The 55927-nt window shown below is 67.9% G+C and carries 57 protein-coding genes (2 of these 57 only partly in view); 29 read left to right on the top strand and 28 right to left on the bottom strand.

The annotated features are described in order from the left end of the window. On the top strand, positions 1 to 1393 hold the 3' portion of the coding sequence (locus ACWDUD_RS14105) for an alpha,alpha-trehalose-phosphate synthase (UDP-forming) (protein WP_450109695.1). It extends 26 nt beyond the left edge of the window; the window shows 1393 of its 1419 coding nt (coding positions 27-1419); the start codon falls outside the window, past its left edge; its stop codon occupies positions 1391 to 1393. A gap of 18 nt (positions 1394 to 1411) precedes the next feature. Here the strand turns inward: ACWDUD_RS14105 and ACWDUD_RS14100 are convergent, their stop codons facing one another. From ACWDUD_RS14100 to ACWDUD_RS14085, 4 genes are all read right to left on the bottom strand, one after another. Beyond that, a complete protein-coding gene (locus ACWDUD_RS14100; RefSeq protein ID WP_197255141.1) occupies positions 1412 to 1612 on the bottom strand; it encodes a hypothetical protein in 201 nt (66 codons plus the stop codon). A gap of 83 nt (positions 1613 to 1695) precedes the next feature. Further along, on the bottom strand, positions 1696 to 1932 hold the full coding sequence (gene mbp1 / locus ACWDUD_RS14095) for a microaggregate-binding protein 1 (RefSeq protein ID WP_197255139.1): 237 nt from the start codon (positions 1930 to 1932) through the stop codon (positions 1696 to 1698). A gap of 82 nt (positions 1933 to 2014) precedes the next feature. After that, on the bottom strand, positions 2015 to 2269 hold the full coding sequence (locus ACWDUD_RS14090; protein WP_197255137.1) for a DUF6480 family protein: 255 nt from the start codon (positions 2267 to 2269) through the stop codon (positions 2015 to 2017). A gap of 45 nt (positions 2270 to 2314) precedes the next feature. Continuing rightward, complete coding sequence (locus ACWDUD_RS14085; protein WP_450109691.1) at positions 2315 to 2737, bottom strand: DUF6292 family protein; 423 nt, start codon at positions 2735 to 2737, stop codon at positions 2315 to 2317. A 170-nt stretch (positions 2738 to 2907) separates the two neighbouring features. Between ACWDUD_RS14085 and ACWDUD_RS14080 the strand changes: the two genes are divergently transcribed. From ACWDUD_RS14080 to ACWDUD_RS14070, 3 genes are all read left to right on the top strand, one after another. Beyond that, entirely contained in the window at positions 2908 to 3150 is a 243-nt protein-coding gene (locus ACWDUD_RS14080; RefSeq protein WP_197255133.1) for a hypothetical protein, read from the top strand. A gap of 9 nt (positions 3151 to 3159) precedes the next feature. Further along, positions 3160 to 3525, top strand: a complete 366-nt coding sequence (locus ACWDUD_RS14075) for a hypothetical protein (protein ID WP_197255132.1) — start codon at positions 3160 to 3162, stop codon at positions 3523 to 3525. A gap of 95 nt (positions 3526 to 3620) precedes the next feature. Beyond that, positions 3621 to 5759, top strand: a complete 2139-nt coding sequence (locus tag ACWDUD_RS14070; RefSeq protein ID WP_450109690.1) for a catalase — start codon at positions 3621 to 3623, stop codon at positions 5757 to 5759. 59 nt (positions 5760 to 5818) lie between these two features. Here the strand turns inward: ACWDUD_RS14070 and ACWDUD_RS14065 are convergent, their stop codons facing one another. From ACWDUD_RS14065 to ACWDUD_RS14040, 6 genes are all read right to left on the bottom strand, one after another. Beyond that, positions 5819 to 6829: a Ppx/GppA phosphatase family protein gene (locus tag ACWDUD_RS14065; protein ID WP_450109689.1), complete on the bottom strand. Its 1011-nt coding sequence runs from the start codon at positions 6827 to 6829 to the stop codon at positions 5819 to 5821. A 52-nt stretch (positions 6830 to 6881) separates the two neighbouring features. Further along, a complete protein-coding gene (locus ACWDUD_RS14060) occupies positions 6882 to 8360 on the bottom strand; it encodes an aminotransferase class I/II-fold pyridoxal phosphate-dependent enzyme (RefSeq protein ID WP_450109688.1) in 1479 nt (492 codons plus the stop codon). A 180-nt stretch (positions 8361 to 8540) separates the two neighbouring features. Next, positions 8541 to 8858, bottom strand: coding sequence for a PRC-barrel domain-containing protein (locus tag ACWDUD_RS14055; protein ID WP_248673155.1), 318 nt, complete (start codon positions 8856 to 8858; stop codon positions 8541 to 8543). Next, complete coding sequence (locus ACWDUD_RS14050) at positions 8845 to 9249, bottom strand: hypothetical protein (protein WP_450109687.1); 405 nt, start codon at positions 9247 to 9249, stop codon at positions 8845 to 8847. The genes ACWDUD_RS14055 and ACWDUD_RS14050 overlap by 14 nt, the downstream gene beginning before the upstream one ends. Then, positions 9246 to 10475 (bottom strand): NRAMP family divalent metal transporter, encoded by a 1230-nt coding sequence (locus ACWDUD_RS14045; protein WP_450109686.1) that lies wholly within the window; start codon positions 10473 to 10475, stop codon positions 9246 to 9248. Before ACWDUD_RS14045 ends, ACWDUD_RS14050 begins: the two co-directional genes overlap by 4 nt. Continuing rightward, positions 10472 to 10879 carry a hypothetical protein gene (locus ACWDUD_RS14040; protein WP_248673153.1) on the bottom strand — a complete coding sequence of 136 codons (408 nt, stop codon included), beginning with the start codon at positions 10877 to 10879 and terminating at the stop codon, positions 10472 to 10474. The genes ACWDUD_RS14045 and ACWDUD_RS14040 overlap by 4 nt, the downstream gene beginning before the upstream one ends. 226 nt (positions 10880 to 11105) lie before the next feature. On the opposite strand from ACWDUD_RS14040, the gene ACWDUD_RS14035 reads away from it, so the two are divergent. After that, positions 11106 to 11801, top strand: a complete 696-nt coding sequence (locus ACWDUD_RS14035; RefSeq protein ID WP_450109685.1) for a PAS and ANTAR domain-containing protein — start codon at positions 11106 to 11108, stop codon at positions 11799 to 11801. A 96-nt stretch (positions 11802 to 11897) separates the two neighbouring features. Here the strand turns inward: ACWDUD_RS14035 and ACWDUD_RS14030 are convergent, their stop codons facing one another. Beyond that, a complete protein-coding gene (locus ACWDUD_RS14030; protein WP_248673152.1) occupies positions 11898 to 12473 on the bottom strand; it encodes a hemerythrin domain-containing protein in 576 nt (191 codons plus the stop codon). Positions 12474 to 12679: 206 nt separating this feature from the next. Here ACWDUD_RS14030 and ACWDUD_RS14025 point away from each other — a divergent pair, with 206 nt between their 5' ends. Genes ACWDUD_RS14025 through ACWDUD_RS14010 form a run of 4 tightly spaced genes read left to right on the top strand, consistent with a single transcriptional unit; the run spans position 12680 to position 16693 of the window. Beyond that, complete coding sequence (locus ACWDUD_RS14025) at positions 12680 to 13756, top strand: glycosyltransferase family 1 protein (protein WP_450109684.1); 1077 nt, start codon at positions 12680 to 12682, stop codon at positions 13754 to 13756. Continuing rightward, on the top strand, positions 13753 to 14856 hold the full coding sequence (locus tag ACWDUD_RS14020) for a glycosyltransferase family 4 protein (RefSeq protein ID WP_450109683.1): 1104 nt from the start codon (positions 13753 to 13755) through the stop codon (positions 14854 to 14856). Before ACWDUD_RS14025 ends, ACWDUD_RS14020 begins: the two co-directional genes overlap by 4 nt. Further along, on the top strand, positions 14856 to 15857 hold the full coding sequence (locus tag ACWDUD_RS14015) for a glycosyltransferase (RefSeq protein WP_450109682.1): 1002 nt from the start codon (positions 14856 to 14858) through the stop codon (positions 15855 to 15857). The genes ACWDUD_RS14020 and ACWDUD_RS14015 overlap by 1 nt, the downstream gene beginning before the upstream one ends. Then, on the top strand, positions 15854 to 16693 hold the full coding sequence (locus ACWDUD_RS14010; protein WP_450109681.1) for a glycosyltransferase family 2 protein: 840 nt from the start codon (positions 15854 to 15856) through the stop codon (positions 16691 to 16693). The genes ACWDUD_RS14015 and ACWDUD_RS14010 overlap by 4 nt, the downstream gene beginning before the upstream one ends. 28 nt (positions 16694 to 16721) lie before the next feature. On the opposite strand, the gene ACWDUD_RS14005 is transcribed toward ACWDUD_RS14010, so the two are convergent. Together ACWDUD_RS14005 and ACWDUD_RS14000 are read right to left on the bottom strand one after the other, a co-directional pair. Next, on the bottom strand, positions 16722 to 17234 hold the full coding sequence (locus ACWDUD_RS14005; protein ID WP_450109694.1) for a hypothetical protein: 513 nt from the start codon (positions 17232 to 17234) through the stop codon (positions 16722 to 16724). 81 nt (positions 17235 to 17315) lie between these two features. Next, a complete protein-coding gene (locus ACWDUD_RS14000) occupies positions 17316 to 18194 on the bottom strand; it encodes an alpha/beta fold hydrolase (RefSeq protein WP_197255117.1) in 879 nt (292 codons plus the stop codon). A 79-nt stretch (positions 18195 to 18273) separates the two neighbouring features. On the opposite strand from ACWDUD_RS14000, the gene ACWDUD_RS13995 reads away from it, so the two are divergent. Next, positions 18274 to 18753, top strand: coding sequence for a MarR family winged helix-turn-helix transcriptional regulator (locus ACWDUD_RS13995; protein WP_450109680.1), 480 nt, complete (start codon positions 18274 to 18276; stop codon positions 18751 to 18753). A 20-nt stretch (positions 18754 to 18773) separates the two neighbouring features. Next, positions 18774 to 19142, top strand: a complete 369-nt coding sequence (locus ACWDUD_RS13990) for a DUF2834 domain-containing protein (RefSeq protein WP_450109679.1) — start codon at positions 18774 to 18776, stop codon at positions 19140 to 19142. Positions 19143 to 19153: 11 nt separating this feature from the next. On the opposite strand, the gene ACWDUD_RS13985 is transcribed toward ACWDUD_RS13990, so the two are convergent. Continuing rightward, positions 19154 to 19516 (bottom strand): STAS domain-containing protein, encoded by a 363-nt coding sequence (locus ACWDUD_RS13985; RefSeq protein WP_450109678.1) that lies wholly within the window; start codon positions 19514 to 19516, stop codon positions 19154 to 19156. A gap of 210 nt (positions 19517 to 19726) precedes the next feature. Beyond that, positions 19727 to 20449, bottom strand: coding sequence for a GAF and ANTAR domain-containing protein (locus tag ACWDUD_RS13980; protein ID WP_450109677.1), 723 nt, complete (start codon positions 20447 to 20449; stop codon positions 19727 to 19729). A 127-nt stretch (positions 20450 to 20576) separates the two neighbouring features. On the opposite strand from ACWDUD_RS13980, the gene ACWDUD_RS13975 reads away from it, so the two are divergent. Further along, positions 20577 to 21005, top strand: coding sequence for an ATP-binding protein (locus ACWDUD_RS13975; RefSeq protein WP_450109676.1), 429 nt, complete (start codon positions 20577 to 20579; stop codon positions 21003 to 21005). After that, positions 21002 to 21787 (top strand): SigB/SigF/SigG family RNA polymerase sigma factor, encoded by a 786-nt coding sequence (locus tag ACWDUD_RS13970; RefSeq protein ID WP_450109675.1) that lies wholly within the window; start codon positions 21002 to 21004, stop codon positions 21785 to 21787. The genes ACWDUD_RS13975 and ACWDUD_RS13970 overlap by 4 nt, the downstream gene beginning before the upstream one ends. Positions 21788 to 21794: 7 nt before the next feature. Here ACWDUD_RS13970 and ACWDUD_RS13965 read toward each other — a convergent pair whose 3' ends face one another. The 4 genes from ACWDUD_RS13965 to aceA all read right to left on the bottom strand — a co-directional run bounded on the left by ACWDUD_RS13965 (position 21795) and on the right by aceA (position 27763). After that, positions 21795 to 22835, bottom strand: a complete 1041-nt coding sequence (locus ACWDUD_RS13965; RefSeq protein ID WP_450109674.1) for an NAD(P)-dependent alcohol dehydrogenase — start codon at positions 22833 to 22835, stop codon at positions 21795 to 21797. An 82-nt stretch (positions 22836 to 22917) separates the two neighbouring features. Next, the gene (gene metE / locus ACWDUD_RS13960) at positions 22918 to 25227 is read right to left on the bottom strand and encodes a 5-methyltetrahydropteroyltriglutamate--homocysteine S-methyltransferase (RefSeq protein ID WP_450109673.1); all 2310 of its coding nucleotides are present in this window, start codon (positions 25225 to 25227) and stop codon (positions 22918 to 22920) included. A 113-nt stretch (positions 25228 to 25340) separates the two neighbouring features. Continuing rightward, positions 25341 to 26237 carry a 3-hydroxybutyryl-CoA dehydrogenase gene (locus ACWDUD_RS13955; protein WP_197255106.1) on the bottom strand — a complete coding sequence of 299 codons (897 nt, stop codon included), beginning with the start codon at positions 26235 to 26237 and terminating at the stop codon, positions 25341 to 25343. 236 nt (positions 26238 to 26473) lie between these two features. Then, a complete protein-coding gene (gene aceA, locus ACWDUD_RS13950; RefSeq protein WP_197255104.1) occupies positions 26474 to 27763 on the bottom strand; it encodes an isocitrate lyase in 1290 nt (429 codons plus the stop codon). A 515-nt stretch (positions 27764 to 28278) separates the two neighbouring features. Between aceA and ACWDUD_RS13945 the strand changes: the two genes are divergently transcribed. The 13 genes from ACWDUD_RS13945 (at position 28279) to ACWDUD_RS13885 (ending at position 45223) form a co-directional block, all read left to right on the top strand. Continuing rightward, positions 28279 to 29484: a globin domain-containing protein gene (locus tag ACWDUD_RS13945; RefSeq protein ID WP_450109693.1), complete on the top strand. Its 1206-nt coding sequence runs from the start codon at positions 28279 to 28281 to the stop codon at positions 29482 to 29484. Positions 29485 to 29537: 53 nt separating this feature from the next. Then, positions 29538 to 30950, top strand: coding sequence for an acetate metabolism transcriptional regulator RamB (gene ramB / locus ACWDUD_RS13940; RefSeq protein ID WP_450109672.1), 1413 nt, complete (start codon positions 29538 to 29540; stop codon positions 30948 to 30950). Between the two features lie 486 nt (positions 30951 to 31436). Continuing rightward, complete coding sequence (gene urtA / locus ACWDUD_RS13935) at positions 31437 to 32705, top strand: urea ABC transporter substrate-binding protein (protein ID WP_248673140.1); 1269 nt, start codon at positions 31437 to 31439, stop codon at positions 32703 to 32705. A 38-nt stretch (positions 32706 to 32743) separates the two neighbouring features. Continuing rightward, the gene (gene urtB, locus ACWDUD_RS13930) at positions 32744 to 33628 is read left to right on the top strand and encodes an urea ABC transporter permease subunit UrtB (RefSeq protein WP_248673139.1); all 885 of its coding nucleotides are present in this window, start codon (positions 32744 to 32746) and stop codon (positions 33626 to 33628) included. Further along, complete coding sequence (urtC, locus tag ACWDUD_RS13925; protein WP_450109671.1) at positions 33628 to 34746, top strand: urea ABC transporter permease subunit UrtC; 1119 nt, start codon at positions 33628 to 33630, stop codon at positions 34744 to 34746. Before urtB ends, urtC begins: the two co-directional genes overlap by 1 nt. Continuing rightward, positions 34743 to 35525: an urea ABC transporter ATP-binding protein UrtD gene (gene urtD, locus ACWDUD_RS13920; RefSeq protein ID WP_450109670.1), complete on the top strand. Its 783-nt coding sequence runs from the start codon at positions 34743 to 34745 to the stop codon at positions 35523 to 35525. The genes urtC and urtD overlap by 4 nt, the downstream gene beginning before the upstream one ends. Further along, positions 35525 to 36217 carry an urea ABC transporter ATP-binding subunit UrtE gene (urtE, locus tag ACWDUD_RS13915; protein ID WP_197255086.1) on the top strand — a complete coding sequence of 231 codons (693 nt, stop codon included), beginning with the start codon at positions 35525 to 35527 and terminating at the stop codon, positions 36215 to 36217. Before urtD ends, urtE begins: the two co-directional genes overlap by 1 nt. Then, entirely contained in the window at positions 36217 to 36903 is a 687-nt protein-coding gene (locus ACWDUD_RS13910) for a GntR family transcriptional regulator (RefSeq protein ID WP_197255085.1), read from the top strand. The genes urtE and ACWDUD_RS13910 overlap by 1 nt, the downstream gene beginning before the upstream one ends. A 5-nt stretch (positions 36904 to 36908) precedes the next feature. Then, positions 36909 to 37487 carry a carboxymuconolactone decarboxylase family protein gene (locus ACWDUD_RS13905; protein WP_450109669.1) on the top strand — a complete coding sequence of 193 codons (579 nt, stop codon included), beginning with the start codon at positions 36909 to 36911 and terminating at the stop codon, positions 37485 to 37487. Between the two features lie 127 nt (positions 37488 to 37614). Continuing rightward, complete coding sequence (locus tag ACWDUD_RS13900; protein WP_450109668.1) at positions 37615 to 41970, top strand: nSTAND1 domain-containing NTPase; 4356 nt, start codon at positions 37615 to 37617, stop codon at positions 41968 to 41970. 15 nt (positions 41971 to 41985) lie between these two features. Further along, positions 41986 to 42921, top strand: a complete 936-nt coding sequence (locus ACWDUD_RS13895) for a hypothetical protein (protein ID WP_450109667.1) — start codon at positions 41986 to 41988, stop codon at positions 42919 to 42921. Beyond that, complete coding sequence (locus ACWDUD_RS13890; RefSeq protein WP_450109666.1) at positions 42918 to 44519, top strand: trypsin-like serine peptidase; 1602 nt, start codon at positions 42918 to 42920, stop codon at positions 44517 to 44519. The genes ACWDUD_RS13895 and ACWDUD_RS13890 overlap by 4 nt, the downstream gene beginning before the upstream one ends. Continuing rightward, a complete protein-coding gene (locus tag ACWDUD_RS13885) occupies positions 44516 to 45223 on the top strand; it encodes a hypothetical protein (protein WP_197255079.1) in 708 nt (235 codons plus the stop codon). The genes ACWDUD_RS13890 and ACWDUD_RS13885 overlap by 4 nt, the downstream gene beginning before the upstream one ends. A gap of 60 nt (positions 45224 to 45283) precedes the next feature. Here the strand turns inward: ACWDUD_RS13885 and ACWDUD_RS13880 are convergent, their stop codons facing one another. Both ACWDUD_RS13880 and ACWDUD_RS13875 read right to left on the bottom strand, forming a co-directional pair. Then, a complete protein-coding gene (locus ACWDUD_RS13880; RefSeq protein WP_197255078.1) occupies positions 45284 to 46177 on the bottom strand; it encodes a hypothetical protein in 894 nt (297 codons plus the stop codon). 170 nt (positions 46178 to 46347) lie between these two features. Continuing rightward, positions 46348 to 47193, bottom strand: coding sequence for an SDR family oxidoreductase (locus ACWDUD_RS13875; RefSeq protein ID WP_450109665.1), 846 nt, complete (start codon positions 47191 to 47193; stop codon positions 46348 to 46350). Positions 47194 to 47281: 88 nt separating this feature from the next. Here ACWDUD_RS13875 and ACWDUD_RS13870 point away from each other — a divergent pair, with 88 nt between their 5' ends. Next, the gene (locus tag ACWDUD_RS13870) at positions 47282 to 47680 is read left to right on the top strand and encodes a winged helix-turn-helix transcriptional regulator (RefSeq protein ID WP_248673130.1); all 399 of its coding nucleotides are present in this window, start codon (positions 47282 to 47284) and stop codon (positions 47678 to 47680) included. 7 nt (positions 47681 to 47687) lie between these two features. On the opposite strand, the gene ACWDUD_RS13865 is transcribed toward ACWDUD_RS13870, so the two are convergent. Next, positions 47688 to 48044, bottom strand: coding sequence for a cupin domain-containing protein (locus tag ACWDUD_RS13865; protein ID WP_248673129.1), 357 nt, complete (start codon positions 48042 to 48044; stop codon positions 47688 to 47690). A gap of 179 nt (positions 48045 to 48223) precedes the next feature. Here ACWDUD_RS13865 and ACWDUD_RS13860 point away from each other — a divergent pair, with 179 nt between their 5' ends. After that, entirely contained in the window at positions 48224 to 48874 is a 651-nt protein-coding gene (locus ACWDUD_RS13860; protein ID WP_231611269.1) for a helix-turn-helix transcriptional regulator, read from the top strand. A gap of 119 nt (positions 48875 to 48993) precedes the next feature. Here ACWDUD_RS13860 and lpdA read toward each other — a convergent pair whose 3' ends face one another. The 3 genes from lpdA to ACWDUD_RS13845 all read right to left on the bottom strand — a co-directional run bounded on the left by lpdA (position 48994) and on the right by ACWDUD_RS13845 (position 52260). Continuing rightward, positions 48994 to 50394: a dihydrolipoyl dehydrogenase gene (gene lpdA, locus ACWDUD_RS13855; RefSeq protein ID WP_197255074.1), complete on the bottom strand. Its 1401-nt coding sequence runs from the start codon at positions 50392 to 50394 to the stop codon at positions 48994 to 48996. An 82-nt stretch (positions 50395 to 50476) separates the two neighbouring features. Then, positions 50477 to 51304, bottom strand: a complete 828-nt coding sequence (locus ACWDUD_RS13850) for an ABC transporter permease (protein WP_450109664.1) — start codon at positions 51302 to 51304, stop codon at positions 50477 to 50479. Then, entirely contained in the window at positions 51301 to 52260 is a 960-nt protein-coding gene (locus ACWDUD_RS13845) for an ABC transporter ATP-binding protein (RefSeq protein WP_450109663.1), read from the bottom strand. Before ACWDUD_RS13845 ends, ACWDUD_RS13850 begins: the two co-directional genes overlap by 4 nt. A gap of 97 nt (positions 52261 to 52357) precedes the next feature. Here ACWDUD_RS13845 and ACWDUD_RS13840 point away from each other — a divergent pair, with 97 nt between their 5' ends. Continuing rightward, positions 52358 to 53065 carry a TetR/AcrR family transcriptional regulator gene (locus ACWDUD_RS13840; protein ID WP_450109662.1) on the top strand — a complete coding sequence of 236 codons (708 nt, stop codon included), beginning with the start codon at positions 52358 to 52360 and terminating at the stop codon, positions 53063 to 53065. A gap of 63 nt (positions 53066 to 53128) precedes the next feature. Here ACWDUD_RS13840 and ACWDUD_RS13835 read toward each other — a convergent pair whose 3' ends face one another. From ACWDUD_RS13835 to ACWDUD_RS13825, 3 genes are all read right to left on the bottom strand, one after another. Continuing rightward, entirely contained in the window at positions 53129 to 53980 is an 852-nt protein-coding gene (locus ACWDUD_RS13835) for an SDR family oxidoreductase (RefSeq protein WP_450109661.1), read from the bottom strand. Positions 53981 to 54066: 86 nt separating this feature from the next. After that, positions 54067 to 55602, bottom strand: a complete 1536-nt coding sequence (locus tag ACWDUD_RS13830; protein ID WP_450109692.1) for an acyl-CoA synthetase — start codon at positions 55600 to 55602, stop codon at positions 54067 to 54069. Positions 55603 to 55690: 88 nt separating this feature from the next. Continuing rightward, positions 55691 to 55927, bottom strand: partial view of a CaiB/BaiF CoA transferase family protein gene (locus tag ACWDUD_RS13825; RefSeq protein WP_450109660.1) — the end only. Its footprint extends 993 nt past the window's final position; 237 of the gene's 1230 nt are visible here — the last part of the coding sequence; the start codon falls outside the window, past its right edge; its stop codon occupies positions 55691 to 55693.

Raw genomic sequence — 55927 nt, 5'->3', positions numbered from 1 at the left:
TTTCCTGGTAGTGGCCAATCGGCTGCCCGTCGACCTCGAACCCGATCCGGACGGAGGTCCGGGAACCTGGCATCGCAGCCCCGGAGGCCTCGTCACCGCGCTCGAACCGATCCTGCGGCAGACCAACGGCGCGTGGGTGGGCTGGCCGGGAACCCCCGGTGTCGACCTCGAGCCCTTCGTCGAGGACGGGTTGACCCTGCATCCGGTTCGGCTCACCGAGACCGAGGTCGCCGAATACTACGAAGGTTTCTCCAACACGTCCCTGTGGCCGCTCTACCACGACGCCGTGGTCACGCCCACCTTCGACCGCAGCTGGTGGAAGACGTACGTGCAGGTCAACGAGCGGTTCGCCCGAGCGGCCGCGCAGGCGGCGGCGCCCGGGGCCACGGTCTGGGTGCACGACTACCAGCTCCAGCTCGTACCGCGCATGCTCAGGGAGATGCGCCCCGACCTGACGATCGGTTTCTTTCTGCACATCCCGTTCCCGCCCCCGGAACTGTTCCTCCAGCTACCGTGGCGCAGGGAGATCATCGAGGGTCTGCTCGGAGCCGATCTCGTCGGCTTCCATCTCCCCGGCGGTGCCGACAACTTCCGCTTCCTGACCCGGCGGCTGCTCTCCGCGCCCGCTCCCCGCCCCGGCTCGGCCGGCGCGGTCGAAGTCGGCGACCGCCTCGTGCGGGTCGGGGCGTATCCCATCTCGATCGACTCCGCCCACATCGACGAGCAGTCACGCTCCGCATCGACCCAATTGCGGGCCAAGCAGATTCGTGTCGAACTCGGCGACCCCGACACGGTCCTGCTCGGCGTCGACAGACTCGACTACACGAAGGGCATCGACATCCGGCTCGAAGCGCTCCGCGAACTCCTCGAGGAGGGCACCCTCGATCCGGAGAAGATCGTCATGGTCCAGCTCGCCACGCCGAGCCGTGAACGGCTCACCGCCTATGCGCAGCTCCGCGACGACGTGGAACGACAGGTCGGGAACATCAACGGCAAGTTCGGCCGGCTGGGCCGGCCCGTCGTGCACTACCTGCACCGGCCCGTCGATCGCGACGAGCTGATCGCGATGTACGCCTGTGCCGACACCATGCTCGTCACGCCCCTGCGCGACGGCATGAATCTCGTCGCGAAGGAGTACGTCGCCTGCCACGGCGACGGCAGCGGTGCCCTCGTGCTCAGCGAGTTCGCCGGGGCAGCGTGGGAGCTGCGACGCGCCCATCTGGTGAACCCGCACGACCTGGACGCGGTCAAGCGCGCGATCGTCGCTGCCGTGACGGAGGAACCCGCCGTCAAGGCACGACGGATGCGCTCGATGCACACCCAGGTGATGAAGCACGATGTCGACCGGTGGGCGCGCACTTTCCTCGACGATCTGCGCGCCGCCCGTTCCTGACCATCCGGTCCCGGTCGGTCACGTGCTGGGTTCGGGCAGGCGGCAGTCCTCGATCCTCGGATTGACACCGAAATAGTTCAGCGGGCCCGCGAGCACCGTCACGACCACCGTCGCGACACCCGCGCAATTCTGCTCGGTTCCGCTGAAGTAGCCACGCTGCCCGGCCGCGATCGCACCCACGACCAGCCAGATCAGCACCACGAGCGTGACGATCCGCACGTTGGCGACACCTCCTGTGACGACGGGGGCGGCCGGGTCCCGCAGGACTCCGGCCGCCCCCGGACGACATCTTGCTGTGAGCGTTACTGCTGGGCGCGCTGCCTGGCCTCGTCCGCTTCGGCTTTCGCCCTGGCCTTCTCCGCCTCCGCTTCCTTGCGGGCGACCTCGCGCTGATCCTCCGCCTTGTCCTGCTGGGCGCGGCCCTCGCGGGTCAGATCGTCCTGGCCGGTGACGGCACCGACGGCCTCCTTGGCCTTACCCTTGACGTCCTCGACGACGCCCTTGACGGCCTCGCTGGGGCCGCTCTTCTCGTCTGCCATGCGAATCCTCCTGTCGGAACTCTTCACTGACGCACAGGGGCTACCCCGCCGTGGCCGGTCTCAACCCGCCCGGAAATCTTGTTCACATCATCGCGGCGATCAGACCGACGATGACGGCGACGAACACCAGCACGATGACGATCACCGCGCCGAGCGTCATCCACCCGGTCACGGGGAAACGCTTCCTCGTCTCCGGTTCCGGAGCGGACAGCCCGGAGGTACCGGCGGATTCGGGTGGCGTGGTGCCGGGCGGCACTCCTCCGCCGGGCTCGAGGCCGGGCGTGGTGCCGGGATCTGGATCGGTGTTGCCGTGTGGTTCGGGATCGGGAACTGTCATCGGACCCACCTTCCGGACGGAACGTGTAGTCCTCGTCGCATACCCTCACTCGACGGCTGCGACACCTCCCGCGACGCCGCCGTAGTCCGTGACCGCCCGCAGCGCGTCCTCTCGGGTTCCGCGGGCCGGGGTCGTGCGCAGGGCCCCTCCGTCGTGCCGAAGACGATCCATGAAGGCCCGCACCGCCAACGGCGGGGGAACCCGCGTCGACCCTAGGTAGCCGGCGAGGATCATGTCCTCACCGGATCCGGTCTCGACGGCGAGCGCCCACCCTTCGTCCGGGGTCCAGACGAGAGCCACTTCACGGCCGGGATACAGCTCGAGCTCCGGAATGCCCACGTACGCCTCCCAGGCGCCGTCGTCGCGGGCTGCCCATTTCCCTTCCGGAATGCCCAGTTCCTGGGCGACCTGCTCGATGTACCGGGTGAACCCTCGGACCATCACCTCGTCACCTGACGGCCGTTCCATCACGCTCTCCTCACATCCGCAGGACCGGCACGGGTCCGGCGGGACGGGAATACCCACGTCGGACGAATCCGACACGCTGTGTGTTCCCAGTATCCTCCCCGCCCGTCTCGTTTGGTCGAGTACTCGCACGGGCACTCGTCCGGTAGGTCCGAGGGAAGGGAGACAGCACCATGCCCACATGCGATACCTGCGGAAACGACTACGACAAGACGTTCACCGTGACCCGCGCCGACGTCACCGGCACCTACGACAGCTTCGAGTGCGCGGTCCAGGGGATGGCCCCGGTGTGCGCGCACTGCAGCTGCCGCATTCTCGGCCACGGCGTCGAGGTGGACAGCACCATCTATTGCTGTGCGCACTGCGCGCGTGCCGCCGGCAGGCCCGAAGTCACCGACCGCGCCGAACACCACTGAGGAGGTGCCATGAGCCAGGACGTCGAGAAGCGGTGGCGCGATCCCGCGACCTTCCGATCCGCGATGTGGTACGCGGCGATCGTCGTCGCTGTCGCGCTGCTCGTGCTGGCGGTCGGGGTGGTGTGGGGACTGGCCGTCTCCGGAGACCGCTGCGCCGAGGAGTCGTTCGCGGTGTGCACCGCGCCGGCGAAGCAGATCCTCGCGTTCGGCCCGCCCGTGGTCCTGCTGATCGGCGGGCTCGGCGCGCTGTACCGCGCATTCCGCACATGGCAGCGACACGGGACGTGGCCGATCTGGCAGGGCGTCGGGTGGGGTCTGCTGGTGGGGATGATCGTCTTCCTGATGTTTTCTTTCGGCGTCCTCGTGAGCGATTGAGAAACGCCGGGTTTGCCGGTCTCGCCCGGGGGTAGTCACGGTACGAAACCGTTGCACCTCGGACGGACCACCGCATTCCCGGATCGGAGGACAGGATGACGAAGACCGGACCCGACGGCGCCGCGGGCACGCCCGAACAGCGCGATCCAAAGGACAGGCAGCTCGACGGCTTCCGCGTGGACCGCAACTCCGGTTACCTCACCACTCAGCAGGGCGTACGGGTCGACCACGACGACGACTCCCTCACGGCCGGCACCCGAGGACCGACACTCCTCGAGGACTTCCACGCACGGGAGAAGCTCACCCACTTCGACCACGAACGCATCCCGGAGCGGGTCGTGCACGCGCGGGGCGCCGGCGCGTACGGCTTCTTCGAGCCCTACGACGATTCGCTCGCCGAGGTCACCACCGCCCGGTTCCTCACCACACCCGGGGTGCGTACCCCGGTGTTCGTGCGGTTCTCGACCGTGGCGGGGTCACGCGGTTCCGCGGACACGGTCCGTGACGTCCGCGGTTTCGCGACGAAGTTCTACACCGAACAGGGCAACTACGATCTGGTCGGCAACAACTTTCCGGTCTTCTTCATCCAGGACGGCATCAAGTTCCCGGATTTCGTGCACGCGGTGAAACCGGAGCCGCACAACGAAATTCCGCAAGCGCAGTCCGCGCACGACACGTTCTGGGATTTCGTGTCACTGCAGCCGGAGACGCTGCACGCGGTGATGTGGCTGATGTCGGACCGCGCGCTGCCGCGCAGCTACCGGATGATGCAGGGCTTCGGAGTCCACACCTTCCGGTTCGTCAATGCCACGGGCACCGGAACATTCGTCAAATTCCATTGGACACCGAAACTCGGCACGCACTCACTGGTGTGGGACGAGTGCCAGAAGATCGCCGGTAAGGACCCGGATTTCAACCGCCGCGATCTGTGGGAGGCGATCGAGGCCGGGCAGTATCCCGAGTGGGAACTCGGTGTGCAGTTGGTTCCCGAGTCGGACGAATTCGCTTTCGAATTCGACCTTCTCGACGCCACGAAGCTCATTCCGGAGGAGCAGGTGCCGGTGCGGCCCGTGGGGCGGATGGTACTGAACCGGAATCCGGACAACTTCTTCGCCGAGACCGAGCAGGTCGCGTTCCACACCGCGAACCTGGTGCCCGGCATCGATTTCACCAACGATCCGCTGCTGCAGGCCCGCAACTTCTCGTATCTCGACACCCAACTGCTCCGGCTGGGCGGACCGAACTTCTCGCATCTGCCGGTCAACCGGCCCGTCACCGAGGTGCGCACCCACCAGCACGACGGATACAGCCAACCGACCATCCAGCGGGGAAAGGCGTCCTACCACAAGAACTCGCTCGGCAGCGGGTGTCCGGCACTGGCCGACGAGGAGGTCTTCACGCACTACGCGAAGCACGTGGACGGGCACGTGGTGCGGGCCCGCAGCGACAGTTTCACCGACCACTACAGCCAGCCACGTCTGTTCTGGCACAGCATGTCCGAGGTCGAAGCCGATCACATCGTCGCGGCCTTCGGCTTCGAGCTGGGGAAGGTCACCGACGTCGACATCCGCGAACGCGTCGTCGCCGAGCTCGACCTGGTCGATCACGGCCTGGCATCACGGGTCGCAGGTGAACTCGGCCTCGACGCCCCACCCGAGTCGTCGCTCGTCGCCATCGTGCCGCCCTCCCCCGCGCTCTCCCAGCTGAACACTGCGATGGACAGCATCGTCGGCCGGCGCGTCGCGGTACTCGCGGCCGACGGTGTCGACGTCACCGGCGTCGAGCGACTCGTCGAGGCGCTCACCGAACGGGGCGCGATCGTCGAGGTGCTCGCGCCCAAGGGCGGTGGCGTGCTCACCGGCGGTTCCGGCGGCGACATCGCCGTCGACCGCGCGATCAACACCATGGCGTCGGTGCTGTACGACGCGGTGGTGGTCCCGTGCGGGCCCGACGCGATCGCGACCCTCCGGAAGGACGGCTACACGCTGCACTTCCTGGCCGAGGCGTACAAGCACGCCAAGCCGATCGCCGCGTTCGGGGCGGGTCTGGACCTGCTGCCCGCCGCCGGGCTGCACTGCCCGGTCGCCGAGGGCCCCGACGTCCTCACCCATGCGGGTGTGGTGACCTCCACGGTCGCCGAGGCGTCGCTGCCGGGAGAGTTCTTCGACGTCTTCGCCGACGTCATGGCGCGGCACCGGGCATGGGACCGCGAGGTGGACTCCGTGCCGGCATGACACTCGCCGGATCCGGCACGCCGAGGGCGGGAGCCCATCGCGCGCCGGATCCGGATGTGTCAGATCTGCTTGGGCAGCGTGGTCACCGTCGCGCCCTCCTCCGTGCGCTCCGGCAACGGCTGCAGCGGCAGCGCGTCGCGGTCGTCGGCGAGGGACGACAAGTGCCGCAACACGATCCCCTCCCGCAGCGCCCACGGACTGATCTCGAGGCTGTCCAGGCCCAGTGCCGTCATCGCACAGTCGGCCACGATCGCGCCGGCGAGCACCTGCCGGGCGCGGGACTCCGACACACCGGGCAAGCGGCTGCGGTGCTGTGCGGGCATGCCCGCAAGCTTGTCGATCACCCGGCGCAGCTGGTCGAGCTGCAGTGTGCGGGCAACGAAGGGTCCCTTGCGCTGGGCCGGGGAACCGGTCAGCCGAGCCAGCTGCTTGAACGTCTTCGACGCCCCGACGGTGACGTGCGGATCGCCCTCCCACTTCAGTCGGTCCGATGCGTCGCCGAGGGTGTCCCGCACGTCTCGGCGCAGCCTCTTGAGTTCCTTCGCGGTGGGTGGGTCGCTCTCGAGATAGCGGCGTGTCAACCGGTTCGCACCGAGCGGCAGCGACAGCGCGATGTCCGGCTCGGTGTTGCGCCCGAGGGCCAGTTCCGTCGAGCCGCCGCCGATGTCGAGGACCAGCAGCCGGCCCGCGGACCAGCCGTACCACGCGTGCACCGCGAGGTAGGTCAGCCGCGCCTCCTGATCGCCCGAGAGGTATTCGGGGCGGATGCCGGACGCCTGCACGATCCGGTCGAGCACCGCGTCCCGGTTCTCGGCGTCACGGATCGCCGCGGTCACGAACGGGAACAGCCGATCCACTCCGTACCGGTACGCCGCGTCGACCGCCGTCGCCACCGCGTTGGCCGCGCGGTCCGCGCCTGCGACGCTGAGGGATCCGTCCGGCTGCACCTCGTCGGCGAGCCGGGTCGGCACCCGGATCGCGTGCACGGGCAGCGGGGGCGCACCGACCTCTGCCTCGACGATCTGCAGCTGGGCCGAGTTGGAACCGATGTCGAGTAGACCGAGCCTCACCCCCGGGGGGTACCCGGCCGCGGGGACGACGACACATGATCGGCGCTTCGTTCTACTGCGCGACCACCCGGAAGGTGTCGAGTTTCGGGTCGGTGGCGTCGGGGACGGCCATCCCGGCGGCGAGCCCGCTGCGCAGATAGTCGACGACCGCGTCGTCGATCAGCTCGCCGGGCACGACCACCGGAATGCCCGGTGGATAGGGCGTCAGTTGCTCGGCCGCGATGCGTCCGGGCGCCTGTGCGGCGGGCACGTCCTCGACCTTCTCCGCGAAGAACGCGTCCCGGGGCGACATCCGGGATTCGAGTTGCAGTTCGTCCGGTGACGGCAGGCGGATCGGCGGGGGCGGGTCGAAACCGTCCGCCGCGGCCGCGCAGGCTTCGAACGCCCGGATCAGCCGGTCGGCGGTCTCCGGGCCGTCCGCCATCGACATCGTCGCCATGATGCGGCGGTGGTCGGACAGCCCCATGTCGACCCGGCAGTGTTCCCGGATCCAGTCCGCGAACTGATAACCGGAGGCACCGGTCTCGCTGACGTCGACGAGGATCTGCAGTCGGTCCAGATCGTGCGAGGCTTCGTGGCCGAGCAGTTCGTCCTCGAGGACCTGCAGCCCGGGAATCTGCGAAAGACGTTCGCGCAGTTGCCTGCTCAGCTCGAGCGCGTCGCCCAGCAGCCTCTCGCCACGCTCGACCATCTGCCGGCGCCACGCGTCGATTCCGCTGTAGACGAGCACGTTCGGGCTCGTCGTCATCAGTAGGTCGGCGCACGTCGACAGGTGGGCGAAGTCGATGAGATCTCCCTGGGTGTGGAAGACCGAGCCCTGCTCGAATCCGGCACCCATCTTGTGGACGCTGACCACGCACACGTCGGCGTCGGCGTTCATCGCCCAGGTGGGCAGATCGTCGTGGAACGGCAGGTGCGCGCCCCACGCCTCGTCGACGATGAGCGGCTTGCCCCGTTCGTGGCAGACCTCGGCGATGCCCTCGATGTCCGCGCACGTCCCGTACGGGCTGGGTGAGACGATCAGGGCTCCCGCCGCGTCCGGATGCTTTTCCCAGCCTTCCCGGATCTGCTCCGGTGACGGTGGATGCGACATGTGCCGCTCGGCGTCCCACTGCGGGGTGACCCACCGCGGCTGGATGCCTCCGAAGATCAGCCCGGCGACGACGGATTTGTGGGAGTCGCGACTGAGCAACAGCCCGCCCGAACTGTGCCCGGCCACCGCCATCATCGCCGCTTTCACCGACAGCGAGCTTCCGCACGTGGAGAAGAACGCGTGCTCGGCGCCGACGGCTTCGGCCATCAGGTCCTCGGCGTCGGAGAGGTAGTGGTTGCGCGCGAGCCGGTCGTCGAGTCCGCCGGTCGCCAGCACATCGAATCGATAGGCGTCACCGAGCACGTCGAGTGCGCGCGGGTCGGCGCCGCGGCCCTGGCGATGTCCCGGCGGGCTGAATCCGTAGCGGTCCTGCCGGTGGTAGTCCGCGAGCGCGTCGAGCAGCGGCGCCCTCCCCTGATCCTTCCGATCTCCGCTCATGCCGCAGCGGGTACCCGTTCGGGACCGGTTCGATTCGGCACCACGGGGTACCCCTGCGCCATGGAACTGATTGCAATCCTCATTCTGATCGGCGTCGTCGTCTTCGTGATCGCCAAGAGATCGGGCCCGCGCCAGCAAGGATGAACCCCTCGTCAGCCAGCCGATCGACTCCGCCCGGAGTCACGGCAGGGCGGGCGCGAACTTGCGGTAACCGTCGCGCACGTCGACCCATCCGTCTCCGACACGGCGCACATCGGCCCACCGGACCAGGAACGTACCGCGGTGCCGCCACCGCAGATAGCGGGCGATCAGCGCCGGGGCGTCGACCGAACTCCGTTCGTATCCGAGGAACGAGCCCGCGGATCTCGGGCTGACCAGCAGCGCCGCCAGGGTGGGGCCCTCATTCCCCGCAAGAGCGAACCGGACGTCGACGACCGTGCCGAGACCGTTGCCGTCGCTGTCGCGGACTCGGGCCCCGACGATCTCACTCAACCGCACGACGACCTCCCGGGATCCGTCCGACGACGTGGTCGCGGACCCATCGTTCGATCCACAGGTGGTCGAGGTCGTCACCGTGCACTGTCAGGTGCACCGCCACGTCGATGCGGTCCACGTCGGCCCAGTCGATGCGGTCCAGCCGCGAGTCCGGCGGTGTGCCGCCGAAGATGCGCGTCGGCAGCGCGTTGCCGCTCAGGATCGCCTGCACCTGCGGCGGCGCCGCCCCGGCTGGGATCTCCCGGCCCGTTTCGATGCCGTCGAGCTCGAGATCGTCGACGGTGGTGACCGGGCGGCCGTCGACGTCGACGAGCAGCCGGTCCAGCAGGTGCAACCGCGCGTCGAGGACACGACCCTCGATCGGCAGCCGAGGCAGAGCGTCCGATTCGGTCACGATCCGGCTCCCGTCATGATCAGCAGGGGTACGGCAGCGGCCGAGGCGGCGACGATCACGGGCACGTAGGCCAGCGCAAAAGCGTTGACGACCCGGCCGTTGACGTGCTCACTCATGTATTCGGGGTCGTTGGCGACGATGAGGATCGGAATGTAGGTCAGCGGCAGCGCCACCGCCGAGAACACCACCGAAACCTCGGTCACCAGAACGGGATCGACGCCGGTCGCGAGGATCGCGAGTCCCACGAGCAGCGACACGATCATCACCAGGTGGAAACGGGCGGCGTCCGCGGGAGCCCGGAACTTGCCCCACCGCCAGCCGAAGAACTGCGCGAGCGTGTAGCCGCTGGACAGCGTCGTCTCGAGGGCAGCACCGAAAGTCGCGGCGACGATCCCGACGATCGCGAACGCCAGCGCCAGGCGACCGCCGGCCTCCGCCACCGGCAGGACGATCTGGGAGAGGGATTCGACGCCGATGTTCTGCGGGAGCAGCACCACCGCGGCGCAGGCGGCCACACACACCGAGAGGACCCCGCCGAGCGGGAAACCGACAAGCACGTTGAGCCGGGCCTTGCCCAGGTCCTCGACGGTCCACTTCTCCTCGAGCGCACCCGACGAGAAGAAGAACACCTCGTACGGCGTCATCGCCGCACCGAACAATGCGACCGCATAGAACCAGTACACCGCGGTCGACTCGGCTTCGGGGACGGCCGGGGCGAGGATCTGCTGTCCGAGTTCACCCCAGTCGGGCCCCAGCAGGAACAGCGCCACCCCGAACACGATCAGGCACAGTCCGGCCAGTCCGGTGACGTTCTCCATGACGGTGAAACGGACCCGCCAGATCACCAGCCACACCGCGAACGCCGCGACCGGCATCCACATCAGCGGCCCGACGCCGGACGCGAGTTGCAGCGCCAGCGCGACGCCACCGACCTCGGCGGTCAGTGTCATGAGGTTGATCAGGAAGGACGCTGCGAGGTCCGCCAGCGCCGCGCGGGGGCCGAGACGCTCGCGGATGATCTCGAACGTCGCGCGCCCGCTGACCGCGGCGACCCGTCCGGCCATGTTCGCGTACAGGCAGATGCCCCCGACCCCCAGCACGATGACCCAGACCAGGCTCAGCCCGAAACGGGATCCGACGACCGCGTTGGTGACCAGGTCCCCGATGTCGAGGAAACCGCCGATGGCGGTGAGAACGCCGAGTGCGACGGCGAACAGTTTCGTCACCGCGCGCCCTCCCCGAACGCCGACAGCGTGTCGGTGAGCCGGCGGAGTTCCTGGTCGAGGGACGCTGCGTCCGCGGACCCCGGCACGCCGGCGACGTGCCCGCGGGCCCGGCCGAGCACCGCTACCGCGTCGTCGAGGTAGCCGAGCAGCACGTCCCGGTGCGCCGCCTCCTCCGGCGACGCCGTCTCGGCGGTGGCCGTAGCGCTGTAGGAGGTGAGGACCGTCTCCAGAGCGTCGTCGAGCACCACGTCCGCGTGGTTACCGGTGGTGCGGTGCGCAGTGACCAGCGACAGTCCCAGCTGGGCGGACGCGGTCGCCGATGCCGCATCCTCCGCCGCCCGCGACAGATCCCCCTCCGTTCCCCCGGGCAGACCCGAGCAGCCGCACGACAAGGACACCGCCACGATTCCTGCGACCACGCCTCGCCGCCAACGCACCGAAACCTCCCGAGCTGCACCGCCGCATACGGTGCGGACAGGAGTACCCCGCGAACGGAATTTCAACCCGCGCGGTCGGTTTCCTGCACACCCGTCACAGAAGGCGACCGTCTCCCCACGGCCGGTGACCCTCGGCGGTTCGGGAATCGGGACCGAGTGGTCGAGGTAACATCCTTCGCGGCATAATCGCGGAATGACCGATTCGACCACGGATAGCCGCGCAGGACGGGAGCTGCGCGCCGACAGGCCCCAGCGTGTCGGCAGCTTCCGGTACATCGTCGCAACCGACGAATGGGAGTGGTCGGATGCGGTTGCCCGGATGCACGGATACGAGCCCGGCACGGTGCATCCGACAACGGAATTGGTTCTGTCCCACAAGCATCCGGACGATCTGCAGCAGATCACCGAGGTGCTGAACACTCAGCGCACGACCGGCAGGCCGTTCAGCAGCCGGCACCGGATCGTGGACGTCGCCGGGAACGTCAAGCAGGTCGTCGTGGTCGGTGACCAGCTGCTCGACGACACGGGCGCGGTCATCGGCACGTCCGGGTTCTACGTCGACCTCACCGAGAGCTACGCGGACGAGATCCGTGAGACCGTCGACGAAGCGATGTCCACTTTCGCCGAGTCACGCGCGATCATCGAGCAGGCCAAGGGTGTGCTGATGGTCGTGTACGGAATCTCCGCCGAGCACGCCTTCGAGATCCTCACGTGGCGGTCTCAGGAGACGAACACCAAGCTCCGGGCGCTGGCCCAGCGCATCGTCGACGTCGTCACCGGCGGATCCGGACCGAAGATTTCCGATTCCTCGCGAAACGAGTTCGACCACTTCCTGATGACCGTGCACCGGACGATCTCCCGCGAGGATCGCCCCGCGAGCCGCCCCTGAGCGACCTGCACCCCGGGCCGGCTCGCGGGTATCACCCGAACTGTCCGATTCGGCACAGTCCTCCCGAATCGGCACAATCCCCGATCGATCACGTCCTCATCGTTCGGTTCCGCGCTTGGTCACCGCGTCACGCATACGGTCGAGCAGGCCGGTGACCGGGCCGAGGATCTTGTCGCCCGGCGGTTCGTCCGGGGCGGACGGGTGCGGCCGCGTCGGCGCCAGCTTCTTCGTCGACTCCACCTTCTTCCCGAGGTCGATCAGTTCCTCCTGGGTGAAGACGCTCCGCATGTGCGGGAAGATCTCGCTCTCCTCCTCGGCGACGTGTTCGCGGACCTCCTGCATCAGCAGTGCGAGCTGGGCTTCGAACTCCGGCTCGTCCGGCTTCAACCCCTCCAGCCGCTTCATCGTTCTCTCGGCCTCCGCGTGCTCTTCCTTGGCATGCTCGGCCTCGCTTTCGCTGACCTTCTTCTTCACGGCCGGATAGACGTCGGCCTCCTCGGCGACCGAATGCCGCACCAGCTCGATGGTCACCTGGTCGGTGAGATCCTTGCGCCGCTGCCGCGCCTCGTCGGTTCCGATGCCGTGGAGTGCCTCGAGTTCGGCGAACATCCGTTCCACTTCGCGGTGATCGTGGGTGAGGACCTCGATCACGTCGCGCTCGCTCGTTGTCATCGCTACCTTCCCTTCGATTGCTCCAGTGGCGGGTAACCCGGTCCGGGTTCCCGGAAACCGTTCGGCCGCCTGCCGATTTCCGGACCGCGGGTTCGATTTCCGAACCTCTCGGGTGTGGCAGTCGACTTTCTGGGTATCCCTCGGTCGTCCCGGCCGGCCACCGTCGATACGGCCGTCACCCGATCTCGTGGGAAGTGAGCGAACTCGTGCGATCCGTTCGTGTTGCGTCGGTACCCGCCTCGCATGTCTACGTTCGGCACCTGGCGGATCCGGACGGCGACGGGGTGACGCGGATGCCGGATCCGGTGCCGGCGGACGGCCGCACGGTTCCCGGCGGCTGGTGGCCTCCGCTGATGCTCGAGCCCGGCTGGGTCACCGAGCACCACCACGAATTCGACGTCTTCCACGTGCATTTCGGATTCGACGCGATCGAGCCTGCCCAACTCGAGGACATCGTCGCCGAGCTCGACGACCATCGAATCCCGTTGGTGTACACGGTGCACGATCTTCGTAATCCGCACCACGACACTCCGGGTGCACACGAGAAACAACTCGACGTCCTGATCCGCGGCGCCACCGAACTGATCACCCTCACCCCCGGCGCGGCGGCACGCATCCACGAGGTGTGGGGACGCTCCGCCACGGTCGTCCCGCATCCGCACGTCGTGGAGAAGGAGTGGTTCGACCGCCCGCGCCCGGCCGAGGACCGGTTCGTGGTCGGTGTGCACGCGAAGAGCCTGCGCGCGAACATGGACGTGCTGCCCATCGTCGAAACACTGTCCGAGACAATCGGTTCGCTGCCCGGAGCGATCCTGCGCATCGACCTCCACGACGAGATCTTCGATCCGGGCAATCATTGGTACGCACCCGACACCGGAGCCGCACTGACGACCTTCGCGGACCGCCCCGGCGTCGAGGTGCTGGTCCACCCCTACTTCTCCGACGACGAGTTGTGGCGCTACCTCTCGTCGCTGACCGTCTCGGTCCTGCCCTACCGCTTCGGCACGCACTCGGGGTGGCTGGAGGCCTGCCACGACCTGGGAACCGCCGTCGCCGCGCCGAGCTGCGGCTTCTACGGGCAGCAACAACCGTGCGCGGTCTTCGAATTCGACGAGCACCGGTTCGATCCCGATTCGCTCGACCGCGGCATCCGCGATCTGTACCACCGCCCTCGGCCTCTTCCTCGGCCCGCATGGGAGAGCCGGCTCGCCCAGCGCCGGAACATCGCGCGCACCCACCGGGATCTCTACGAGCGGGCACTGCGTGAACGGGGACGGTCGTGAGCACCGGGTCGCTGCGGATCGCGCTGATCGCGTCCAACAGGTACCCCATCCGCGAGCCGTTCGCCGGTGGACTCGAGGCGCACATCTGGCACCTGGCCCACGCGCTCACCGATGCCGGGCACCGCGTCACGCTGTTCGCAGCGGAAGGATCGGATCCCGGTCTGCACGCCACGTTTCTCGACGTCCACGAGTTCGCCCCGAGCGCGGCCGCACGCACCGACGAATCGATGGTGCCGGAAACGTTTCTCGCGGACCACCACGCGTATCTGTCGTTGATGCTGCAGCTGGCCGGACCGCTCGCCGGGCGCTTCGACGTGATCCACAACCACAGCCTCCACTACCTGCCGGTGGCAATGGCGCACACGCTCGACGTCCCGGTGGTGTGCACGCTCCACACGCCCCCGACGCCGTGGATCGAATCCGCGCTGGCCACGCCCGGCGGGTGTCCCGCCACCTTCGTCGCGGTGAGCCGTCACACCGCCGCGGCGTGGCGTCATGCGCTCGGGACACCCGCGACCGTGATCCACAACGGGGTGAACCTGCAGGCCTGGCCGCCCGGCCCCGGCGGAACCGACCTGATGTGGTTCGGTCGCCTCGTTCCGGAGAAGGGTGCGCACCTGGCGATCGACGCGGCCCGGCGCTCCGGCCGAAGACTCCGGATCGCCGGACCGATCTGCGCCCCTTCCTATTTCGACGAGCACATCGCCCCGCACCTCGGTGACGACGTGATCCATCTCGGGCATCTCGATCGTGCCGATCTCGCCGCGGAGGTGGGTCGCGCCGCCGCCGTCCTGGTGACACCCTGCTGGGACGAGCCCTATGGTCTGGTCGTCGCCGAGGCGCTGGCCTGCGGAACCCCGGTGGTGGCGTTCGCGCGCGGTGCGATCCCCGAACTCCTCACACCCGACTGCGGGGTTCTCGTCCCTGACGGGGACACCGCCGCGATGGCCGAGGCCGTGCCCGTCGCAGCGACTCTCCCGCGCGAGGCGGCACGGGCGCGGGCGCAGTCGTACTGCTCCGAGCAGGTCATGGTCGCCACCTACCTCGACCTCTACCGGGACCTGCTCCGAACAGCATGTCCCCGAGTGGGTGTCACCTGATGATCGGCTACTACATCCACCATCACGGCCACGGGCACCGCTCCCGCGCCGCGGCGATCTGCGCCCACCTCGGCATCCCGGTCACCGCTCTGTGCTCCGAGCCGGTTTCCGATCCGGACGGCGTCTTCACCGAGACGGTGGTCCTCCCCCGCGACGACGCCGCGCCGACCGCGCAGGACCCGACCGCGTTCGGGACCCTGCACTGGGTTCCCCGTCTCGATCCCGGCCTGCGACGCCGTCAGGCTGCATTCGCCGCGTGGATCGAACGGGCGCGGCCCACCGCGATCGTCGTGGACGTGTCCGTCGAGATCGCGCTGACGGCACGACTGTTCGGCATTCCCGTGGTGACGGTCGCCATGCCCGGAAACCGCACGGACGCAGCGCATCAGCTGGCCTACCGATTGTCCGATCGCATCATCGCGGCCTGGCCGCGCGCGATGTACGAACCGGAATGGCTGCAGCCGTTCGCCGACCGGACCAGCTTTGTGGGAGGCATCAGCCGCTTCGACGGACGGTCCTCGTCGCGGTTCCGTCCCGACGAGGACACGGTGCTGGTTCTCGGCGGCAGCGGAGGATCCTCCCTCACTGCCGCGGACCTCGAGGCCTACTCCGAGTGCGATCCGCGCTTCGCGTGGGAGGGTCTCGGAATCGCCGGCCGGGAGTGGGTCGACGACCCGTGGCCGGCGCTGTGCCGCGCACACGTCGTCGTCGGCCACGCCGGTCAGAACACGGTCGCCGACATCGCCGCGGCACGCCGGCCCGCCGTGCTCGTCGCCGAGCCACGGCCCTTCGACGAACAACGCGCCACCGTCACCGCCCTCGATCACGCCGGCCTCGCCGTGGCCCTGACCGGCTGGCCGGAGGCGCAGGCGTGGCCCGGGTTGCTCGATCGTGCCCGCCGGTCCGATCCGGGTCGCTGGGATCTGTGGGGCACGGAGGGTGCTGCCGCGCGGGCCGCGGCAGCGATCGAGAAGGTCGCCGGCGAATCGAGCTGCGCGTGAAGACCTGCGTGGTGACCATTGCAGCACATCGGCACCGGCACCTGAGCTTGCAGTTGCGCGGGTTGTACCGCGGCGACCGACGTCCCGACCGGCACGTCGTCGTCGCGATGGGCGACCCCGGCGTGGCATCGACCGTCGCTCGTACCGGCAGCGACGCCTGCATCGTGTTCATGCCTCACGCCGAAGGCCCGCTCCCCCTCGCCGCGGCCCGCAATCTCGGGGCGGACCGTGCGCTCGATCTCGGCGCAGAGGTGCTCGTGTTCCTCGACGTGGACTGCATTCCCGCGCCCGGGATGCTGCGTCGCTACGAGGATGTCGCAGGCGACGAGCGCTATCGGGATGCGCTGCTGTGCGGGCCGGTCACATACCTCCCACCGCCGCCGGAGAACGGCTACGACCTGGACCGGCTGCCGGAAATGGTCGATCCCCATTCCGCCCGGCCTGTCCCGGCCGACGATGCCGTTCTTCCGTCACGAGACCATCACCTGTTCTGGTCGCTGTCGTTCGCGACGACCGCCACCACCTGGCGGCGGCTCGGCGGTTTCTGCACCGACTACACCGGTTACGGTGGCGAGGACACCGACTTCGGTTGCACGGCAGCACGATCCGATGTGGAACTTGCGTGGGTCGGGGGTGCTCACGCGTTCCACCAATATCACCCGGTGTCCGACCCGCCCGTCGAGCACGTTCACGACATCGTCACCAACGCAACAATTTTCCAACGAAGGTGGGGATGGTGGCCGATGCGGGGGTGGCTCGACGGTTTCGCCGAACTGGGTCTGGTCCGCTACGACACCCGCCGCGACCGTTGGATCTGCACGGCCGCGGCTCGGTGACGGGGTCGGTGTCCCTCCCCGGGCGCCTCTACACGGAGTGCCGGCCCTCCCGGCTCGCGTCACCCTCGTCCGTTCGGACCTGGTCCGTTCGCACCTCGTCCGTCCGCACCCGGTCCGTTCGCAGATCCCGCCTCGGCTCCGTATCGTCCGCCGAAGCCCGGGACTCGGCGGGCGCCGAGGGCGCGGCGGCGTCGGGATCGAGCCGGTCGGCGCGTTCACGCTGCTCGTCCAGCTCGCTGCGAACCGATTCCGCCTCCTCCCGCTGTACTTTCGCGCGGCTTGCGAGGCGGGCCGCCTCGGCCTGCTTCTCGGAAGCCTCCGCGGCTGCCCGGCGGGCCTTGGCAGCGGTCTCGTCGGCGATGGCCGCGCGCTGTTCCGCGACCGGGGCACGTTCGGCGACCTGTGCCCGCAGATGCGCAGCCTCGGTGCGACGATGTTGCGTCCGGCGTCTGGTCAGCAACCAGGCGAGCAGCAGCACCACGACGACGATCACGATTGCCAGTACGATCCAGCCCAGCGCGTCCATGTCGAAACCTCCGATCGGATCGGGTTTTCCCGGGCATACCCACCGGTCCGTCCCGGAAAACCCCGAGCCTGTCGGAATGCGCCGCCGGCGGGCCGGTCAGCGACCCCCGAACCCCTCGAGGAGCGCGGCGTTCACGGCGTCGGCGGGATGCACGGGAAGCGTGTGGTGCGTGGCGTCGTCGAGCACGATCGTCCGCGCATCGGGAAGGAGCCGCCGGACCGCTTCGTCGACGCGGCGGCTGTCGTGAACCTTGCTGCGCCGAGCGAGGATCACCGTGGTGTCGACGCCGAAGTCGCGGAATGCCTTCCCGGACGGCCTTTTCGGGACGATCGTCTTCGATGCCGGGAATGTCGCACCGAGCGCGAGAAGGTCCAGCCATCCCTCGTCCAGCGGGCGACCTCCGGTTTCCCACGCGACGAAGGTTCGTTCGCGCTGTTCGGTGGGGCGCAGCAGAAGCGGCAACGCGCGCAGCAGATACCCGGGCCGCATCCCCGAGAAGCACGAATTCGGGTCGAGCAGAACGAGTTTGTCGACGCGTTCGGGTCTGCGCAGGGCAGCGGCGAGCGCGATCATCGCACCGTACGAGTGCCCCGCGATTCCGAAGGTGTCCAGGCCGAGCCCGTCCACGACCCCGAAGAACCAGTCGAGCAGATCGTCGACGGTCCGTGGCGGGTGTGGGCCCGGGACACTACGTCCGGCATCCCCGAGGATGTCGACGGCATGGACGCGGTGCCGTGCGCCGAGAGCCGCGACGTTGGCGAACCACGCCGTCGAGGTCGCACCCCCGCCGGGTAGCAGCACGACCGGAGGCGCGTCCGGCGGCCCGTACGCGTTGATCCGGGTGCTGCCGTGTCCGGATTCGAGATCGATCGAGGTGGTGCCGTCGGGCCAGCGGGCCAGCACGGCGTCGTAGGCGCGATGGAAGGCGGTACCTGCCGGGGTGTTCGTGAATTCTTCGATCGTCGGTTGGGACATTGCAACCTCCGCCATGGAATTATCTCGACGATCGAGATAGTAGACTGTCGAGGTAACCGCGTCGAGCGAAGGAACAGCAGTGACGGACACGGAGAACGGCCGGGCCCTGGCGATGGTGCACGGTCTACGGGAACTCGTGGTGCAGCTGAACCTGTTCGGCTCCGAGTTCGCCCGGACCCACGGACTTCACGCCACCGACGTGCGCGCCCTGATCGCTCTGCTCGACGCTGCCCGCGCCGGCACCGTCGCGACGCCGGGATGGCTGGGGCAGCAACTCGGCCTGAACTCCGCGTCGACCACCGCGCTCGTCGACCGTCTCGAGAAGGACGGCCTGGTGGCGAGGGAACGCGACGGCCAGGACCGCCGACGCGTGAGGTTGCAGGTCACCGAGTCCGCCGAACAACTCGGCTGGAGCTTCTTCGGGCCGCTCATCGGCCGGGCTGTCGGGGTTCTCGACTCGTTCTCCCCCGAGGAACTCGCCACGATCGACGAGTTCCTCTCGAAGATGCGGGCCGTGGTCGAGACTGTCCGCGAGACCGGAGCAGGAACCGAACCCTGACCGCTACCGAAGGAAACGCCGTGCAGCAGAAGCATCTCGCGTTCGTGTTCGCCGCGTGCACAGTCGCGGGTGTCGTGATTCCGTACGCCGCGCTGGTTCCGTTCCTGCTCGAACACGGCCTCGACCTCGGGCGGATCGCCGACGAGATCACCGCGACCCGACTGAGTGCCTTCGCATGGCTCGACGTGCTGGTCTCCGCAGTCGTCCTGCTGCTGGCGGCATTCGGGACCGGTTGGATCAGCACCGGACGCGCACTGTGGGTCACGCTCGCGACGTGCCTGGTGGGTGTGTCGGCGGGACTACCCCTGTTCTTCTGGTTCCTCGTCGGGAACCGTGCATCCGGTCCGGTGGTTCATCCTTGCCGATCGGTGCCCGACCGGCAAGGATGAGCCCCCCTCTTCTATGCCGAGACCCGGAGCGCCCCCATCGCGCTCTCGAGCGAGGTGTGCAGTCGCAGACGGGTCTCACCCGCGGCGAGCAGCAGTCGTTGCACCGGCCGTTTCCCGACGAGCACCCACCGTGCGTCGCATTGGTTTGCCCTCGCTTCGAGAGCCTCGAACACAGCGAGCCCCGCGGACCCGATGAATTCGACTTCGGACAGGTCGAGCACCATTCGCGCGGACGGACGCAGCCGGTCGCTGGCGTAACGACGCAGCGCCGGAGCGTTGAGCAGGTCGATCTCGCCCTGTACGGCGACCCGCACCATGTCACCGCTTATCCGCTCGGTGACGAAACGCGCACCGGCGGATGTTTCATCGGGCACACCCGTGCTGGTAGCCCAACGTGTAGCGGCGCGAAAATTGGGAACAACAGTCATGACACTCCCATCGAAACGATGGGAAGAATCGCAGAAAGTCGGGCGGCCTGCCACGGATGCCCGCTTCCGCGATGCTTCCTGGTCCAGGCTGTGTGCTCAACCTGGACTCAGCCTACGTCAAATCGACGGTAATGCTCAACGGACGACATCGGAATCTCACGATTCGGACGCGTCGGACGTTCGTTTCAATGTCTCTACCACCTGCTTTGCGACCTCGGACAATCGCAGGTTCATCCGCTGCGACGCCTCCCGGAGCAGCGTGAACGCCTGTTCCTCGGGTATCTCGTGGATGGCCATGAGCAGTCCTATCGCCTTTCCGATCTCCCGATTGCTCTCGAGACCGGCACGCAGCGAGACGGCCTGGTCCCGGTGGGCCCTCGCGCTCAGCGCCACCGACGCGAACGCGGCGAGCACCGCGCCCGCGTCGAGAGACTGCTCCGTCAACGCGCCCGGTGTGTCGGAGAAGATGTTGAGGGCCGCGGCGTCCGCACCTTCGACGGTCAACCGGAATCCCGCCGCTCCGCGGACGGGGGTGGATTCGAGGATCCACTTCGTCAGCGCCGGCCAGCGGGTGCGGACTGCCAGGTCGGTATCGAGTTCGGCCGTGTCGTGGTGCAGGACGTCGATGCACGGGCCTTCGCCGAGTTCCCTTTCGGCAGCGTCGATTCGGCGGGCCGTGTCGTCGCCGGCCGCGACCGTACGCATCGACGACCCGCGCCGCACCACGAGACTTGCTCGATCGCAACCGGGAACGAGCATCGGGGCCGCGACGCACAGCGCTGCGCACATCTGCGCGTAGTCCTCTGGGCCGTACACGATCTCCGCGAGCCTCGCGAAGACGGCCCCTGTCTCCTCGCGCTGTGCATCCTCGTTGCTCATACGAATTCACCTTTCGCGGTCACGATTCATACACGACCTTCTTGGGTATTCTCCGCTCGAACGGGAGGTGCCGGATCGTGTCGACCCGGCGACCGACCGAGAATCCGACTGAAAGGGCCCCGAACCCATGGCGACGACCGCTTCGATCGACTCGGACCGCGCGCACACGCATCCCATCGTGGAACTGCGCGTCCGCGCCGATCCGGGACAGCTCCCCGTGTTGCGTGCCGTCGCCGCCGCGATCACCCTGCAGCAGGACTTCGATCTCGACACCGTCGCCGACGTGAAACTCGCCGTCGACGAAGCAGCCACGCGCCTGATCATGAGTGCCGTCGACGGAACCGACGTCACGTGCCGGTTTCAGGCGATCGCGCCGACGCTGCGCATCAGTGTCTCCGCCACGACCCGACCCTCGCCCGCGAGTTCGGCACGCACGTTCGGCTGGCACGTCCTGAACTCGCTCGCCGACTCGGTGGACGTGCGCGTCGACGACACTGCCGACGGCAGCGTCACCACCATCGACCTCTCGATCACCGAGGGGAGTGCCGCTCGGTGAGCGGGAACAAGCGCGACCCCGACGAGTATGCCGACGTCATCGAACTGTTCACCGAGTTCCGGTCGCACGGTGCGGACGCCTCGGCCCGTACGGCGGTGCGGGACAAGATCGTCGAGCGATGCCTGCCGCTCGCCGAACACATCGCGCGCCGGTTCGACGGACGCGGGGAGACGTTCGACGATCTCGTCCAGGTCGCGAGGCTCGGCCTCGTCAACGCAGTGGACCGGTTCGACCCGGACCGCGGCTCGGACTTCGTGTCGTTCGCCGTCCCCACGATCATGGGCGAGGTGCGCCGGCACTTCCGCGATACCGGGTGGGCGGTGCGGGTTCCGCGCCGGATGAAGGAACTCCACATCGCGCTGAACAAGGCGACCGCCGACCTGTCGCAACAGCTCGGCCGTGCCCCCACGGTCCCCGAACTGGCCGCCGAACTGGGCATGGACCGCGAGGAGGTCGCCGAAGGCCTGGTCGCCGGGAACGCCTACCAGACCGTGTCGGTCGACCGCAGCGCGCAGACCGATTCCGGCGGGCACGGCGTCACCCTCGCCGACACTCTCGGCGAATACGATTCCGCACTGTCCGAGGTGGAGAACCACGAGACGCTGCGGCCGCTGCTGGCGGCACTGCCCGAACGCGAACGTACGGTGGTGCTGCTGCGATTCTTCGGGAACATGACGCAGACGCAGATCGCCGAGCGGGTCGGGGTGTCGCAGATGCACGTGTCACGGCTGCTCACCAAGACCCTCGCCCAGCTGCGCGAGCAACTCGGCGACCAGTTCTGAACGGTCCTCAGATCGTTGCCGCGTCGATGACGAAGCGGTAGCGCACGTCGCTCGCGACCACCCGTTCGTAGGCGTCGTTGATCTGCTCGGCGGAGATCAGTTCGATCTCGGCTCCGATTCCGTGCTCGGCGCAGAAGTCGAGCATCTCCTGGGTTTCCGCGATGCCACCCACATTGGATCCGGCCAGCGCGCGGTTGTTGGCACCGAGGCTGAACGCGCGCACCGTCAGGGGGTGTTCCGGCAGGCCGAGTTCGACGAGGGTGCCGTTCAGCCGCAGCAGCGACAGATACTTGTCCATGTCGAGGTTCACCGACACGGTGTTGAGGATCAGGTCGAACCGGTTACGGAGTTCCTTGAACAGATTCGGGTCGCTGGTCGCCCGGTAGTCGACGGCACCGAACCGCAGGCCGTCGTCCTTCTTCGACAGGGAGTGGCCGAGCACCGTGACCTCGGCACCGAGCGCCGCGGCGATCTTCACGCCGACGTGTCCGAGTCCGCCCATCCCGATGATCGCGACACGGGTGCCGGGGCCGGCACCGTAGCGGCGCAGCGGGGAGTACAGGGTGATACCGGCACACAGCAGCGGGGTGGCGGCCGCGGGATCCAGCCCGGCCGGGGCCTTCAGCACGAAGTGCTCGGTGACGACGATGTGGGTCGAGTACCCGCCCTGGGTGACCCGGCCGTCGGCGTCGACGGCGTTGTAGGTGCCGGTGACCCGGTTCTCGCAGTGCTGCTCGGCCCCGGCCTCGCACGCGTCGCATTCGCGGCAGGATGCGACGAAGCAGCCCACGCCAACGCGGTCCCCCACCGCGTGCTTCGTGACGTCGGAGCCGACGGCCTCGACGACGCCGACGATCTCGTGTCCCGGAACCAGCGGGTATCGGGTGCGACCCCACTCGTTGCGGACGGTGTGGATGTCGGAGTGGCAGATCCCGGCGTATTCGATCCGGATGAGCACGTCGAGCGGACCGGGTTCCCGGCGCTCGATGGTGGTCTTGGCGAGAGGTGCGTCTGCGGCGGGGGCAGCGTAGGCGGCAACGATCGTCATACGTCATGCCTACACCCGCGCAGACGACGGTGCGCACCCGCGGGGGCTGTCCGCGGGTGCGCACCGGCCGGGCGGGATGGTTCTACTGCTCCTGCTGGGCTTCGGCCTGCTGGGCTTCGGCCCGGCGCCGCAGCCGGCGCGCCGCCGCGACGAGATTGCGCAGCGACGGTTCGAGCTGCCAGTGGTGGCGGGTCTTGAGCCCGCCGTCCGGGTTCGCCCACAACCGGTCCAGGTCCACCGATTCGGCGGCTTCGGTGAGCAGTTCGTCCAGCTCGTCGATGTCCGGGATCCGCGCCGAACGGCTCTCGTACACGCCGGGGCCGACGCCGTGGGTGAGCGCGTGGTCCTTGATCGCCTCAAGGACCCAGCGGATGGACCGGGTCGCGACGATCGCGGTGACGTCCGCATCGAGCCGTTCGATCGCCTCGACGACCGACTTCTGACCGGAGTACGTCAGGTGTGTGTGGATCTGCGTCTCCGGTTTCGCTCCACCGGTGGCGAGACGGAACGCGTCGACCGCCCAGTCCAGGTACTCGGCGCGGCCGTCCTGACGCAGCGGCAGCAGTTCCCGCATGGCCGGCTCGTCGACCTGGATGATCGCGATACCCGCCCGCTCGAGATCGGCGATCTCGTCGCGGATGGCCAGCGCGAGCTGATCGGCGGTTTCGTGCAGCGGCTGATCCTGGCGCATGTAGGACCGGGCCAGCATCGTCACCGGTCCGGTGAGCATGCCCTTGACCGGCTTGTCGGTCAGCGACTGCGCGAACGTGATCCACTCGACGGTCATCGGCTTCGGCCGCACGATGTCGCCGTAGAGGATCGGCGGACGCGTGCACCGGGAACCGTAGGCCTGCACCCAGCCGAAGTGCGTGGTGGCGAAGCCCTCCAGCATCTCGGCGAAGTACTGGACCATGTCGTTGCGCTCGTGCTCGCCGTGCACGAGCACGTCGAGACCGATGTCCTCCTGCAACCGGATGGTGGACTCGATCTCCTCGCGGATCCGCTTGACGTAGTCGTCGTACGAGATCCGGCCCTGACCGAGGTCGTAACGGATCTTGCGAATCTCGTCGGTCTGCGGGAACGACCCGAGGGTGGTCGCCGGGACCGGCGGCAGGTTCAGCCGCTTCTGTTGCGCGGCGCGACGCTCCTCGTACGGTGCCCGCACCCGGTGTTCGGGCTTGAGCGCGTTGATCCGCGCGCGGACGGTGTGCTTCTGCTTGAAGTGCACCGACGTCGGCGGCACGCGCCACTTCTCCTCGGCTCCGGTGGTCAGTGCCTTGGCGAGCGAGACCACCTCGCCGACCTTCTGCTTCGCGAAGGCGAGGCGGTCGGCGACGTCACCGGGGATGTCGTACTCGACGAGAAGGTCGTAGGGCACGTGCAGCAACGTGCAGGAGGTCGACACGACCAGGTCGGGCGCGACCTTCGCGATCGAGTCGAGGTATTCGAGCACGCGACGACGGTCGGCGCGCCACACGTTGCGGCCGTCGACGACACCGGCGTAGATCCGCTTGCGCTTCAGACCCGGCACGGCGGCCAGTTCCTCGGCGCTGATCCGGCCGTTGATCAGGTCCAGGCCGATGGCCTCGATCTTCGAGGCCGCGAGGATCGGCAGCGCCGCGCCGAGATGACCGTAGGGACCGGTCACGAGGATGCGCGGACGCAGCGGCGCGTGGGACAGCTTCTCGTAGGCCCGCTCGAGCGCCGCGAGTTCCTCGTCGCTGCGGTCCTCGGTGAACGACGGTTCGTCGAGCTGGACGCACGTGGCGCCGGCCTTGGCGAGCTGCTCGAAGAGCTTCTCGTACTCGGGCAGCAGCGCGTCGAGCAGGTCGAGCGTGGAGAACCCCTCCTGCTGCGACGTCGGCGAGATCTTCGACAGCAGCAGCAGCGACACCGGGCCGAGCACGACCGGGCGCAGTTCGATGCCCTTGGCCTTGGCCCGCTCGAACTCGTCGAGCACGGCGGCCGAGTTCAGCTCGAACGTGGTGGTCTCGTCGAGTTCGGGCTGCCGGTAGTGGTAGTTGCTGCCGAACCAGCGGACCAGTTCCAGCGGCGGGAAGTCCTCCCGGCCGCGGCACAGGGTGAAATAGAAGTCGAGCGGGTCGAGCTCGCCGACCAAGGAACGGAACCGCTCGGGGACCGCGCCGAACAACAGGGCGTTGTCCAGGACGTGGTCGTAGTAGGAGAACGTGTTGCCGGGGACCTGTGTCAGACCGGTCGCCGCGAGCTCGCTCCAGGTGTCCTCCTGAATTTCACGGGCAACGGCGACGAGTTCGTCGCGCGTGCCGGTGCCGTGCCAGTAGGACTCGAGAGCACGCTTGAGTTCGCGGCGGGGACCGATACGCGGGTACCCGAGGATGCTGGATCCGTAGCCGGTGGCGTTGGTAGCCATCTCGGAATCGACCTTTCCCTCATGCACCTCGCGCCCGTGCACCGACGAGCAGTGCGCAGGTGGCACTGCTGTCGGGCACGGGCGCCGAAGTACGGTGTGGTGCTACCTACTGCTTAGCTGGCCTTCTTGGAGGCCCGACCGTTTTCGGCGTATTCGTAGAAGCCGGCACCCGACTTCTTGCCGACGAGGCCGGCCTCGACCATGCGCAGCAACAGCGGCGGGGCCGAGTACAGCGGCTCCTTGAACTCCTCGTACATCGAGTCGGCGATCGACTTGACGGTGTCGAGCCCGACCAGATCGGTCAGCGCGAGCGGGCCCATCGGGTGGGCGCAGCCGAGCACCATCGTCTTGTCGATGTCCTCCTTCGTCGCGAAGCCGGATTCGACCATCCGGATCGCCGACAGCAGGTAGGGCACGAGCAGCGCGTTGGCGATGAAGCCGGCACGGTCCGAGGAGCGGACGACCTGCTTGCCGAGAATGTCGGCGGCGAAGGCCTCGGCGCGCTGGGCGACTGTGGAGCTGGTCTTCAGCGTGGTGACCAGCTCGACGAGCGGGAGCACCGGCACGGGGTTGAAGAAGTGCAGGCCGATGACGCGCTCGGGGGCGCTGGTGGCGATGCCCAGCTTCATGATCGGGATCGACGAGGTGTTCGACGCGAGCACCGCGTTCGGGTCCGTGACGATCTTGTCGAGTTCGGCGAAGATCTCGCTCTTGACCTTCTCGTCCTCGACGACGGCCTCCACGACGAGCTGACGGTCCGCGAAGTCACCGAGGTCCGAGGTGAACCGGAGGCGCCACGCGGCCTGCTCCCGCTCCCGTTCGGTGATCTTTCCGCTGCTCACGCCCCGGTCGAGGGACCGGAGGATGCGGGCCCGTCCGGCAGCCGCGAGTTCGCGGGTCTGCTCGAACACCAGTACGTCGACATGAGCGCGCGCGCACACCTCGGCGATACCTGCGCCCATGATCCCGGCGCCGATCACGCCGACGCGCTGAATCTTCTCGCTGGTCACGTCAGCTCCTTCTCGTCATGTGGGGTTGGTCGTGGAGGGTCTTGCACAGGGGGTCCTGCACAGGTGGTCCTGCACGGAGTCTGTAGAGGGGTTCTTGCACGACGATCCGGCGGGGATCATCCACCGACCGGATCGTCGTAAGGGTCTAGCTCGGTCCAGCCGGTACGGCTGGGGTGAAGTCACCGCGGCGGGAGTCCGGGACGGATCCCGCCGCGGTGTGACTTCGAAGCCTGTTCCTAGTGGAACTGGCCCTCCTCGGTGGAGCCCTTCAGAGCAGCCGTGGAGGTGTTCGGGTCGACCGTGGTGGCGATGGTGTCGAAGTAGCCGGCACCGACCTCACGCTGGTGCTTGATGGCGGTGAAGCCGCGCTCCTTGGCCGCCTTGAACTCGCGCTCCTGCAGGTCGACGAAGGCGGTCATGCCCTCGCGGGCGTAGCCGTGGGCCAGGTCGAACATGCCGTAGTTGAGCGAGTGGAAGCCGGCGAGGGTGATGAACTGGAACTTGAAGCCCATCGCGCCGAGCTCCTTCTGGAACTTCGCGATGGTCGCGTCGTCCAGGTGAGCCTTCCAGTTGAAGGACGGCGAGCAGTTGTAGGCCAGCAGCTGGTCCGGGAACTCGCTACGGACGGCCTCGGAGAACTTCTTGGCGACCTCGAGGTCCGGAACACCGGTCTCCATCCAGATGAGGTCGGCGTACGGGGCGTAGGCCTTCGCACGGGCGATGCAGGGCTCGATGCCGTTCTTGACACCGAAGAAGCCCTCGGCCGTACGGGTGCCGTCGAGGAACTCGCGGTCGCGCTCGTCGACATCGGAGGTGATGAGGGTCGCGGCCTCGGCGTCGGTGCGGGCGATGACGACGGTCGGGACGTCCGCGACGTCGGCCGCGAGACGGGCCGAGGTCAGGGTGCGGATGTGCTGCTGGGTCGGGATGAGCACCTTGCCACCGAGGTGACCGCACTTCTTCTCCGACGCGAGCTGGTCCTCCCAGTGCGAACCGGCGACACCGGCCGCGATCATGGCCTTCTGCAGCTCGTAGACGTTGAGGGCGCCACCGAAGCCGGCCTCACCGTCGGCGACGATCGGGGCGAGCCAGTTCTCGACCGAGGTGTCACCCTCGACCTTGGCGATCTCGTCCGCGCGGAGCAGCGCGTTGTTGATGCGGCGGACGACCTGCGGAACCGAGTTCGCCGGGTACAGCGACTGGTCCGGGTAGGTGTGGCCGGAGAGGTTCGCGTCACCGGCGACCTGCCAGCCGGACAGGTAGATGGCCTTGAGGCCGGCGCGAACCTGCTGCACGGCCTGGTTGCCGGTCAGGGCGCCGAGCGAGTTGATGTAGTCCTCGTTGTTGACGAGATCCCAGAGGATCTCCGAGCCACGACGAGCGAGGGTGGCTTCCTCGACGACGGAGCCCTGCAGCTTCACGACCTGCTCGGCCGTGTAGTTACGGGTGACGCCCTTCCAGCGGGGGTTGGTGTCCCAGTCCTTCTGGATTTCTTCAGCGGTCCGCGGGGTGCCGGTGGTCGACATCAAAGCTCCACTCTCTAGATTCGAATCCGCTCCGGGTGTTCAGCAGTACGTGCGTACGACTTCACACCCTTCGCGTGCCGTTCGGATGTACTCCAAAACAATGACACAGCCGAAAAAGGCCGTCTACCTGTTGCAAATGCCAACCTTGGCTAGTTTTCGCGGGAGCTTTGCAAAGGTTGTAAATCAATGGCCGTTCCAACGACTTCACAAAATCGCCGCGTTGGTTACTGACGAGTAGCTCTACCTCGGCATTCGTGGCGCAACCCCCGGCGAGCACTCCCTGACACCGGGACCCGTGGGACCGGCCGTCCCGGGAGTCGCCTCGGCCGCGCATGTGGGGGGTTTCACACCGGCCGGGAGGTTCGAGCAGGGATTTTCCGCAGCCGTCGATCGGGAGGATTCCCGCGACCGGCCGTAACATGACTCGCGACGACCAGGTCGGGGCTGGACCCGTCGCGCACATGCCCGCGCAGCTGCTCGTGTCTCGCCCACCCCCTACGAGCAGAGGAGCGGTCATCCTTTCTCCCACGTCGTACGACGTCATCGAGGCCACGCTGCCCGCCGTGGAGGCCCACATCGGCCGGATCTCCGAACGGTTCTACGAGCGCCTGTTCACCGCGGCACCCCTGCTGTGCACGGACCTGTTCAATCGCACGAACCAGCGCAACCGCGAGCAGCAGAAGGCACTCGCGAGTTCGGTCGCCGCGTTCGCCAAGCTCCTGATCACCGAGCAGCCCCAGGACATCGACGCGATCATGTCCCGGATCGCCAACAAGCACGCGTCGATCGGCATCCAGGCCGGGCACTACGAAATGATCCGCTTCCACCTGTTCGCCGCGATCGCCGAGGTGCTCGGCGACGCGGTGACCCCGGCCGTCGCAGCGGCCTGGCACCAGGTCTACACGCTCATGGCGGGCTCGCTCATCAAGCAGGAAGCCGCGCTGTACGACTCGGCCGGGGTACCCCACGGACACGTGTGGCGACTGGTGGTCGTCTCGGAGGTCGAATACGACGGAGCCGACGTCGCGACCTTCGTGATGCGATCGCTCAACGGGCGACCGCTCCCCGATTTCAGTCCGGGACAGTACATTTCGATCTGCGTGCGACTTCCCGACGGCACCCGCCAGATCCGGCAGTACACCCTCGTGCGAGGGCGGGTCCCGGGCGAGTGGGCCATCACGATCAAGCGGGTCCCGGACGGGCTGGTCTCCTCGTTCCTCTTCGACACCGTCCGCCCCGGCAACGAGCTGATCGTCTCGCACCCCTTCGGAAGCCTCCTCGTCGCCGCCGGCAGCACTCCCTTGGTGCTGATCTCCGCCGGCATCGGCATCACCAGCACGCTGACCGCCCTGCAGAGCCTCGCCGAGACCGATCCGCGGCGGCCCGTCGTCGCGTTGCACGTGGACCGGTCCCCCTACGACCATGCGCGCCGTGCGGACATCACCGCGCTCGTGTCTCGGCTGGAGAATGCGCGGATGCAGGTGCGGTACAACGATTTCGAGGAGTTCGACGTGCAGGGACGGTCGCCCGTCGACGATCTCGACGTCCCGGCGGGGGCCACGGTGTACGTGTACGGGCCGGTCGCGTTCATGCGCACGGTCAGGGACGGCCTCGTCGCGCGCGGAGTACCCGTCGAGTCGATCCACTACGAGGCGTTCGCGCCCGGATCCTGGCTCGGTGCCGACCGCCCCCAGCAGGTCGTTTCCGGCCGACACGATTAACACGTTGCGAATGGCTCGTTGCAAAGCTTTACAGCTGGTCGTACGCTGGGCGAATGGCCAAGACCTTCGTGGGAGCCCGCCTTCGTCAGCTGCGTACCGAGCGGGGCCTCAGCCAAGCCGCACTCGCCAAGACCCTCGAGATCTCTGCCAGCTACCTCAACCAGATCGAGCACGACGTCCGCCCCCTCACCGTTCCCGTACTGCTGCGGATCAGTGAGGTCTTCGGCGTCGACACCACCTTCTTCTCCTCCCAGGACGACACCCGCCTGATCGCCGAGATGCGGGAGGTCGCGCTCGATCAGGAGATGGGCATCGAAGCCGACGCCCAGGAGATCGCCGAGATGGTCGCCGCGCATCCCGGGCTGGCCCGGGCGATGGTGAACATGCACCGCCGGTTCCGCAACACCACCGCCCAGCTCGCGGCCGCGACCGAGGACAGGTACAGCGACGGCAGCGGCAGCGGGGCCATCACGATGCCGCACGAGGAAGTGCGCGACTACTTCTACCAGCGGCAGAACTACCTGCACGAGCTCGACACTGCGGCAGAGGAACTCGCCAATCGCATCAGGTTCCACCGCGGCGACGTCGGCGGCGAGATCGCCAAGCGGATGGCGTCCGTGCACGACGTACAGATCGTCAAGCGCATCGATCTCGGCGAGAACGTCCTGCACCGTTACGACCCGGAGACCCGCACCCTCGAGATAGCCCCTCAGCTGTCCGGCGGTCAACAGGTCTTCAAACTCGCCACCGAGCTCGCCTACCTCGAATGCGGTGACCTCATCGACAAGATGGTCGAGGACGCCATCTTCACGTCCGACGCGTCACGCTCCCTGGCACGCCTCGGTCTCGCGAACTACTTCGCGGCGGCGATGATCCTGCCGTACACACAGTTCCACGAGATCGCGGAGGACTTCCGCTACGACGTCGAACGGCTGTCCGCGTTCTACGGCGTCAGCTACGAGACGATCGCCCACCGGCTCTCCACCCTGCAGCGACCGAAACTGCGAGGGGTGCCGTTCTCGTTCGTCCGCGTCGACCGGGCCGGCAACATGTCCAAACGCCAGTCCGCCACGGGATTCCACTTCTCCACCAGCGGCGGCACCTGCCCGCTGTGGAACGTCTACGAGACCTTCGCGTACCCGGGCAAGATCATGACGCAGATCGCGCAGATGCCCGACGGCCGCCGCTACCTGTGGGTCGCGCGGACCGTCGAACGCCGCGCGGCCCGCTACGGGCAGCCGTCGAAGACGTTCGCGATCGGCCTCGGCTGCGAGCTGCGCCACGCGCATCGCCTCGTCTACGCCGACGGCCTGGACCTCGACGAGTCCAACCCCGGCACCCCGATCGGCGCAGGCTGCCGCATCTGCGAACGCGTCAACTGCCCGCAGCGCGCGTTCCCCCCGCTCGGCAAGGAGCTGGACATCAACGAGCACCGCAGCTCGGTCTCGCCCTACCTCATTCGCTGACCCGCACCCACCGACCCGGCGCCACGTACTCACGCGTGCGCCGGGTCGTCGTGTGCTGTCCGGCCCTCCCCTCCCGTCGCCTCCCCTCCCGTCGCCTCCCCTCCCGTCGCCTCCCCCTTCCCTCCCCACCCCTTCTCCCCTCCCCTTTTCCGAGCGAGCGGCACACTCGCTCGATCGAAGGAGACGAGCGGCACATTCGCTCAGCCGCCGGACGGCGGGCGCCGCCAGCTACCCACCCCCCTCTTTCTCCGAGCGAGCGGCACACTCGCTCGATCGAAGGAGACGAGCGGCACATTCGCTCGGACAGCGGGCGCCGCTCGCGGGTGAGTTCACGCGGACGAAACATCGAACATCCAATTGTCACAAGCAGATATACCTGCGCAACACGATCCCTTTACTGTTTGGCCGACGAATACAGCGCTGTATACGCGCCCGGATACACCGGGGAACCGAGGCTTCTCATCTTCCAAACAAGGGGGCATCTCCATGTCAGTTGCCAGGTCCACAATCGCCAAGCGTGCCGTCGCCGTTCCGGTGGCACTCGCGGCTGCCGGTCTGCTTCTCACCGCCTGTGGCAGCAAGGCCGGTGACACCGCGACCGGCGCGACCGGCGAATCCTGCGTCGACACCTCCGGCGACACGATCAAGGTCGGTTCGCTGAACTCCCTGTCCGGCACCATGGCAATTTCCGAAGTCACCGTTCGTGATTCGATCGCGCTGGCCGTCGAGGAGATCAACGCCTCCGGTGGCGTGCTCGGCAAGCAGATCCAGATCGTCGCCGAGGACGGAGCGTCCGAGCCGACGGTGTTCGCCGAGAAGGCCGAGAAGCTCATCAGCTCCGACTGTGTCGCTGCGGTGTTCGGCGGCTGGACGTCGTCGAGCCGCAAGGCGATGCTGCCGGTGTTCGAGGACAACGACGCACTGCTGTACTACCCGGTGCAGTACGAGGGCCTGGAATCGTCGCCGAACATCTTCTACACCGGCGCGACCACCAACCAGCAGATCGTGCCGGCCCTGGACTACCTGAAGGAGAAGGGCGTCAAGTCCCTCTACCTCGTCGGTAGCGACTACGTGTTCCCGCAGACGGCGAACCGCATCATCCGCGCCTACGCCGAGGCCAACGGCATCGAGATCAAGGGTGAGGACTACACCCCGCTCGGTTCGACCGACTTCTCGACGATCGTCAACAAGATCCGCACCGCCGACGCGGACGCGGTGTTCAACACCCTCAACGGCGACTCGAACGTCGCATTCTTCCGCGAGTACGCCAACGTCGGCCTGAAAGCCGCCGACATGCCGGTGGTTTCGGTGTCCATCGCCGAGGAGGAGGTCGTCGGCATCGGCGCCCAGAACATCGAGGGCCAGCTCACCGCGTGGAACTACTACCAGACGGTGGACTCCCCGGAGAACAAGTCGTTCGTCGACGCCTACAAGGCGAAGTACGGCGCGAACAAGCCGACCTCGGATCCGATGGAGGCTGCCTACACCTCGGTCTACCTGTGGAAGAACACCGTCGAGAAGGCGAACTCGTTCGCCGTGGCCGACATCCAGGAGGCGGCCGACGGCGTCACGTTCGACGCTCCCGAAGGCACCGTCACGATCGACGGCGACAACCACCACATCGCCAAGACCGCACGCATCGGTGAGATCCGCGGCGACGGACTGATCTACACCGTATGGGACTCGGGCTCCCCGATCGAGCCGGACCCGTACCTGAAGAGCTACGACTGGGCTTCGAGCCTGTCCGGTAGCTGAGCCGATACGACCGGGAAGCCGACGAGAAAGGGGGCGATATGGATGTCGTGGTAGGACAGCTGTTCACGGGATTGAGCATCGGCTCGATCCTGCTGCTGGCAGCGCTGGGCCTGTCGTTGACGTTCGGCCAGATGGGCGTGATCAACATGGCCCACGGCGAATTCATCATGGCCGGTTCGTACACCGCATACGTTGTGCAGCAGGTGATCTCCGCGGCCGGGGTCTCGCTGCTGATCTCCCTGCTCGTCGGCTTCCTGGTCGGCGGCGCGATGGGCGTGCTGCTCGAGGTCACGCTCATCCGCCGCATGTACCACCGTCCGCTCGACACACTGCTCGTGACGTTCGGCGTGGGCCTGTTGCTGCAGCAGGCCGCCCGTGACATCTTCGGCGCACCGGCGGTCAATGTGGTTGCCCCACAATGGCTGTCCGGCGGTGTCGAGATCCTGGGTGCGGTGGTTCCGAAGACCCGCCTGTTCATCCTGGTGCTGGCCGCCGTGTGCGTCGTCGCGCTGATCGTGGCGATGAAGTACACGCCGATGGGCCGTCGCATCCGGGCGGTCGTGCAGAACCGCGATCTCGCCGAGACCGTCGGCATCTCCAGCCGGCGTACCGACATCACCACGTTCTTCCTCGGCTCCGGACTCGCCGGCCTGGCAGGGGTCGCGCTGACCCTCATCGGCTCGACGAGCCCGACGATCGGGCAGTCGTACCTGATCGACGCGTTCCTCGTCGTCGTCATCGGCGGTCTCGGCCGCATCGAGGGCGCCGTGATCGCGGCGGTCGCGCTCGGCCTGCTCAATTCGTTCATCGAATACTCCACCACCGCGTCGATCGCGAAGGTGATCGTGTTCGTGATCATCGTGGTCTTCCTGCAGATCCGCCCGCAAGGTCTGTTCGCGGTCAAGACAAGGAGCCTGGTCTGATGTCCGTTCTCACCCGGCCCGGACCGGTCCGCACGTGGGCGGGATTTGCGATCGCCGTGCTCGTGCTGTTCGGTCTCGCCCCCGCCGTCCTGTCCGACTTCCGCCTGAATCTGCTCGCGAAGTTCCTGTGCTTCGCCATCGTCGCCGCCGGCATCGGCCTGGCCTGGGGCCGCGGCGGCATGCTGACCCTCGGTCAGGGCGTGTTCTTCGGCCTCGGCGCCTACATGATGGCGATGCACCTGAAGATCGCCGACGCCGAGGTGCGCGGCGACACCGTGCCGGACTTCATGCAGATCGCGGGTATCCGTGAACTGCCCGCGTACTGGGTGCCGTTCACGTCGCCGCTCGTGACGCTGCTGGGCATCCTGCTCGTGCCCGCACTGCTGGCCCTGCTGCTCGGCCTCGGCGTGTTCAAGCGCCGCGTCAAGGGCGCCTACTTCGCGATCCTGTCCCAGGCCCTCGCCGCGGCGTTCGCGATCCTGCTCGTCGGCCAGCAGAGCACCGGAGGGTCCAACGGCCTCAACCGGTTCCGCACGTTCTTCGGTTACGACCTGTCCGATCCGGTCAACAAGCGGATGCTGTTCTTCATCGTCGCGGCGATCCTGCTGCTCGTCGTCGCCGGGACCCGCCAGCTCATGCACTCACGCTACGGTGAACTGCTCGTCGCGGTCCGCGACCAGGAGGAGCGCGTCCGCTTCCTCGGCTACGACCCCGCGACCGTCAAGGTCGTCGCCTACACGGTCGCCGCGTTCTTCGCCGGCATCGCCGGTGCGATGTTCGTGCCGATCGTCGGGATCATCTCCCCGGCGGACATCGGCATCGTGCCGTCCATCGCGTTCCTCATCGGCGTCGCGATCGGTGGCCGCACCACCCTGCTCGGGCCGGTACTCGGCGCGATCGGTGTCGCGTGGGCGCAGACCGCCCTCTCGGAGGAATTCCCGTCCGCGTGGACGTATGCGCAGGGCCTGCTGTTCATCGTCGTCGTAGGATTCTTCCCCGCCGGACTCGCCGGGATCGCAGCGCTCCGGCGTCGCAAGCGCACCGGAAGCGACACCCCCGCAGAGGAACCCGATCCCGAACCGACCGCCGAGAACACCGAGATGGAGCCGGCACGATGACCGAACCCACCTTCGGCGGCAACGCCGGAATGTCCAGCCAATACCTCGAAATCCGTGATCTGCGAGTGCAGTTCGACGGATTCACCGCCGTCGACGGTGTCGACCTGACCCTGCTACAGGGCGATCTGCGATTCCTCATCGGCCCCAACGGCGCCGGGAAGACCACGCTCGTCGACGCCATCACCGGTCTCGTCCCCGCGACCGGGTCGGTCACCAAGTCCGGGGTCGAACTTCTCGGCAAGAAGGTCCACAAGATCGCCCGGCTCGGCGTCGGCCGCACGTTCCAGACGGCGTCGGTATTCGAGGAGCTGACGGTGCTGCAGAATCTCGACATCGCCGCCGGCGCCGGCCGCAACCCGTGGCAGATGCTGCGCCGCCGCAAGGACGTGCTGCCGCAGATCGAGGAGGCACTGGAAACCACCGGCCTCGCGGCCCATCGCGACATCCCCGCCGGGATCCTCGCGCACGGCCAGAAGCAGTGGCTCGAGATCGGCATGCTCCTGGTGCAGAACTCCGACGTGCTGCTGCTCGACGAACCCGTCGCCGGCATGAGCCACGACGAACGCGAGGAGACCGGGCAGCTGCTGCGCCGCATCGGCGCCGAGCGCACCGTCGTCGTCGTCGAGCACGACATGGACTTCATGCGCGCGTTCGCGACCTCGGTGACGGTGCTCGCGCGCGGCAAGATCATCGCCGAAGGCACCGTCGAAGAGGTGCAGAACGATCCGCAGGTCCAGCAGGTCTACCTGGGTACCGCGAGCCTCGAGGAGGCGATCTGATGCTCGAACTCGTCGACGTCCGTACCGGTTACGGACGCACCGAGATCATCCACGGGGCCACGATCACGGTCCCGTCCGACGGGGTCGTCGCCGTCATGGGCCACAACGGTGCCGGCAAGACCACCCTGCTGCGCGCCGCCGTCGGGCTGCTGCCGGTCGCCTCCGGCAAGATCCTGCTCGACGGTGAGGACATCACCGGGTTGCGCCCGGCGGCGCGCGTGGCCCGGGGCCTCGCGTACGTTCCGCAGGGCCAGCAGTCCTTCGGGCAGCTCACCTGCGCCGAGAACCTGCAGGTGGTCGCGGACGGCCGCAAGAACGGCAAGGCGCTGATCGCGGAGATGCTCGATCTGTTCCCTGCGCTGGTTCCGCTGCTCGATCGCCGCGCGGGCCTGTTGTCCGGCGGCCAGCGCCAGCAGCTCGCCATCGCCCGCGCGCTGATCACCCGTCCACGGATGCTCATTCTCGACGAACCGACCGAGGGTATCCAGCCGTCCGTCGTTCAGGAGATCGAGAAGACGATCGTGGACCTGAGCCGGCGCGGCGACCTCGGGGTGCTGCTCGTCGAGCAGCACATCGGATTCGCCCTCGACAACGCCCGCCACTACTACGTCCTGGAATCGGGACGCATCACCGCGACCGGCGAAGGAGGCGCCGACGCCGCTCGTACCGTTCGCAGCGCGATGGCAATCTGATGTTCTCCGGCGGCACCCGGCGGGAGCGCGTCTACCGGGCGCTGCGCGCCGATCTGACAGCGGGCACCGTCTCCCCCGACGAGCGACTCAGCGAGGAACGGCTCGCCGAGCTGTACGGGGTCTCCCGCACACCGGTGCGGGAGGCCCTGGCCCGCCTCGTGTCCGAGGGTCTCGTCGAGCGACGCGAACACGGGCTCTTCCCGTACCGTCCGCGCTTCGAGGACCTCGGCGACCTCTACGAGCTGCGTGCCACGCTGGAACTGCGCGGCATCACGCGCGCGGTGTCCGGGGTGGTCGTCCACGACCGGGACGTGCTCGGGGCCGAACTCGAACGGTGGTACCGATTCCGTAGCGATCCGCCGGCTCCCGATGCAGGGTTCGTCACGCTCGACGAAGAGTTCCACCTGACGCTGCTCGCCGCGTCGGGGAACGACGCCCTGTGCGACGCGCTCGATTCGGTCAACGCGAAGGTACGCACGGTCCGGATGTTCGACGAACTCGTCCCGGAGCGGGTGGAGCGCGCCGTCGAGGAGCACATCGCCGTCGCGGAGGCGGTACTCGACGGAAGACTGGACGACGCGCACACCCGGCTGCGCGAGCACATCGTCGACGCGTGCGCGGCGATCGTGCAACGCACCGAGGCGGCGCGGACGATGGCCCGGCTCTCGCGGGCCGTGCGAGACTAGCGCGCATGACGCCCCGCATCACGCCCGGACGGTTCCGTCAACTCGGCCCGGTCAACTGGATTGCCTGGCGCGTCCTGTCACTGGCGGCAGGAACCTCGGACGCGCACCTGTTCAGCACACTGGGTCGCGCCGGCGGCCTGTTCCGCGGCTGGCTGCACTACTCCGGCAAGCTGATGCCCGGCGGCAAGCTCCCCCGCCACGAATCCGAACTCGTCATCCTGCGCGTCGCGCACCTGCGCGGCTGCGACTACGAGATGGACCACCACGTGCGGCTCGGTCGTCGCGCGGGTGTGACCGCCGAGATCCTGCAGCGTGTCATCGAGGGGCCGCAGGCCGAGGGGTGGAGCCCGCGTCACCGTGCGCTGCTCGCCGCAGTCGACGAACTGGTCGCGACCAAGGACCTCACCGACGAGACGTGGTCGGCGCTGGCCGAGCACCTCGACGTCCGCCGCTTGATCGAATTCTGCCTGCTGATCACGCAATACGACGGTCTGGCGACCACGATCCGCACCCTGCGCATCGAACGCGATTTCCCCGCGTCAAACTCGCCCACCGATTCGGAATCCGCTCGCACTGCAGAGTGAGCGGATTCGCAGTCACCGCGTCGATCGGCAGGCGTCGGCGAAAATCGAGTAGTCGGCTACTCGTGCCCGCGACGACGCCGCGCGGAACGCTGAGGTCATAGTTTCCCCGCAGCGAGCGGAGCGGACGATGACCCGCATATTCCTGAGCCATTCCAGCCGAGACAGCCGGCAGGCGGTCGCGCTCATGCGCTGGCTCGTCGAGAACGAACCGAGCCTGGCCGGGGAGATCTTCCTCGACATCGATCCGGACACCGGGCTGGCGCCGGGGGTGCGGTGGCGCGATGCGCTCACGAAGACCGCGGCACGCTGCGAGGCCGTCGTGTGCCTGCTCTCGACCGACTGGGAGTCGTCGCAGGAATGCACCAACGAATACCGCACTGCCGAAACTCTGAACAAACGGATCTTCTGCGCCCGCCTCGACGCGACGGCCGGCCGGTACACCCACGAATGGCAACATTGCGACCTGTTCGGTGACGGGCCGACCACCGAGATCACGGTCGACGGCGAACCGATCGTGTTCCGTACCGAGGGGCTGCGAAGGCTGCTGCGCGGCCTGCGCGACGCCGGGGTGGGTGCCGAACATTTCGCGTGGCCACCGCCCGGCGACCCGGACCGGGCTCCTTACCGCGGGTGGGAACCTCTCGAAGAGCAGGACGCCGCCGTCTTCTTCGGCCGCGACGAGCAGATCATCAGTGGGCTCGACAAGCTGCGGGGCATGCGGGCGTCGGGGTCCGCGTCGCTGTTCGTCGTGCTGGGGCCGTCCGGTGCGGGCAAGTCGTCGTTTCTGCGAGCGGGCCTGCTCCCCCGGTTGCGCCGCGACGACCGGCACTTCCTCCCCCTGGGCATCGTGCGCCCCGAGCGCGCCGCGTTGACCGGCGAGCACGGACTGGCCCGCGCGATTCATACGACACGCACCGAATTGGGGTTGCCCGCACCCCCGCTGGGTGAGATCAAAGCGACGTGTCGATCGGGCGATGCCGCACGGGTCACCCAGTGGCTGAGGGAGATTCGACAGAAGGCATCCGACCGGCTGCTCCATGACACCGGCAATACACCCCTGCCGACCCTGATCCTGCCGGTCGATCAGGCCGAAGAACTGTTCGCGGCGGACGCGGGACCCCAGGCGTCGCAGTTTCTGACACTGCTCGCCCGCATCACACGTCACTCCCCCGGCGACGACGAGCCCCTGCTACTCGTCGCAGCGACGATTCGCTCCGACCGTTTCGAGACGCTGCAAACCGTCCCGGAGCTGGCGGACGTGCGATCCGAGCTGTTCAACGAGCTCAAGCCGATGCCGCGCACCGAGTTCAAGGAAGTCGTGTGCGGTCCCGCGTCCCGCGCCACCGCCGCGGGACGTCCTCTCGAGGTCGAGCCCGCCCTGCTGAACCGGCTGCTGTCCGCGTGCGGGCAAGGCGCCGACACCCTCCCGCTGCTGGCCCTCACCATGGCCCGGCTGCACGAGGACTACGGCAGCTCCGGGCGACTCACCCTCGCCGAATACACGGCGATGGGTGGCATGCACGCGGTCGTCCAGACCGAGATCGACAACCTGCTTTCCTCCGATCCCGACGAACGCAGCACACAACTCGAGCACCTGCGCGCCGCGTTCGTCCCGTGGCTGGCGAACATCGACCAGTACACCGACCAGCCGATGCGCCGCCTCGCCCGCTGGTCCGACCTACCCGCGCTGAGCCGGCCGCTGCTCGACGCGATGGTCGCGCGTCGGCTCCTCGTCAAAGGTGAGCGCGACGGCGACGTCGTCGTCGAAGTCGCCCTGGAAAGCCTGCTGCGGCAATGGACCGACCTCGCCGGCTGGCTCCACGAGGAACGCGACAACCTCCGGGAGGCCGACGCGCTCGAACGAGCTGCCGCGGCGTGGCGGAAGAACAATCGGCAAGAGGCGTGGCTACTCGAGGGCGAACGTCTGACCGACGCCGAAACCTTGTCTGCGCGAAAGGGCTTCCGGGACCGCCTCAGTCCGGTCAGACCATACCTACTCGCATCGCGGCAACGGGAGGACCAGCGGGCTGCCGACGAGAAGCGCCGCCGCGAAGCGGAGTTGGAAGCGGCGCGCGAGAAGCAGGAGGCGACGGAAGCGCTGGTCGCCGCGGAGGCGCGAGCGCGACAACAGGCCCAGGACGACGCCGATGCACTGCGAAAGCAGTCGCGGGTACTCCGAATGCTGCTCGCGGCAACCGTAGTCGTCGCCCTCGTTGCCGCCGGAACATCCGTCTGGGCACTGCGCACCCAGGGTATCGCCGACGCCCGCAACGAGGTGATCGCATCGCGTTTGGTGGCTGAATCGAAGACCGTCCTGACCGGGGGTGGTGCGGGAAACGAGGTCCGCGCCATCAACCAGTTGCTCGCTGCGCCGCATGTCGCCGAAGCCGACACCGATGCAATGCTTTCGGCCGCCTCTGATACCCGCAATGTAGTCAAGATCATCGAGACTCCCGCACTGGTCAAGAGTGCTACCTATACTCGCGATGGAGATCGGATCGTAACGGGTGGTGACGACGGCACGATCCGCGTATGGGATTCGGGAACAGGGCTTTCCACGATCGAACCGATCGAAGGGCACGACGGGAGCGTTACCAGCGTTGTGGTCGACCCGAACAGAGACCGCGTCGCTTCAGGCGGCGACGACGGCGCAGTTCACATCTGGGAAATCGCCACCGGGCAACTCGTGGGCACACCCGTCGACAACGCCGCGAGTAGTGTGCAGAGCATTGCATTCACGCACGACGGGTCCCAAATCGTATCGACCCATGACGACGGCACTGTCCAGTGGTGGGACCCGGAGAACGGGCAACCCGACGGCGAACCAAACCAGATCGTCGGCGGTACCGTGACGGCAGTCGCATTCAGCCCGGACGGGCGCTGGATTGCCACGGGCAGTGGGGACTACGGAATCCGATTGTGGGACATGTCGACCCCGGAGTACGACTTGGTCGGAGAAGCGATGACGGGGCACGCCCGCCCCGTCGACGAACTCGTGTTCAGTCCGGACAGTCGAAGGATCGCATCGGTCAGCGACGACGGCACGATACGTCTCTGGGATGTTGCCTCGCGTCACGAGATCGGCGAGCCGATGAACTCTCCGATACCGGTCACCAGCGTTTCGTTCGACTCCAGCGGGGACCGTCTCGTCTCCGGAGGGAACGATGGAACGATCCGCGTCTGGGATTCTGTTCGGCAAGTTCCCATAGGCGGACCGCTCACCGGTCACGACGGACCCGTGACCAGCGTCGGCTTCGGCCAGGACGATCGGGAGTTGCTGTCCGCGGGATGGGATGGGACCGTGCGCAGATGGGACGCGACCACCGCGCTTCCGATGATCGCAGGTTCCAGTGCCACCTCCGGAATTTTGACACATCCGGACAGTTCCTTGGCAGTGTCGATTGCCTGGGACGATGCCATCCTGGTGTGGAATTTCGATGGGACGCGACCCATCCGAAGATCCCTCGATGCCGGTCAAAGCTCCAACATGGCCGCCTCGCGCACTGCGCACCGCCTCGCCGTCGCCGACGAAGACGGGTCGATCCAGATCTGGGATCTCGACACGGGACAGACCGTCGGGGCACGCATCACCGCACATCAGGGCGCCGTCACATATGTCTCGTACAGCCCGGACGGCCGCCGGCTCGCGTCCGCCGGTGAGGACGGCACCGTGCAATTCTGGGATGCCGCGACCGGTGCCCGGATCGGCGACCTCACACGATCCCGGCACGAGGGTCAGGTCAACGTTATCGGATTCAGTCCTGACGGCCATCACCTGGTGTCCGGCGGGGGTGACGGCACACTCGAACTCTGGTCCGCTGACACGGCCGCGCCGACGGGCGTTTCCATCGAAGTCGGATCCGGAGTGTGGCAAGCGGGTTTCACCGCCGATGGTCGCCGAATCTACTCGATTTCGTTCGACCAGGGGCTGCAGCTGTGGGACCCCGACAAGGGACAGTCCCTCGGAACCGTCGAATCCGGGGGCAAGGCCGCCGATGCCAACGTCGCGATCAGCCCTGACCGCACACGCATCGTCGCAGGCGGATCCGATGGGGTGTTGCGGCAGTGGGACGTCGAGACCGGACTCCTCGTGCACCCGGAAATTTCCGGCCACCGTGGTGGAGTGACAAGTCTCGACTACAGCATGGACGGTCGCTATCTGATCACGGCCGGCGTCGAAGGAGATATCCGCGTCTGGGATGCAATCGAAGGGGACCCCGTCGGAGTACCTCTGACCAGTCGGTCGGAGTGGATCACGACAGTCACCTTCACGTCCGATGGCCGGCACATCGTCTCGGGCGCGCTCGACGGCTCGCTTCGATGGTGGAATCTGCCGCCGTCGACGCTCGAAGAAGCCGAAAACTTGCTGTGCACGAAGATCACTCGAAACATGTCGCCGGACGAGTGGTACGAGTGGATCTCAGCGGCAGCAGCGCCCGAGCCGGTGTGCCGAAACCTTCCTCCCGGCACCGACACCGAATGACGAAGGAGTACCACCATGCCTCACGTAACGTTCGTCCACGGCATCGGCAACAAGCCCGCCCCGGACCAACTTCTGGACCAATGGCGCATCGCACTGTTCGACGACGACGGCCTCGACCTCGACGCCATGGGTGTCACCTCGTCGATGGTGTACTGGGCGGACATGCTCTACGCACAACCCGCTGCCGCGTTCACCGCCCACGAATCCACCCTCGGGCCGGACGATGCCGCCGAGTTCGAGGTCCAGGATCCGGGCTGGATCTGCGAACTGCCCGACGACGAGCGGGAGTTCGTCGAACGTCTGGGCCGCGAGGTCGGAGTCGCCACGGTCGAACCCGTTCCCGGCGAGTGCGAAACGCTTGTGCTGCCGGATACCGAGCTAGAGGCGATCCCGCTGCCACCCGCGATGAAGAAGCGACTGATGCAGGTGTTCCTGCGCGACGTGCATCATTTCCTCTACGACGCTTCGTTCACGCCGCGACCGGGCGAAACCTTCCGAATTCGCAGCGATATCCGCGAGCGAGCTTTGAAAGCCTTGCAGGAAGGCGATTCCCAGCCCGGACCCCACGTCGTCGTCGGACACAGCCTGGGCAGCGTCATCGCCTACGACGCCCTGACCGCGATCAACGACGCCCCGCGCGTGGATGCGCTGCTCACCGTCGGTAGCCCGTTGGGGATCTCGGAGGTCCAGGACGGGCTGACGCCACCGTGGACTCGCAACGACGGCTGGCCGGCGCGGTGCCTCGGCGACGGCCGATGGACCAACGTATACGACCCGCTCGACCCGGTCTGCGGATTACTCGACCGGCAGATCGCGGGCGACTTCCTGCATGCCGGACAGCGGAAGGTCGCCGATGTCGGGGTGTCGAACACCGGCAGTTGGCGGCACAGCATCGGCAAGTATCTCGGCCAGCCCCGACTCCGCGATTTCCTGCGTCAGGTCCTCGAATGACGACCGTCGACGTCGCCTGGATCGACCGGATCGCCCGCTCTGCAGGTACTTTCGACTGGCCGGAGGTGGGCCGAATCGTCCAGGAGTACTGCCGATTCCTGCGCGGACCGGCCGAACAGCCTCCGGCAGAGGTCATGCGGATGCTCGCCGGGTTGCGCCGGTACCGCAGATTCGACGACGTGATTGCCGTCGCGGACGCCGCACTGGGTCGCGGACTCGACCTTCCTGCGGTGCGGCGGCAGTACGCCCAGGCGCTCGTCGACCGGGGTATGCCGGCGGCCGCATTGCATCTGTATTCCGAGCTGGCCGACGATCCGCAGACGCCGGCGTCGGAGCGGATCGAGGCGCGCGGTGGGATCGGCCGGTGCCACAAACAGTTGTTCCTCACCACCGGCGACCTCCCGCGTCGGGCGCACCACCTGCGAATGTCACTCGACGCGTATCTGACAGCGCGTGACGAGGCACCGGCCCGGCCGTGGCACGCGATCAACGCGGCGGCTCTGCTCGCCCGCGCCCACCGGGACGGCCTCGCCGTCCCCGGAATCACCGATCCCGCCGTGTTGTCCCGCGCACTCGCCGCCCAGGTGCTCGGTGCGATCGAGACGGCGGCAGAGCCCGACGCGTGGGCCGCCGCGACCGCCTGCGAAGCGGAGGTCGCGCTCGGCGATCCTGCAGGTGCCGATTCCTGGCTCGACGCGTTTCTCGCCGATCCGGGAGTCGATGCGTTCAAGATCGCCGCACTGCTGCGGCAACTGGTCGAGGTGTGGGGACTGACCACCGCGGCCGCGCCCGGCGACACCATGCTGCCGCTGCTGCGCTCGGCGCTTCTGCATCGCGACGGCGGCGGCGTGCTGGTCCGCGATCGCGATGTCGGCACGGCCCGGCTCGCCCACCTCGAGAAGGTGTTCGGCCACGACCGCTACCAGTCGTTGACGTGGTACCGCCACGGGCTGTCGCGGTGCCGCGCGGTCGCGCAGGTGTGCACACCGTCGGAGGACGGGGTCGGGACCGGGTTCGTCGTCGACGGCCGGGATCTGCATCCGGACCTGCCGGAGCGGGTGCTCGTCACCAACGGACATGTCGTGCCCGAGGGGGTTGCCGCCGGCGACGCGGTGGTCGTGTTCCATGCGCTGGACGCCTGCACGGACCGCTTCCGGCCGGTGCGCTGCTGGTGGTACGCCCCGTCCGACGGCGCGGGGCTGGACACCTCCGTCCTGGAACTGGACGGCTGGCCCGGCGACCTCGAACCGTTGCCCGTCGCGGCACGCCTGCCCGCACTCGAACCCCGTCCGCCCCGTGCGTATCTGATCGGGCACCCGCGCGGTCTCCAACAGCCGCAGTTCTCGCTCCAGGACAACATCGTGCTCGACTACGATGACACCCGGGTGCACTATCGTTCGCCCACCGAGGGAGGCAGCTCCGGCAGTCCGGTGTTCGACGACCAGTGGCGGCTCATCGGGTTGCACCACGCAGGCGGCGTCGACATCCCGCGACTGAACCACAAGGGCGGTACGTACTCGGCGAACGAGGCGATCACGGTCGGTGCCCTCCGCGCGGCGCTCGCACACCGCGCACCCCAGGCCAGGGAGGTGGCGTGACGGTCGGCAGCGACGTGGTCGAGGTGGGTGGACGGGAGCTGGCCCTGATCCGTGTCCCGCCGGGTACACCGCCGCGACCGGGAGACCGACTCACCGCACTGCTGCGAGCAACCGGTGTGTCCCCCGGTGCCCCCGCAGTGGTCCTCGTCGGGGGTGCGGACGGTATGGCACCGTCGGACGCCGCTCTCTGCGAGCGCCTGTTCGTCCCGCTCGTCGCGATGATCGAATCCTTCGGCGCGACCTTGATCGACGGCGGCACGGACTCCGGGGTGATCGGACTGGTCGGACGGGAACGCCGCCGGAGCGGCGCCCAGGGAGTGCATCTCGGGATCGTCGCGGAAGGAACGGTGCGCTGGCCCGGACACGACGGGACACTGCCCGATTCGGCCGCGCTGGAACCGAATCACACCCACATCGTCGCCGTCGCGGGGGATCACTGGGGCGACGAAACGCCGTGGCTCGGGGCTGTCGCCGAAACCCTTGCAGCGGGATCGCCCGTCGTCACGGTGCTCGCGAACGGCGGCGGGATCGCGCGCGACGACGTCACACAGTCGCTGGCCGAGGGGCGCCCGGTTCTCGTGCTGGCGGGCACCGGCCGCGCCGCGGATCTGCTCGCCGCGACCGCGGTGTCCCCGCTCGTCACGGTCGTCGCGCCCGAACCCGACGCAGTGCGGACGGCGCTCGAGGCCGCACTGCTGGGCTGACAGCGAAATGCGCTCACCGCTTCGGAATCCGCCCACGCTGTCGCGTGAGCGACTTCGCACTCACCGCGTGGATTGCCGGGCGACTGCCCGCTCGAATCGCTGTGCGACGACGTCGAACCGCGTCAGATCGGCCCACGTCCAGCGGACGACCTCGAGACCGAGATCGCGCAGCGCGTCCTCGCGGAGTTTCTCGGCGAACACGTCGCGACGGTCGGCGTACTTGCCGGCCCCGTCGAACTCGCCGGCCACCCCGTGCCGCTCCCAGAAGAAGTCGAGACGGACGCGTCGTCCGTCGCGCAACACGATCGGATGCTGGAGCACGGGACGAGGCAGTCCGCTCTCTGCGATCCGCACCCGCGACAGCGATTCCCCGGGACTTTCACTGCGCGCGTCGAGGAACGGCACGACTGCCGCGGCCCGCGCGATCCCGCTGCGATGGCGGGCCGACGCCAACGCCGCGGGCAGCAGATCCAGCGTGTCCGGGTAGTTCCGCAGGGCCGAGTCCCCGACGACCACTGCCTGGTCCAGAGGAAGAGCCCGGGAGAGGTCCACGACGGTGCGTGCGGGAGAGGTGACAGCGAGACCGTCCACGTCGACGACGTCATCGTCGGTCCAGGTGGTCGCGTGCACGTGCAGGTGCCGGGTGCGGCGACCGTGCGATCCGGTGCGGGAGACGTGCACCTGCGCGAGATCGATGTTCCACACGTCCAGGTTCAGGAGCGTTGCCGCCGAGACATGGCTGATCACCGCGCCGGGCGGCATCGTCGACGCGACGTGCCGCGCCCGCACCCGGTGACGTGCGGGGTCGTCCAGCCGGTCATGATCGGCGCGCCACAGGTACACACCTCGCGTGAGGGCGACGAGGTCGCCGGCCCGCACCGCGGCACGAATGTGGTCGTCCGAGAAGCCCGTCGCGAGCAGGTGCGTTCGGGTCAGTGGTCGAGGGTCGGTCATGAGGCGACCCTGCCCGATCCCATCCGGCCGAACCACCCACTCCGAGCCGAAATCAGGACTTCTGTGGATGAACGACGCGCCTGTGCACAACCGTCGGATCGGTTGATGCGCCGCATGATTCGGAATCCGCCCACCCTGTAGCGTGGGCGGATTCCGAATCACCGCGCAGATCAGCCGCGCAGCACGTCCGCGACTGGGGTCGCGTCGCGTCCGATCAGGCGCTGCAGATCGCCGCTGTCGGTGTCGAGGGCTCCGGCGGCGATGCCCGCGTCGGAGTCGGCGAGAACCGCCGCGAACTGGGACGGTACCCCTGCGCCTTCGAGGACCTGCGTGTACTCCTCACGCGACAGGTCCTTGTACACGACCGGCTTCCCGACGACGCCGGACAGCGCTTCGGCGAGTTCCGTGTAGGTGAGCCGGTCGCCACCGAGTTCGTACACCTTGCCGGCAGCGTCGTCGGCGAGCAGCACGGCGGCCGCGGCCTCGGCGAAGTCCTTGCGGGCAGCTCCCGCGACGCGGCCGGTGCCCGCGGCACCGAACAGGGCGCCGGTCTCGCGGGCGGTGCCGACGGCCGATTCGTAGTTCTCCCAGTACCAGCCGTTGCGAAGCAGCGCGTGAGCGATGCCGGATTCGGCGATGAGGTTCTCGGTGGCCTTGTGCTCGGCGGCGAGCATCAGCGGGCTGTTCTGGGCGTCGAGGATGCTGGTGTAGGCGAGGAATCCGACGCCGGTGGCCTTCGCGGCCTCGACGACGTTGGTGTGCTGCGGGACGCGGCGGCCGATCTCGCTGCCGGAGACGAGCAGCAGCTTGTCGACGCCCGCGAACGCCACGCGCAGCGCGTCCGCGTCGTCGTAGTCGGCGACGCGCACCTGCACTCCCTTTTCGGCGAGCTCGGCGGCCTTCGCAGCATCCCGGACCACGGCGACGATGTCGGCCGCGGCGACACCCCGCTCGAGGAGCGCGGCGATGGTCAGGCACCCGAGATTGCCGGTCGCTCCGGTCACTGCAATGGTCATGTCGACTCCTGTTGTTGATGCTTCAACTTCTCCACCATCACAGCACTAACTATTAGTAAGTGCAAGACGGTCGCGATATCGTCGCACCATGGCCTCGGACCCAGCGCTCGCAGCGGACGTGTTCGCGCGCTGTTGCGAATCCCGCCGGACGATGCTGGACATCACCGGCAGATGGGGAACCCTCGTCCTGGTCGCTCTCGGCGACGGCACCCACCGGTTCGGGGAACTCCGGCGCCGGATCGACGGTGTCAGCGAACGCATGCTGTCGCAGACCCTGCAGCAGCTCGAACGCGACGGCTTCGTCGCACGCGACGTCCGGGCAACGGTTCCGCCGCACGTCGAATACCGCCTCACGGAGCTGGGTTCGAGATTCGCGCAGCACCTGCGCGGCCTGATCGAACTCGTGCAGGACGCGATGCCGGAAGTGATTGCAGCCCAGGAGCGCTACGACAGCGCCCACCGAGCGAAGCTCGTCAGCGCCGACTGAGCGAAGCTCACCGCAGGACGACGAGTGTCACCACCGAGTCCTCGAGCGCGACGAGGCGATGCATGATTCCCGCCTCGACATGAACGGCGGTTCCGGGCACCAGCTCGATCGACTCCCCGCCGACCTCGAAGGTCACGTGACCCTTCGCCCCCGAGACGAGAATCGGGAAGCCCGCACGGTGCTCTTCCATGGTCTGGCCGGCGGCGAAGCTCAACCGCACGACGGTCGCGCCGGGGCCGGCCGCCATACGTTCGATGCGGGGTGTGGGCCCGTCCTGGACGTTCAGGTCGGCGAGTCCTTCGATGCGCGTCACACCGGCGGTGCTGCTGTCCTGCGCGGTGTGCACCGACGGGTTCTGCGACATGTTCGACTCTCTCCTTCGTAGTGACCGAGCGCGACCCGACCGCAATTCCGGAACCGATGACCGTCGCCGTAACGTTGACATCGTCGCGCTGTACCGGCGACGACTATAAAGGAAATTACTCATTTGAATACGGCGGGCCTCACCGGAGTCCCACCGAGCGTTCGGCAGAGGGGCAGGAATTGGCACGACAGGTCAAGCAACGGGACCGCGTTCTCGCCCTGCTCGAAACGTCGGCCGAGCCACTCGACGCCCACCTGCTGGCCGACGACCTCGACCTGCACGTCACAACCGTCCGCTTCCACCTCAACTCGCTCATCGAGGAAGGCCTGGTCCGGACCCGGCAGCTCGAGTCGACGAAGGTCGGCCGGCCGCGTCTCGGATACACCGCCGTGCCGAAACCGTCCTATACGGACCTCGTCGCACTGCTCGCGGCCCGGCTCGGCGGCACCGCCGAGGAGCGGGAGCGCACGGCCTGCGAGGTGGGACGCGACTGGGCGGGCATGCTCGGTTTCGCCCCTGCCGACACCGCCGACGCGGGCGCCTTCGTCATCGACGCCCTCTCCCGCCTGGGATTCGAAACCCGATCCGCAACAAGCGCATTCGGAAACCACGAGCTCACTTTGTGCACGTGCCCCCTGGTCGAGATCGCCCGCACCAACCCGGAGGTCGTGCGCGGCATCCAGCGCGGGCTCATCCAGCAGCTCCTCGACGACAACGCGGCCACGTTCGGCGCCCGATACACCGCCGCGGTCTTCCCGGACCCGCAGGACGGCAATTGCTCGATCCGCCTGGCACTGCGGAAGTCGGACAGGGACGCCGAGGCGTCGTAACCCCAGCCGCACCCCAACGACAGGGGCGCCACAACGACAACGGCCCGTGGTGACGGTGAAGTCTCCACGGGCCGAGGCCGGTACATCCGGGCGGGGATCTACCCGCGCGGAGGTCTGTGTCAGAAGTTGATCATGTGTCCTGCGAGGCCGTGGATGGCCTCCTGCAGCGCCTCCGACAGCGTCGGGTGCGTGTGGACGTTGCGGGCCAGCTCGTTGACGGTCAGGTCCCACTTCTGGGCCAGCGTCAGCTCGGGCAGCAGCTCGGAGACGTCGGGGCCGATGAGGTGGCCACCGATCAGCTCGCCGTGCGTCTTGTCGGCGATGAGCTTGACGAACCCATTCGGGTCGCCGAGACCGTGGGCCTTGCCGTTGGCGGTGAACGGGAAGGTCGCGACCTTCACGTCGTAGCCCTCGGCCTTGGCCTGCTCCTCGGTGAGACCGAACGACGCGACCTGCGGCTGGCAGAACGTCGCGCGCGGCATCATGCGGTAGTCGCCCAGCTCGAGCGTCTCGGCGCCCCCGATGGTCTCGGCGGCGACGACGCCCTGCGCCTCGGCGACGTGCGCGAGCTGCAGCTTGGCGGTGACGTCACCGATGGCGTAGATGCCGGGGACGTTGGTGCGCATGCGCTCGTCGATCTCGATGGCGCCGCGGTTGAGGGCGACGCCGGTGTTCTCGAGGCCGTAGCCCTCGACACGCGGGGCGAAGCCGACGGACTGCAGCACCTTGTCGACGACGACCGTCTCGACGTTGCCGCTCTTGTTGTCCTTGATCGAGACGGTCACCTTGGTGCCGTCGTCGTCGATCGTCTGCACGGCGGCACCGGTCTTGATGGTGACACCGAGCTTCTTGTACGCCTTGGTGATCTCCTTGGAGACGTCGGCGTCCTCGTTGGGCAGGGCGCGGTCGAGGAACTCGACGATGGTGACGTCCACGCCGTAGTTCTTCAGGACGTAGCCGAACTCCATGCCGATGGCGCCGGCGCCGACGATGAGGATCGAGCCGGGCAGGTCGCGCGTGAGGATCTGCTCCTCGTAGGTGACGACGTTCTCGCTGAGCGAGGTGCCGGGCAGCAGCTTCGTGACGGAACCGGTCGCGATGATGACGTTGTCGAAGGTCACCCGGTCGGTGCCGCCCTTGGTGAGCGCCACGTCGATGGTCTTGGCGTCGACGAACGAGCCCTTACCGTCGTACTCGGTGATCTTGTTCTTCTTCATGAGGAAGTGCACGCCCTTGGTGCGACCGTCTGCCACCTTGCGGCTGCGGTCGAAGGCTGCACCGAAGTCGAAGGAGACATCCCCCGAGATACCGAACGTCTTGGCCTCTTTGTTGAAGAGATGCGCCAGTTCGGCATTGCGGAGAAGTGCCTTCGAGGGGATGCAGCCCACGTTCAGGCACACACCTCCCCAGTACTTCTGCTCGATGATGGCGGTGCTCAATCCCAGCTGTGCCGCGCGGATAGCAGCGACGTACCCACCGGGACCGGCTCCGAGGACAACGACGTCATAGTGTGAGGTCACGGGTATACAGGGTAGTCCCGCCGGTTTCCGCTGTCTGTCGATGGTCCGGTTACTCGTCGGTAACGGTCGGATCGGCGCCCGATCAGCGGGTGGTGACGTACCGGCGGACCGTGAGCGGTACCAGCACAGCGACGATTCCGAGGCACCAGCCGAAGGCTGCGAACAGGGGGTGCTGCAGGGGCCACGCCGCATCCGCGGCCATCGGCACAGCCGCGTCCACGGCCGTCGGCGCGGCACCGCCCAGCAGTTCGCGCAGGGCGGCCACGACGGCACTGACCGGATTCCACTCCGCGATCGTCCGGATCACCGCGGGCATGGTCTCGGTGGGCACGAAGATGTTGGAGAACATGATCGTTCCGAAGATCATCGGCGCGCACTGCTGCAGCACCTGCTCGTCCCGGATCGAGAAGCCGAGCCAGATACCCAGCCAGGAGAGCGCGAAGCGGAACAGCAGCAGCAGCATCACTGCGAGCGCAGTCTCGCGGACGCCTGCGTCGATCCGCCAGCCGACGAGATATCCGACACCGACCATCGGCACGAGCGCGACCGCACAGGTGGCCGTTTCGGCGAGGGCGAGCCCGGCGGGCACCGACACCGGCGCGGTGGGCAGGGTCCGGAACCGGTCGGAGAGTCCGCTGCGCAGGTCGGCGTTGGCGGTGGCCGCGGTGGTCGCCAGGCCCATCGCGGCCACGAGCACCAGCACCCCCGGCATCAGATACGCGCGGTAGGCGGCGGCGTCACCGCCGGACAGTGCGCCGCCGAAGACGAATCCGAACAGCAGCACCATGCCCAGCGGCGCGGCGAGCGTGACGAGCAGCAGCGCGGGCGAGTGCCGGTACGTCAGGACGATCCGATGGAACAACGTCCGGGTGCCGGTGAGTGCCGAGCTTCCATGGGTGGCGGTGGTCATGCGGGCTCCTCCGTACGGGCGTGTCCGGTCAAGGTCAGGAACGCTTCGTCCAGCCCGACGCGACGGCGGCCGATGTCGTCGACGGGCACGCCCGCTTCGTCGAGGGCGCGTAGCACCGGCAGCAGCGGCACCGAATCGGCATCGGTGGCGAAAGACAGCCGGACGGTGCCGGTTTCGGACGCGGCGTCGGTGGCGATGTGCCGTAGACCGAATGCGGCGGTCACGCCGATCGCCTCGGTGACGTCCGCGGCGGCGGGCAGGGCGAGGTCGACTCCGGTTCCGACCGCCTCCTTGATCTGCGCCGGGGTTCCGGTCACGATCGTCACGCCGGCGTCGAGGATCGTGATGCTGTCGGCGAGGCGGTCGGCTTCGTCGAGGTACTGCGTCGTGAGCAGCACGGCGGTGCCCTCCCCCACGAGTTCGCGCACCAGCCGGTAGATCTCGTTGCGGCTGTGCGGGTCGAGGCCGGTGGTCGGTTCGTCGAGGAACAGCACTTCGGGCCGCACGACCATCCCGGCGAGCAGGTCCAGCCGCCGGCGCATACCTCCCGAATAGCTGCTCACCGGGCGGGCGGCGGCGTCGGCGAGATCGAACCGGTCGAGCAGCTCGGTCGCGCGGACCCGGGCCGAGCGGCCGTCGAGTCCGTGCAGCCGCGCGAACATCGTCAGGTTCTCCCGACCGGTCAGCCGGGGGTCCACCGCGTGGAACTGCCCGACCAACCCGATGCGTCGTTTCACGTGGGCCGCGTCGCGCACGACGTCGAAGCCGCAGACGCGGCCACGACCGGCGGTCGGCCGCAGCAGCGTGGCGAGCATGCGGACGGTGGTCGTCTTCCCCGAGCCGTTCGGGCCGAGCAGCGCGTGGATGTGCCCGGCGGGAACGCTCAGGTGCACTGCGTCGACGACGGTGCGGTCTCCGAACGCCCGGGTCAGGCCCTCGGCTTCGAGCACGTTCATGCGCCCTCCCCCTCAAACTGTGAACAATGTTCGCAATTAGAGGATAGATAAATGAGAACAGCGTTCGCAACTCTTTCCTCGAGGCATGCTGGGGGTCATGCCGACCTCACTGTGGCTGCGCACCGACGAACGCAAGCGCGGGCCCCACCCGACGTACACCCTCGACGACATCGGCGAGGCCTGCGTCCGGCTGGTCGACAGGGAAGGCATGCGCGCACTCTCGATGCGGCGCGTCGCCGACGCGCTCGGCACCTCGGCGGCATCGCTGTACCGATACGTGGCCGGCAAGGACGATCTGCTCGCGCTGATGGCCGACCGGGTCGCCGCCGAGTTCGACTTCCCCCCGCTCACCGGTGACGTCCGCACCGATGTACTTGCCATCGCCCAGCAGTCCCGATCCCTGCATCGGCGTCATCCGTGGCTACGGGACACGCCGGCCACCGACCTCGGCCCGAACAGCATCCGCTACCTCGACCGGCTCGTCGGCGCACTGGCACCGGCCGGGCTCGGCGCGACCGCCACCATGATGGGCGTCGCCCTGATCAGCGGCTGGGTCACCAATTTCGCGGCGCAGGAATCGGCCGGGGAGACGGCCTCGGCGAGCGGCGGCGGTGCCGCACACATGTCCGAGATGCTCGCGCACGGCGACTATCCGCACCTGAGGGCCCTGTTCACCTCGGACTCCTCGGGCGCCGCCACGACCCTCGACAACGACGCCGCGTTCGTCGCGGGGCTCGACGCCATGCTGTTCGGAATCGCGCCCGCCGCGTCCCGAACCGAACCGCCTCGGCCGGAACGGAAATGACGGTCGGCGTACCGAAATATCGGTACACCGACCGTCACTCAGGGGCACTTCCGGAGACGCGGGCTACTTTTTCTTCGCGTTGTTGAACCGGCGCATCGCGAGCAGGTAGGCCGGAACCTTCCGGATCGGCACCGGACGCGGCCAGTCGCTGCCGCGGAAGAAGGGTTCGCTGCCGCCGTCGACAACGACGACCGACCCGCAGAGGAAGTCCGCGGCCGGCGACAGCATGAACTCGACCCACTCCCCGATCTGCTCCGGCTGACCGAATCCGCCGATCGGCACCGGGAAGTCCCGGACGCGGTCGGCTTCCGGGCTGTCGAGCTGGGCGGTCAACAGCGGTGTCTCGATCGCCCCGGGTGCGATCACGTTGAGGCGGATCCCCGCGCCGGCCCACTCCGGAGTCACGGCCGCGCGGCGCACCCAGTGGGTGACCGCGAGCTTCGAGGCCGCGTAGGTGAACGTCGGGCCGGCCGGCTTGATCCGGCACGCCCGCTTGACGGCCTTCTCCAGGTCCCCGGCGAGGAATGCCTTCACCGCCGACATCGGGGCGGCCGGAACCGTGGTCGTCGAGTTCGACCCGAAAACGACGACCTTGCTGTTGCCGGCTGCGGCGAGGGTCGAGCGCCAGCCCTCGAGCAGTTCGACGACACCGCGGAAGTTGACCTCGGCGATGACACGCTCCCGGCCCGGCCCGGGACCGAGCCCGGCGGCGAGGACGGCACCGTCGAGGTGCCCCTCCGCCAGTTCGAGTGTCTTCGCAATCGCGGTGGCGCGACCTTCCGACGTCGACAGGTCCGCGACGACGTCGCCTTCCTTCAGGTCGATCCCGATCACGGTGTGACCGGCGGCCCGCAGACGATCCGTGCTCGCCTTACCCATCCCGGAAGCCGCACCGGTCACCGCATAAACGCCCATTACCATCCCCTCGTCGCCTTCGGTTTCCAGGGACGGTACCGTCCGGCGGATCGTTGCCGACAGCCGGTACGCAAGGGATGACGTTCCTACTGCGCGACGCCGGTGCCCTCGTACCGGGACAGCAACGCACGCTTGAGGATCTTGCCGCTCGGCAGGCGCGGCACCTCACCGAACTCGACGGTGCGCGGCACCTTGAAATGCGCGAGCCTCTCCCGCGCGTAGCCGATCAGCTCGGCCGCGAGGTCGTCGTTCGCGACGGTCGCCTCCGCCGGAGTCACCACCGCGTGCACCCGCTGACCCATCTCGTCGTCGGGCAGCCCGATGACCGCCACGTCGAGGACCGCCGGATGCATGGTCAGCGCATCCTCGATCTCCTGCGGATAGATGTTCACCCCACCGGACAGGATCAGGTCGGTGCGCCGCGCCGACAGATAGAGGTAGCCGTCCTCGTCCACGTGCCCCAGATCGCCGAGCGTGCTCCAGCCCTTGTCGTTGTACGCGCCGGCGGTCTTCGCGGCGTCGCCGTGATATTCGAACCTCGGGGTACCGCTCATCCAGATCGTGCCGATCTCGCCCGGAGGCAGTTCGTGTCCGTCCTCGTCGCAGATGTGCACCTCACCGACGGTGGGCCGGCCCACGGATCCGCGGTGCGCGAGCCATTCCGGCGTGGAGATCATGAAGAACCCGTTTCCCTCGCTCCCCGCATAGAACTCGAGGATCTTGGGGCCGAGCCACTCGATCATGCGTTCCTTGACCTCGACCGGACACGGTGCGGCCGCGTGGATCACCACGCGCAGGCTCGACAGGTCGTACCGCGCCCTCGTCTCGTCGGAAAGCTTCAGCATGCGGACGAACATCGTCGGCACAACCTGGGTGTGGGTGACCCGGTACCGGTCGATCGCGGCGAGCGCGCCCTCGGCGTCGAAGTGTTCCATGACGATCGCGGTTCCACCGTTGCGGACGGTGCCCACGGACCATCCGAGCGGGGCCGCGTGATAGAGCGGTCCAGGACTCAGATACACGCTGTCCGAACCGAATCCGAATGCATTCCGCATCACCGCATCGATTCCCAGCCCGGTTCCGAAGGGCGCGCCGGTCAGCTCGGGCAGAATCCCCTTGGGCCGACCGGTGGTTCCGGACGAGTAGAACATGTAGTAGCCCTCGACCTCGTCGTCGATCGGCGTCACCGGCAGCGCGGCTGCCGCGTCGGCGAGCGACTCGGCTCCGGTCGCCGACCTCCGCCCCACCGTGAATCGTGTTTCCACAGCAGGGTTTCCGGAGTCGACGACCGACGCGAGCCGGTCGAGGTGTTCGGAGTGGACCAGCACGCGGGCACCGCAGTTCTCGACGACATAGGCGGCTTCGTCGTCGGCGAGGTGCCAGTTGACGGGCGTGTAGAGAAGTCCCGCTCGTTGCGCCGCCCAGACGACGGGGAACATCTCCAGGCAGTTCTCCATGAGGATCGCGATGTGATCGCCCGCCTGCAGCCCCCTCTGCCGGAAGAGGTGGGCGATACGGTTGGACGCGTCTTCGAGTGCGCGGTAACTCAGTGTCGCGCCGCTGCCGGCCATCACGATCGCGGGCTTGTTCTCCTCGGCCGCCGCCAGATCCGTCAGGTTCATCGCCGTCACGGCAATCCCTTCACGAGGGCCGCCGTCGTGACGGGCGGCCGGAACACGCACTCAGGACAGTTGGAAAGCGGGGATGTACCTAAGTGACGGCACCCGCGATCTTCAGTTCGATGAGCTGCTCGTCGTCGAGTCCCATCTCCCGCAGGATCTCGTCCGTGTGCTCGGCGAACTGCGGAGCCCGCGACATCTTCACCGGCGCGTTGTCGAACTTGACCGGACTCGCGACCAGCTTCTGCGGTTTGCCGTCCGCGTCGGTGATCTCGACGATCCGTCCGTTGGCGATCAGCGCCTCGTCGTGTCCGAGTTCCCAGCCGTC

The organism is Rhodococcus sp. NPDC003382, from assembly GCF_053589135.1.
Note: the sequence above shows the minus strand (reverse complement) of the source record. Positions and strands in the feature narration are given on the sequence as shown.

What these genes read in the sequence shown, in the direction of transcription:
- mbp1 (WP_197255139.1), bottom strand. Translation starts at nt 1,932, where the DNA reads ATGGCAGACGAGAAGAGCGGCCCCAGCGAGGCCGTCAAGGGCGTCGTC.
- ACWDUD_RS14090 (WP_197255137.1), bottom strand. Translation starts at nt 2,269, where the DNA reads ATGACAGTTCCCGATCCCGAACCACACGGCAACACCGATCCAGATCCC.
- ACWDUD_RS14085 (WP_450109691.1), bottom strand. Translation starts at nt 2,737, where the DNA reads ATGGAACGGCCGTCAGGTGACGAGGTGATGGTCCGAGGGTTCACCCGG.
- ACWDUD_RS14080 (WP_197255133.1), top strand. Translation starts at nt 2,908, where the DNA reads ATGCCCACATGCGATACCTGCGGAAACGACTACGACAAGACGTTCACC.
- ACWDUD_RS14075 (WP_197255132.1), top strand. Translation starts at nt 3,160, where the DNA reads ATGAGCCAGGACGTCGAGAAGCGGTGGCGCGATCCCGCGACCTTCCGA.
- ACWDUD_RS14070 (WP_450109690.1), top strand. Translation starts at nt 3,621, where the DNA reads ATGACGAAGACCGGACCCGACGGCGCCGCGGGCACGCCCGAACAGCGC.
- ACWDUD_RS14060 (WP_450109688.1), bottom strand. Translation starts at nt 8,360, where the DNA reads ATGAGCGGAGATCGGAAGGATCAGGGGAGGGCGCCGCTGCTCGACGCG.
- ACWDUD_RS14035 (WP_450109685.1), top strand. Translation starts at nt 11,106, where the DNA reads ATGACCGATTCGACCACGGATAGCCGCGCAGGACGGGAGCTGCGCGCC.
- ACWDUD_RS14030 (WP_248673152.1), bottom strand. Translation starts at nt 12,473, where the DNA reads ATGACAACGAGCGAGCGCGACGTGATCGAGGTCCTCACCCACGATCAC.
- ACWDUD_RS14015 (WP_450109682.1), top strand. Translation starts at nt 14,856, where the DNA reads ATGATCGGCTACTACATCCACCATCACGGCCACGGGCACCGCTCCCGC.
- ACWDUD_RS14000 (WP_197255117.1), bottom strand. Translation starts at nt 18,194, where the DNA reads ATGTCCCAACCGACGATCGAAGAATTCACGAACACCCCGGCAGGTACC.
- ACWDUD_RS13980 (WP_450109677.1), bottom strand. Translation starts at nt 20,449, where the DNA reads ATGAGCAACGAGGATGCACAGCGCGAGGAGACAGGGGCCGTCTTCGCG.
- ACWDUD_RS13975 (WP_450109676.1), top strand. Translation starts at nt 20,577, where the DNA reads ATGGCGACGACCGCTTCGATCGACTCGGACCGCGCGCACACGCATCCC.
- ACWDUD_RS13965 (WP_450109674.1), bottom strand. Translation starts at nt 22,835, where the DNA reads ATGACGATCGTTGCCGCCTACGCTGCCCCCGCCGCAGACGCACCTCTC.
- metE (WP_450109673.1), bottom strand. Translation starts at nt 25,227, where the DNA reads ATGGCTACCAACGCCACCGGCTACGGATCCAGCATCCTCGGGTACCCG.
- aceA (WP_197255104.1), bottom strand. Translation starts at nt 27,763, where the DNA reads ATGTCGACCACCGGCACCCCGCGGACCGCTGAAGAAATCCAGAAGGAC.
- ramB (WP_450109672.1), top strand. Translation starts at nt 29,538, where the DNA reads ATGGCCAAGACCTTCGTGGGAGCCCGCCTTCGTCAGCTGCGTACCGAG.
- urtA (WP_248673140.1), top strand. Translation starts at nt 31,437, where the DNA reads ATGTCAGTTGCCAGGTCCACAATCGCCAAGCGTGCCGTCGCCGTTCCG.
- urtB (WP_248673139.1), top strand. Translation starts at nt 32,744, where the DNA reads ATGGATGTCGTGGTAGGACAGCTGTTCACGGGATTGAGCATCGGCTCG.
- urtC (WP_450109671.1), top strand. Translation starts at nt 33,628, where the DNA reads ATGTCCGTTCTCACCCGGCCCGGACCGGTCCGCACGTGGGCGGGATTT.
- urtD (WP_450109670.1), top strand. Translation starts at nt 34,743, where the DNA reads ATGACCGAACCCACCTTCGGCGGCAACGCCGGAATGTCCAGCCAATAC.
- urtE (WP_197255086.1), top strand. Translation starts at nt 35,525, where the DNA reads ATGCTCGAACTCGTCGACGTCCGTACCGGTTACGGACGCACCGAGATC.
- ACWDUD_RS13910 (WP_197255085.1), top strand. Translation starts at nt 36,217, where the DNA reads ATGTTCTCCGGCGGCACCCGGCGGGAGCGCGTCTACCGGGCGCTGCGC.
- ACWDUD_RS13905 (WP_450109669.1), top strand. Translation starts at nt 36,909, where the DNA reads ATGACGCCCCGCATCACGCCCGGACGGTTCCGTCAACTCGGCCCGGTC.
- ACWDUD_RS13900 (WP_450109668.1), top strand. Translation starts at nt 37,615, where the DNA reads ATGACCCGCATATTCCTGAGCCATTCCAGCCGAGACAGCCGGCAGGCG.
- ACWDUD_RS13895 (WP_450109667.1), top strand. Translation starts at nt 41,986, where the DNA reads ATGCCTCACGTAACGTTCGTCCACGGCATCGGCAACAAGCCCGCCCCG.
- ACWDUD_RS13890 (WP_450109666.1), top strand. Translation starts at nt 42,918, where the DNA reads ATGACGACCGTCGACGTCGCCTGGATCGACCGGATCGCCCGCTCTGCA.
- ACWDUD_RS13880 (WP_197255078.1), bottom strand. Translation starts at nt 46,177, where the DNA reads ATGACCGACCCTCGACCACTGACCCGAACGCACCTGCTCGCGACGGGC.
- ACWDUD_RS13875 (WP_450109665.1), bottom strand. Translation starts at nt 47,193, where the DNA reads ATGACCATTGCAGTGACCGGAGCGACCGGCAATCTCGGGTGCCTGACC.
- ACWDUD_RS13870 (WP_248673130.1), top strand. Translation starts at nt 47,282, where the DNA reads ATGGCCTCGGACCCAGCGCTCGCAGCGGACGTGTTCGCGCGCTGTTGC.
- ACWDUD_RS13865 (WP_248673129.1), bottom strand. Translation starts at nt 48,044, where the DNA reads ATGTCGCAGAACCCGTCGGTGCACACCGCGCAGGACAGCAGCACCGCC.
- ACWDUD_RS13850 (WP_450109664.1), bottom strand. Translation starts at nt 51,304, where the DNA reads ATGACCACCGCCACCCATGGAAGCTCGGCACTCACCGGCACCCGGACG.
- ACWDUD_RS13845 (WP_450109663.1), bottom strand. Translation starts at nt 52,260, where the DNA reads ATGAACGTGCTCGAAGCCGAGGGCCTGACCCGGGCGTTCGGAGACCGC.
- ACWDUD_RS13840 (WP_450109662.1), top strand. Translation starts at nt 52,358, where the DNA reads ATGCCGACCTCACTGTGGCTGCGCACCGACGAACGCAAGCGCGGGCCC.
- ACWDUD_RS13835 (WP_450109661.1), bottom strand. Translation starts at nt 53,980, where the DNA reads ATGGGCGTTTATGCGGTGACCGGTGCGGCTTCCGGGATGGGTAAGGCG.
- ACWDUD_RS13830 (WP_450109692.1), bottom strand. Translation starts at nt 55,602, where the DNA reads ATGAACCTGACGGATCTGGCGGCGGCCGAGGAGAACAAGCCCGCGATC.